Origin of the sequence: Sinimarinibacterium thermocellulolyticum (genome assembly GCF_040327995.1) — a bacterium.
GTDB classification, from domain to species: Bacteria; Pseudomonadota; Gammaproteobacteria; order Nevskiales; family Nevskiaceae; genus Solimonas; species Solimonas thermocellulolyticum.
In genome coordinates this window covers 1-54621 of sequence record NZ_JBEPIJ010000016.1, presented here as the reverse complement: position 1 = coordinate 54621, position 54621 = coordinate 1, and the positions used below count along the sequence as shown (strand labels likewise).

Annotated in this window: 51 protein-coding genes and 1 riboswitch; of the genes, 26 read left to right on the top strand and 25 right to left on the bottom strand. The window is 67.4% G+C overall.

Features of this window, described 5'->3' with window-relative positions; genetic code table 11:
* The first annotated feature begins 632 nt into the window (after positions 1-632).
* Complete coding sequence (locus ABSH63_RS12935) at positions 633-6524, top strand: glycosyltransferase (RefSeq protein WP_352890286.1); 5892 nt, start codon at positions 633-635, stop codon at positions 6522-6524.
* Positions 6525-6736: 212 nt separating this feature from the next.
* On the opposite strand, the gene ABSH63_RS12930 is transcribed toward ABSH63_RS12935, so the two are convergent.
* Positions 6737-7309 (bottom strand): thioredoxin family protein, encoded by a 573-nt coding sequence (locus ABSH63_RS12930; RefSeq protein ID WP_352890285.1) that lies wholly within the window; start codon positions 7307-7309, stop codon positions 6737-6739.
* A gap of 167 nt (positions 7310-7476) precedes the next feature.
* On the opposite strand from ABSH63_RS12930, the gene metK reads away from it, so the two are divergent.
* From metK to rpoH, 13 genes are all read left to right on the top strand, one after another.
* On the top strand, positions 7477-8679 hold the full coding sequence (metK, locus tag ABSH63_RS12925) for a methionine adenosyltransferase (RefSeq protein WP_352890284.1): 1203 nt from the start codon (positions 7477-7479) through the stop codon (positions 8677-8679).
* Between the two features lie 107 nt (positions 8680-8786).
* A riboswitch (S-adenosyl-L-homocysteine riboswitch) is annotated at positions 8787-8865 on the top strand.
* 23 nt (positions 8866-8888) lie between these two features.
* Positions 8889-10319: an adenosylhomocysteinase gene (ahcY, locus tag ABSH63_RS12920; RefSeq protein ID WP_352890283.1), complete on the top strand. Its 1431-nt coding sequence runs from the start codon at positions 8889-8891 to the stop codon at positions 10317-10319.
* Positions 10320-10363: 44 nt separating this feature from the next.
* Positions 10364-11233 (top strand): methylenetetrahydrofolate reductase [NAD(P)H], encoded by an 870-nt coding sequence (metF, locus tag ABSH63_RS12915; RefSeq protein ID WP_352890282.1) that lies wholly within the window; start codon positions 10364-10366, stop codon positions 11231-11233.
* A 24-nt stretch (positions 11234-11257) separates the two neighbouring features.
* A complete protein-coding gene (locus ABSH63_RS12910; protein ID WP_352890281.1) occupies positions 11258-11386 on the top strand; it encodes a hypothetical protein in 129 nt (42 codons plus the stop codon).
* A gap of 67 nt (positions 11387-11453) precedes the next feature.
* Entirely contained in the window at positions 11454-12458 is a 1005-nt protein-coding gene (mtgA, locus tag ABSH63_RS12905; protein ID WP_352890280.1) for a monofunctional biosynthetic peptidoglycan transglycosylase, read from the top strand.
* A gap of 343 nt (positions 12459-12801) precedes the next feature.
* The gene (thiD, locus tag ABSH63_RS12900) at positions 12802-13593 is read left to right on the top strand and encodes a bifunctional hydroxymethylpyrimidine kinase/phosphomethylpyrimidine kinase (protein WP_352890279.1); all 792 of its coding nucleotides are present in this window, start codon (positions 12802-12804) and stop codon (positions 13591-13593) included.
* The gene (gene thiE, locus ABSH63_RS12895; RefSeq protein ID WP_352890278.1) at positions 13590-14234 is read left to right on the top strand and encodes a thiamine phosphate synthase; all 645 of its coding nucleotides are present in this window, start codon (positions 13590-13592) and stop codon (positions 14232-14234) included. Before thiD ends, thiE begins: the two co-directional genes overlap by 4 nt.
* A gap of 60 nt (positions 14235-14294) precedes the next feature.
* On the top strand, positions 14295-15581 hold the full coding sequence (gene hemL, locus ABSH63_RS12890; RefSeq protein ID WP_352890277.1) for a glutamate-1-semialdehyde 2,1-aminomutase: 1287 nt from the start codon (positions 14295-14297) through the stop codon (positions 15579-15581).
* Between the two features lie 5 nt (positions 15582-15586).
* Entirely contained in the window at positions 15587-17566 is a 1980-nt protein-coding gene (locus tag ABSH63_RS12885) for a VTT domain-containing protein (protein WP_352890276.1), read from the top strand.
* A gap of 16 nt (positions 17567-17582) precedes the next feature.
* Entirely contained in the window at positions 17583-18512 is a 930-nt protein-coding gene (ftsY, locus tag ABSH63_RS12880) for a signal recognition particle-docking protein FtsY (protein ID WP_434223273.1), read from the top strand.
* Between the two features lie 16 nt (positions 18513-18528).
* On the top strand, positions 18529-19236 hold the full coding sequence (ftsE, locus tag ABSH63_RS12875; protein WP_352890288.1) for a cell division ATP-binding protein FtsE: 708 nt from the start codon (positions 18529-18531) through the stop codon (positions 19234-19236).
* Positions 19223-20173: a permease-like cell division protein FtsX gene (gene ftsX, locus ABSH63_RS12870; RefSeq protein WP_352890275.1), complete on the top strand. Its 951-nt coding sequence runs from the start codon at positions 19223-19225 to the stop codon at positions 20171-20173. The genes ftsE and ftsX overlap by 14 nt, the downstream gene beginning before the upstream one ends.
* 105 nt (positions 20174-20278) lie before the next feature.
* Positions 20279-21142: an RNA polymerase sigma factor RpoH gene (gene rpoH / locus ABSH63_RS12865; protein ID WP_352890274.1), complete on the top strand. Its 864-nt coding sequence runs from the start codon at positions 20279-20281 to the stop codon at positions 21140-21142.
* A 69-nt stretch (positions 21143-21211) separates the two neighbouring features.
* Here the strand turns inward: rpoH and cyoE are convergent, their stop codons facing one another.
* The 4 genes from cyoE to ABSH63_RS12845 form a co-directional block, all read right to left on the bottom strand.
* A complete protein-coding gene (gene cyoE / locus ABSH63_RS12860; protein WP_352890273.1) occupies positions 21212-22123 on the bottom strand; it encodes a heme o synthase in 912 nt (303 codons plus the stop codon).
* A gap of 2 nt (positions 22124-22125) precedes the next feature.
* Positions 22126-23205, bottom strand: coding sequence for a COX15/CtaA family protein (locus ABSH63_RS12855; RefSeq protein ID WP_352890272.1), 1080 nt, complete (start codon positions 23203-23205; stop codon positions 22126-22128).
* Positions 23206-23411: 206 nt separating this feature from the next.
* Positions 23412-24002 carry a redox-active disulfide-containing membrane protein gene (locus ABSH63_RS12850; RefSeq protein ID WP_352890271.1) on the bottom strand — a complete coding sequence of 197 codons (591 nt, stop codon included), beginning with the start codon at positions 24000-24002 and terminating at the stop codon, positions 23412-23414.
* A complete protein-coding gene (locus tag ABSH63_RS12845; protein WP_352890270.1) occupies positions 23999-24712 on the bottom strand; it encodes an SURF1 family protein in 714 nt (237 codons plus the stop codon). The genes ABSH63_RS12850 and ABSH63_RS12845 overlap by 4 nt, the downstream gene beginning before the upstream one ends.
* A gap of 92 nt (positions 24713-24804) precedes the next feature.
* On the opposite strand from ABSH63_RS12845, the gene ABSH63_RS12840 reads away from it, so the two are divergent.
* On the top strand, positions 24805-25032 hold the full coding sequence (locus ABSH63_RS12840; protein WP_352890269.1) for a DUF2909 domain-containing protein: 228 nt from the start codon (positions 24805-24807) through the stop codon (positions 25030-25032).
* A 58-nt stretch (positions 25033-25090) separates the two neighbouring features.
* Here ABSH63_RS12840 and ABSH63_RS12835 read toward each other — a convergent pair whose 3' ends face one another.
* From ABSH63_RS12835 to ABSH63_RS12815, 5 genes are all read right to left on the bottom strand, one after another.
* Positions 25091-25969: a cytochrome c oxidase subunit 3 gene (locus ABSH63_RS12835; protein ID WP_352890268.1), complete on the bottom strand. Its 879-nt coding sequence runs from the start codon at positions 25967-25969 to the stop codon at positions 25091-25093.
* 17 nt (positions 25970-25986) lie between these two features.
* A complete protein-coding gene (locus tag ABSH63_RS12830) occupies positions 25987-26520 on the bottom strand; it encodes a cytochrome c oxidase assembly protein (RefSeq protein WP_352890267.1) in 534 nt (177 codons plus the stop codon).
* Positions 26521-26653: 133 nt separating this feature from the next.
* Positions 26654-28288, bottom strand: coding sequence for a cytochrome c oxidase subunit I (gene ctaD, locus ABSH63_RS12825; RefSeq protein WP_352890266.1), 1635 nt, complete (start codon positions 28286-28288; stop codon positions 26654-26656).
* A 40-nt stretch (positions 28289-28328) separates the two neighbouring features.
* Positions 28329-29576 (bottom strand): cytochrome c oxidase subunit II, encoded by a 1248-nt coding sequence (gene coxB, locus ABSH63_RS12820; RefSeq protein WP_434223272.1) that lies wholly within the window; start codon positions 29574-29576, stop codon positions 28329-28331.
* 44 nt (positions 29577-29620) lie between these two features.
* Positions 29621-30157, bottom strand: coding sequence for a DUF2244 domain-containing protein (locus ABSH63_RS12815; protein WP_352890265.1), 537 nt, complete (start codon positions 30155-30157; stop codon positions 29621-29623).
* Between the two features lie 100 nt (positions 30158-30257).
* Between ABSH63_RS12815 and msrB the strand changes: the two genes are divergently transcribed.
* The 3 genes from msrB to ABSH63_RS12800 are packed head-to-tail and all read left to right on the top strand — an operon-like array spanning position 30258 to position 31893.
* Entirely contained in the window at positions 30258-30767 is a 510-nt protein-coding gene (gene msrB, locus ABSH63_RS12810) for a peptide-methionine (R)-S-oxide reductase MsrB (RefSeq protein WP_352890264.1), read from the top strand.
* Positions 30764-31351: a peptide-methionine (S)-S-oxide reductase MsrA gene (gene msrA / locus ABSH63_RS12805; protein WP_352890263.1), complete on the top strand. Its 588-nt coding sequence runs from the start codon at positions 30764-30766 to the stop codon at positions 31349-31351. Before msrB ends, msrA begins: the two co-directional genes overlap by 4 nt.
* Positions 31348-31893, top strand: a complete 546-nt coding sequence (locus ABSH63_RS12800; RefSeq protein WP_352890262.1) for a lipocalin family protein — start codon at positions 31348-31350, stop codon at positions 31891-31893. The genes msrA and ABSH63_RS12800 overlap by 4 nt, the downstream gene beginning before the upstream one ends.
* A gap of 19 nt (positions 31894-31912) precedes the next feature.
* Here the strand turns inward: ABSH63_RS12800 and bioD are convergent, their stop codons facing one another.
* The 3 genes from bioD to bioB are packed head-to-tail and all read right to left on the bottom strand — an operon-like array spanning position 31913 to position 34870.
* Positions 31913-32575 (bottom strand): dethiobiotin synthase, encoded by a 663-nt coding sequence (gene bioD, locus ABSH63_RS12795; RefSeq protein WP_352890261.1) that lies wholly within the window; start codon positions 32573-32575, stop codon positions 31913-31915.
* Positions 32576-32594: 19 nt separating this feature from the next.
* Positions 32595-33836: an 8-amino-7-oxononanoate synthase gene (gene bioF, locus ABSH63_RS12790; protein WP_352890260.1), complete on the bottom strand. Its 1242-nt coding sequence runs from the start codon at positions 33834-33836 to the stop codon at positions 32595-32597.
* Positions 33824-34870, bottom strand: coding sequence for a biotin synthase BioB (gene bioB / locus ABSH63_RS12785; RefSeq protein WP_352890259.1), 1047 nt, complete (start codon positions 34868-34870; stop codon positions 33824-33826). Before bioB ends, bioF begins: the two co-directional genes overlap by 13 nt.
* A 153-nt stretch (positions 34871-35023) precedes the next feature.
* On the opposite strand from bioB, the gene ABSH63_RS12780 reads away from it, so the two are divergent.
* On the top strand, positions 35024-35704 hold the full coding sequence (locus tag ABSH63_RS12780) for a ComFC family protein (RefSeq protein WP_352890258.1): 681 nt from the start codon (positions 35024-35026) through the stop codon (positions 35702-35704).
* 82 nt (positions 35705-35786) lie between these two features.
* Positions 35787-37022, top strand: a complete 1236-nt coding sequence (locus tag ABSH63_RS12775) for a DUF819 family protein (protein WP_352890257.1) — start codon at positions 35787-35789, stop codon at positions 37020-37022.
* Here ABSH63_RS12775 and ABSH63_RS12770 read toward each other — a convergent pair.
* From ABSH63_RS12770 to ABSH63_RS12735, 8 genes are all read right to left on the bottom strand, one after another.
* A complete protein-coding gene (locus ABSH63_RS12770) occupies positions 36921-37838 on the bottom strand; it encodes an alpha/beta hydrolase fold domain-containing protein (RefSeq protein WP_352890256.1) in 918 nt (305 codons plus the stop codon). The two genes, ABSH63_RS12775 and ABSH63_RS12770, sit on opposite strands and share 102 nt — an antisense overlap.
* 35 nt (positions 37839-37873) lie before the next feature.
* Positions 37874-38779, bottom strand: a complete 906-nt coding sequence (ubiA, locus tag ABSH63_RS12765; RefSeq protein WP_352890255.1) for a 4-hydroxybenzoate octaprenyltransferase — start codon at positions 38777-38779, stop codon at positions 37874-37876.
* Positions 38780-38818: 39 nt separating this feature from the next.
* Positions 38819-39001, bottom strand: a complete 183-nt coding sequence (locus ABSH63_RS12760) for a rubredoxin (protein ID WP_352890254.1) — start codon at positions 38999-39001, stop codon at positions 38819-38821.
* Complete coding sequence (locus ABSH63_RS12755) at positions 38998-39897, bottom strand: fatty acid desaturase (RefSeq protein ID WP_352890253.1); 900 nt, start codon at positions 39895-39897, stop codon at positions 38998-39000. The genes ABSH63_RS12760 and ABSH63_RS12755 overlap by 4 nt, the downstream gene beginning before the upstream one ends.
* A complete protein-coding gene (locus tag ABSH63_RS12750; RefSeq protein WP_352890252.1) occupies positions 39894-40544 on the bottom strand; it encodes a TetR/AcrR family transcriptional regulator in 651 nt (216 codons plus the stop codon). Before ABSH63_RS12750 ends, ABSH63_RS12755 begins: the two co-directional genes overlap by 4 nt.
* A 158-nt stretch (positions 40545-40702) precedes the next feature.
* Positions 40703-42796 (bottom strand): ATP-dependent DNA helicase RecG, encoded by a 2094-nt coding sequence (gene recG, locus ABSH63_RS12745; RefSeq protein ID WP_352890251.1) that lies wholly within the window; start codon positions 42794-42796, stop codon positions 40703-40705.
* Positions 42789-43181 carry a RidA family protein gene (locus ABSH63_RS12740; RefSeq protein WP_352890250.1) on the bottom strand — a complete coding sequence of 131 codons (393 nt, stop codon included), beginning with the start codon at positions 43179-43181 and terminating at the stop codon, positions 42789-42791. Before ABSH63_RS12740 ends, recG begins: the two co-directional genes overlap by 8 nt.
* A gap of 97 nt (positions 43182-43278) precedes the next feature.
* Complete coding sequence (locus ABSH63_RS12735; protein ID WP_352890249.1) at positions 43279-45441, bottom strand: RelA/SpoT family protein; 2163 nt, start codon at positions 45439-45441, stop codon at positions 43279-43281.
* Positions 45442-45509: 68 nt separating this feature from the next.
* Here ABSH63_RS12735 and ABSH63_RS12730 point away from each other — a divergent pair, with 68 nt between their 5' ends.
* From ABSH63_RS12730 to ABSH63_RS12720, 3 genes are all read left to right on the top strand, one after another.
* Positions 45510-45908: a hypothetical protein gene (locus ABSH63_RS12730; protein WP_352890248.1), complete on the top strand. Its 399-nt coding sequence runs from the start codon at positions 45510-45512 to the stop codon at positions 45906-45908.
* A 78-nt stretch (positions 45909-45986) separates the two neighbouring features.
* On the top strand, positions 45987-46886 hold the full coding sequence (locus tag ABSH63_RS12725) for a hypothetical protein (RefSeq protein ID WP_352890247.1): 900 nt from the start codon (positions 45987-45989) through the stop codon (positions 46884-46886).
* A 21-nt stretch (positions 46887-46907) separates the two neighbouring features.
* Positions 46908-47732 (top strand): hypothetical protein, encoded by an 825-nt coding sequence (locus tag ABSH63_RS12720; RefSeq protein ID WP_352890246.1) that lies wholly within the window; start codon positions 46908-46910, stop codon positions 47730-47732.
* A 10-nt stretch (positions 47733-47742) separates the two neighbouring features.
* On the opposite strand, the gene ABSH63_RS12715 is transcribed toward ABSH63_RS12720, so the two are convergent.
* A complete protein-coding gene (locus tag ABSH63_RS12715) occupies positions 47743-48981 on the bottom strand; it encodes an RsmB/NOP family class I SAM-dependent RNA methyltransferase (protein WP_352890245.1) in 1239 nt (412 codons plus the stop codon).
* Positions 48982-49307: 326 nt separating this feature from the next.
* Here ABSH63_RS12715 and ABSH63_RS12710 point away from each other — a divergent pair, with 326 nt between their 5' ends.
* Positions 49308-50288, top strand: a complete 981-nt coding sequence (locus ABSH63_RS12710) for a response regulator (RefSeq protein ID WP_352890244.1) — start codon at positions 49308-49310, stop codon at positions 50286-50288.
* A gap of 1 nt (position 50289) precedes the next feature.
* On the opposite strand, the gene ABSH63_RS12705 is transcribed toward ABSH63_RS12710, so the two are convergent.
* Genes ABSH63_RS12705 through ABSH63_RS12695 form a run of 3 tightly spaced genes read right to left on the bottom strand, consistent with a single transcriptional unit; the run spans position 50290 to position 51591 of the window.
* Positions 50290-50667: a DUF423 domain-containing protein gene (locus ABSH63_RS12705; protein WP_352890243.1), complete on the bottom strand. Its 378-nt coding sequence runs from the start codon at positions 50665-50667 to the stop codon at positions 50290-50292.
* Positions 50664-50942, bottom strand: coding sequence for a hypothetical protein (locus tag ABSH63_RS12700; RefSeq protein WP_352890242.1), 279 nt, complete (start codon positions 50940-50942; stop codon positions 50664-50666). Before ABSH63_RS12700 ends, ABSH63_RS12705 begins: the two co-directional genes overlap by 4 nt.
* Before the next feature lie 46 nt (positions 50943-50988).
* Positions 50989-51591 (bottom strand): DUF2845 domain-containing protein, encoded by a 603-nt coding sequence (locus ABSH63_RS12695; protein ID WP_352890241.1) that lies wholly within the window; start codon positions 51589-51591, stop codon positions 50989-50991.
* A 148-nt stretch (positions 51592-51739) separates the two neighbouring features.
* Between ABSH63_RS12695 and ABSH63_RS12690 the strand changes: the two genes are divergently transcribed.
* On the top strand, positions 51740-53887 hold the full coding sequence (locus ABSH63_RS12690; RefSeq protein ID WP_352890240.1) for a protein-disulfide reductase DsbD family protein: 2148 nt from the start codon (positions 51740-51742) through the stop codon (positions 53885-53887).
* Between the two features lie 3 nt (positions 53888-53890).
* A complete protein-coding gene (locus ABSH63_RS12685) occupies positions 53891-54559 on the top strand; it encodes a thioredoxin family protein (RefSeq protein WP_352890239.1) in 669 nt (222 codons plus the stop codon).
* Positions 54560-54621: the final 62 nt, after the last annotated feature.

Here is a 54621-nt window from a genome sequence, read left to right as displayed (position 1 = left end):
CCGCAGGCGCGGCACTTCAGACGTCCATCCCCCAGGCGATAGTGCCGACAACCTGCACATCCGGGACATCGCTTCATGACCAAATCCTCTCAGATTTGGTCCGGTTTGCTTAGGAATTACCTTAGATTAAGCCGTCTGACCAGATGATGATCCCCAGAACACTCCCAACTTCACGAACCCCTGAACACGTCAGAGATTCCGCGAGCTGCGCATGAACCCTCACCACTCGGCACTCGATTCCAATGCTCGCAGTAACGGTTCACGAGCGGCGATTGTGCCGGAGTCCCTGCAGTTGGGCAAGGGCGGCGAGTGCGTTCTTCGAGCGCCCCCACCCCCCGAGTAGGTGGCTCCGGGACATTTTCGTGCGCTGGGTCACAATCTGAGGCAGGAAGCGCACCCCGCGGTGACCGGCGCGCTTGATCTGGACAGCGCGTTCACCCGACGAATCGCAGTTGCTACCATGGATCGGCCATCGATCGCAGACCGTCCCGTCATCTCCGTGGCGGCGTCGGCGCCTCTCCCTTGTAGGCGGCCCATATCCGCATCGATCTCACCGGGATAGCGCCCCAGCAATCATGTCCATTGACCCTTCATGCGGCACTTCGACGCCCCAGCTTGACACACCGCCTCAGTTGACCGCGCAGCCCGCTCCGGTCGTCTTGGTCTTGGGCATGCACCGCAGCGGCACCTCTGCCCTGACACGTACGCTCAATCTGCTGGGGGCGCGCCTGCCGAACAACCTGATTCCCGCGCAGTCGGACAATCAGACCGGATTCTGGGAGTCTACCGATGTCCAGCGGCTCAATGACCGCATTCTCGCTGCTCTAGGCGCACGATGGGACGATTGTCGGCCGCTGAATTTCTCTAATCTCGACGCCGAGACGCGCAAGGGATTCGTCGACGAGATCGCGGCGATCGTCGCCGCGCACGTCGGGGATGCGCCACTCGCACTCAAGGACCCCCGTCTCTGCCGGCTGCTGCCGCTGTGGCGCGCTGGCTTGGCACAGGCTCGCGCAAGGGCTGTCGCGATACTCCCATTGAGGCAACCCTGGGAGGTCGCCGCCTCACTCGCCGCACGCAACGGGATGGCGATGCGCACTGGCCTGCTGCTCTGGTTGCGGCATATCCTCGATGCCGAGTGCGATAGCCGCGGCCTCCCCCGAGCTTTCGTCCATTACGACGAGCTGCTCAGCGATTGGCGCACCAGTCTGATACCGGCACTGAAGATCATTGGGCTCGATCTGCCGATCGACTGCCCGACCATTGAGCAGCAGATTGATGGCTTTCTACGCCCTGAACTGCGTCATCACGTCGCGCCCCAGAGTGATCGACCGACTCAGCGATGGACACGGGAAGCCCTATCCGCGCTCACTGACTTGCACGCACAACCCGATAACCCCGATGCGTCCGCACGCTTGGACGCCCTGCGCGAAGAGATCGACGCCGCCTGGGAACTGGTGAGCTCTGCATTGTTGGACGCGCCGGTACCATCGCTGGCACCCGTCATCGACACGGTCAGTGCGCGATTGCCGCCAGGGTGTCGAGCATCGGCCGCGCTCGAGATGACCGACGAGGTCAGCAAACAGGCGCGCACCACAGTCGACACGGCCGGCTGGAACCAGCGGTTCAGCGTCGTCATGCCCACTTGGAACCGCCGCGAGCTGATCTGCGAAGCCATCGATTCGGTGCGCGCACAGTCGTATCCGCACTGGGAGTTGATCGTCAGCGACGACGGCAGCACCGACGGAACGCTGCCGATGTTGCGTCAGCGCTATCCTGGTGAGATCGCATCCGGCCGGCTCCGGCTGCTGGAGAATCTGCATGCCGGCGTCAGCGCGGCGCGCAACCAGGCGTTGCGCATCGCACAGGGCCCATGGATTGCCTACCTCGATTCCGACAACCGCTGGCATCCCGACTACCTCATGTGCATGGCGGCCGCCTACGCCACGCACCCGCACCGTCGCTGCGCCTACGCTGCCATACACGTCCATGACAGCGCCCGCCACCGCGATTTCGTGCGCTGGCTACCCTTCGACTGGCCGCGCCTGCTGCGCGAGAACTACATCGACATCAACGTTTTTTCGCATCACCGTAGCCTGTACGAGCGATTGGGGGGGTTCGACGAAACCCTGCGCAGACAGGAGGACTGGGATCTGGTCTTGCGCTACACCCGCAGCCACGCTCCGCAGCGGGTTCCGCACATCCTGTGCGACTACTACCTACGCGCCGACCTCAATCACCTAACACTGACAGAGTCATCCGACGCGCCGGACTCCGCCGTGCGCAGTAAGCATCTTGACGATGCCGCCGCGACGGCTGGCGAGGCTCGACTGAGCATCTTGATCGCCACGCCGTCCTCGCCGCACGTCTCGGACACGATCAGTCGGCTTCGGCACCAGGGGGTTTATGTAAATGTCTTCGCGCTCGACGCGGGTGATGCCGCCCCCTCCCCGGACGCCGATTCGCCCCTCGTACGCCGCGTCGAAGATTCTTCGACACTCGCACAGATCCTGTCGGCGCAGGCACGCGATCATCAGCTATGGCTACGCACGCGTCACGACGCCGAGCTCGCGCAGCTTGACGCTCAATGGCGCAGTCGCATAGAGCGGCAGCGTCGCGATCTCCAGGCGCAACATCACAAGACACTGAGCGAACAAGCTAAGAAGGCTCGCCTGGAGGCAACCATTGATCGGCAACGCTCGGAAATCGCGGCGCTCGAAAACCGAATCCAGATCGAACGATCGGCGACTGTAGCCTTAGTGTCATCGGCCCGCACGCGGACACTGGAACTGCTTCGTCAACGTCGCAGTTTGTTCTCGCAAAGAACCAATCTCCTCGGTCGTCTGACCCTACCGCCAGCGCGGTTACTCGGACGGAGGCTATCGACTCGCGAACGGCTATACCTCTGGCGCCAAGCACGCCGACTCCTCGCATCGGGCCTGTTCGACCCGTTGTGGTATCTACAAACCGCACCCGATGTGGCCGCCGATGGCGTTTCACCGATCTGGCACTGGCTCCTGCGCGGGGCCAAGGAAGGTCGAATGCCAAACCCATTGTTCGATAGCGCTTGGTATCGGCGAAGGTACGTGGATGTAGCCGCCAGCGGTGTCGATCCGTTGCTGCACTATCTGGAACACGGCGCAATCGAAGGCCGCGACCCCGGCCCCCTATTCTCGACTCGGGAATACCTCAGCCGATACCCGGACGTGTCTGGCGCTGGCGTCAATCCGCTCGTGCATTTTCTGCGGTTTGGACAACAGGAAGGTCGCGCCCCCAATCGCTGGTTCGATCCCGATTGGTATCTACGCCACAATCCCGATGTGGCCGCATCAGGTATCCCGCCCCTTGAGCATTTCATTCTGGCGGGTGGCGCAGAAGGCCGCAGCCCCGGTCCCGACTTTGACAGCGCCTGGTATCTGTCGACCTACCCTGACGTCGCCGCCCGCGGCCTCAATCCGTTGGTGCATTATCTAACGCACGGCTGTCGCGAGGGCCGCAAACCTGCGCCCAGTCGGCCCAATGGTTCGGGGCAAATCGTGGCGACCGTGGCGCCAGGCTCGCCGCAGGCGCTTGAGATGCAGCTCACCCCCGAACGGATCGAGCAAGCACGCGCACATCTGGCCCGCCGGGGCATCGGCCGATTCAGCATCGTCATGCCGACATGGAACCGAGCGGCCACCATCGGCGATGCAATCGACGCGGTGCTGGCCCAGTCCTACACGGACTGGGAACTGATTGTCTGCGACGACGGCAGCACCGACAACACACCGATGCTCGTCGCCGAGCGCTATGCGGACGCGCTCGCGTCCGGGCGGTTACGTTATCTGCGCCTTGCACACGGCGGCGTCTGCGCGGCGCGCAACGCCGGACTGGCGGTAGCGCAGGGAACATGGATTGCGTATTTGGATTCCGACAACACTTGGCGTCGGGACTATCTGCTCATGATGGCTGCGGCGCTGTCCGCCCACCCCCAGGCGCGAACTGCCTACTCGTGCCTACACCTTCGCGACAGCGAGCGCGGGCTCGAGTTCATCCGTTGCCATCCGTATGAGCACGGTGCGTTACTGCGCCGCAACTTCATCGACCTGAACGTCTTCGTCCACCATCGCGATCTATACACGCAGCTCGGTGGCTTCGACGAACGATTACGCCGGCTCGTCGATTGGGATCTGATCCTGCGCTATACGCGCCTCTACATCCCGGTTTTCGTGCCCTTTGTGCTGTGCGACTACCGCATCGGTCGCGCGCTCAACAACATCACACTCACTGAACCGCTGAATGACAACGAGCGTGCGGTGCGCCGAAAGTTTGCACATCGCGTGCCGAGTTCCGGCGCCGAGCCGCTGCGGCTGGCTTACGTGCTGGCGGACTGGCCAGCCTCGCCACAGACTTATGCGCTTAACGAGCTCCAGGAGCTGCGCCGGCGCGGCATCGATGTGCGCGTCTATCATGTCGTCGACGCCGACAGGCCAGGCTCGCCCGACCTCGAATCCATGCGTGTATCCGACGCAGAGGATCTCGCTAAAGTTCTGGTCAGTCATCGGCGCAACTGGATCCACGCCAACTACGCAAGCTCTGCTTCTGAGAGCTCGCTGTGGACGATGCTCCGGACTGCAGCGGAGAGTGCCGGAGTCGCCTTTACTTTCCGACCGCCTGCCCCCGAGCTGATCGCACCTGGTGATCTCACAATGGTTCGAATCGCGGAAGCGGCGCAGTGCACGCTTTGCTCCCGCGTGATGGTTCATGACGATGACCAACGCCGCTTTCTTGGTGAACGCGGCGTGCCCCTGGACAAGATGATCCTCATGCCGCAGGCCGTTGACACCGGCATGCTACAAACGACGCAGATCATCGCGCGCGACCGCGGCGCCGACGCACCCTTGCGTATCTTGGCCGTCGCCCGATTCGTGGAGAGCGAGGGCCTGGAGATGCTGATCGAAGCCGCCGCACGGCTGGAACGCGGCAGCGTGCAGGTCCGCATCCATGGCGCAGGCCCATTGAAGACCCGATACCACGAACTAATTCGCACGCTCCGGCTAGAATCCCACGTGCGTCTCTGCGGCGTATTGGAGGGGCTAGATGCGCTTCGGGAAGCGCTCGCCGAATCAGACGTGTTTTGTCTGCCGCGCATCGAGTCACAGAACGGCGAGACGGACGATATCCCCCGAGCATTCTTGGAGGCCATCGCAACCGGCGTGCCGTGCCTGACTTCGATCACACCGGCGACACGCAATCTAGTCTCCCACGGAATCACCGGCTTTCTCACTCCAGCCGGCGATCCCGGCGCACTGGCGGCGCAGCTGCATCGAATCACACGGATGAGTCCGGACTCACTCGCCGCCATAGCGTGGTCGGCCAGAGACCGGCTCAACGCAAACCTAGGCGCTCGCCACGCCGTCGATGCCCTACTCGATGTGTGCGCAAACCCGCCAATTGACGTCTTCATGATCACATCAGACCGCGAGGATCAAGCGGACTGGGCAAGCACCGATCTCGCGATCCGAAGCGTGCTTGAACGTACGACTACGCCAATGGTGCTCACCATTATCGACAATGGCAGCGACACGGCGTTTCTCGACCGGCTCAAGACGCTCGCCCGAGGCGAAGATCGTCTGCGCATCATCACCCTGGGGGAGCGTCACACGTACGCTCAGGCATTGAACGCCGCATTGGCGATGACACGCTCGGAATTCGTGTTTCACGTCTGCAGCAAAGGTAGCTATGTGATCCGACATGGTTGGGAACGTCCCTGCTTACGCTACATGCGGAATCACTCGCACGTTGCGATCGCCGGGCACCTCGTCGGCTCGTCCGCATGGCCGGATGGACGCGGCTATGCCGCTCAAACTTGGTTCAATGGCTTTCGCAATCCTGAGTTTGCACTTGCAAATCCCGACCGCGCTTTCTGTCACGTTCACGATGCACTGTATGTGTTGCGACGCAGTGTCTTCGAAAGGGAAGGCGGTTTCAGCGAGCATTGCCCAGAGAGGCAAACTCTGATGGAGTACTGCTACTTCCTCGAAAGTCGCGGCCACGCGCTCGGTAGAATCCCGGAACTCGCAGTGCTTCCCGATCACGTGGAGCCAGGCATCGTTGCGTTGGTCGATGAAGCCACGGTCGCGGCACATCCGGTGTTCGCGGACAGCCTTGCGCTATTAAACGCCTTGGATAGCATCGACGCGCGTTGCAACATCTGTGGGTGGATGGGACGCGCCACTCGCGCGGCGGACGGCGTGAGCTTCGACTGCCCCTCCTGTGCCAGCTCGCCGCACGACCGCGCGACATTTCGCTGGCTCGTTGGCGCAAATCTGCACAGTGCCGGGCTGAGCCTAGACGTTCGCGGGCTGGGCCGCGCTGTCCGTGACCGACTCGCCGGCCTGTTCACCCTGACAGACGGCAGTGCCTCAATGCGCGCCGCCGACTTGCCATACTCGCATCCGAGTCGGATGCTGGGCCTACCACCGCTATGCCAACTCAAGCGCTCTTCGCGGGCAGAAAAGGGGTTGCGCGCCGGGGCGGAATGAACGGGATTGCAACGACGACACTACGCGCGAAATCCCGGCCACCGTAACTGACGTCGAAACCTGGAGCGACACGCGGCCATCGTGGCGCGCCGATCGTGGGGCGTCGCGCATAAAACCGGTGGAGGCGATACCCTTGCTGCGAGCTGGCCCGCCAGGGCGTGTGATCATGCTCGCGCCGGGTCCCGTGACGATACCGTGAGTTGGGATCGGCGTCACCCGGATTGGCGGTGCGCCTTCCATTTGATGTTGCACCCCATGCTGGGCTTCTGGTCGGCGTCCGGCGTGCGTCCGGCCAGCACCGCGTCGAGCGCGGCACGCAGGTCGGCGCCGGTGAGCGGGCGCCCATTGCCGGGGGTGGAGTCGTCCAGCCGGCCGCGATACACCAGCTTCAACTCGCGATCGAACAGGAAGAAGTCCGGCGTGCAGGCGGCTTGATAGGCGCGCGCGACATCCTGGGTGGCATCGTAGAGATAGGGGAAGGGGTAGCCGAGTCGTGCCGCGACCTGGCGCATTTGTTGCGGGTCGTCCTCGGGGTAGGCCGCGGCATCGTTGCTGGAGATCGCGATCATGCCGACACCGCCTGGCCGATAGTCGGCCGCGAGGCGCAGGAGTTCCGGATTCACGTGTTTGACGTAGGGACAATGGTTGCAGATGAACATCACCAGCGTGGCGTGCCGACCCCGCAGCGCGCGCAGGTCGAGCATTTCGCCGCTGACGGTGTCGGGCAGCCGAAAATCCGGCGCCGGCGTGCCGAGCGGCAGCATCGTGGAGGACGTCAGAGCCATGGCGGAAACGCTCGGAAAACAGGGTCGGGGTGGAGTCTAGCGTAGGCCCCGACGCGGCTTGCGGGCTGCTAGACTATCCGCCTATCCGTATAGGCAGATATGCACGCAGCAGCGCCCGCTGTCGCGTTCCCTTCCCCTTCCATCGCGATCACCCGAGGGTTTCCGCCGTGAGCCAATTCCTCTTCACTTCCGAGTCCGTTTCCGAGGGCCATCCGGACAAGCTCGCCGACCAGATTTCGGACGCGGTGCTCGACGCCATCCTCGCGCAGGACAAGCGTGCGCGCGTGGCCTGCGAGACCATGGTCAAGACCGGCGTGGCCATCATCGCCGGCGAGATCACCACCAGCGCTTGGGTCGATCTGGAGGCGCTCGCGCGCAAGGTCATCAGTGACATCGGCTACACCTCGTCCGACGTCGGCTACGACGGCGCCACTTGCGGCGTGCTCAACCTGATCGGCAAGCAGTCGCCAGACATCGCCATGGGCGTGGACCGCGTCAAGCCCGAGGAGCAAGGCGCCGGCGACCAGGGCCTGATGTTCGGCTACGCCTGCAACGAGACCAAGGAGCTGATGCCGGCACCGATTTATTACGCGCATCGCCTGGTCGAGCAGCAGGCCAAGTTGCGCAAGGGCAAGAAGCCGAAGCTGCCATGGCTGCGCCCGGACGCGAAATCCCAGGTGACGCTGCGCTACGAGGATGACGTGGCCGTGGGCATCGACGCCGTCGTGCTGTCTACCCAGCACGATCCCGACATCAAGCTCAAGACGCTGCGCGAAGCGGTTGTCGAGGAGATCATCAAGCCGGTGCTGCCGGCGAAGCTGATCTCCAAGAACACCAAGTTCCACATCAACCCGACCGGTAACTTCGTCATCGGCGGCCCGGTGGGCGACTGCGGTCTGACCGGCCGCAAGATCATCGTCGACACCTACGGCGGCTGGGCGCGTCACGGCGGCGGCGCCTTCTCGGGCAAGGATCCGTCCAAGGTCGACCGCTCGGCGGCTTACGCCGCACGCTACGTCGCCAAGAACATCGTCGCCGCCGGCCTCGCCGCGCGCTGCGAGGTGCAGGTGAGCTATGCGATCGGGGTGGCCGAGCCGACGTCGATCATGGTCACCACCTTCGGCACCGGCAAGATTTCCGACGCGGCGCTCGAAAAACTGGTGCGCGCACACTTCGACCTGCGTCCGTACGGCATCATCAAGATGCTCGATCTGGTGCACCCGATGTACCAGGCCACGGCGGCCTACGGCCACTTCGGCCGCAAGCCCTACGAGGTCACGCTGGAGAGCGGCGAGACTTTTACCGCGTTCTCGTGGGAGAAGACCGACAAGGCCGAGGCCCTGGCCGCCGATGCCAAGACCCTGAAGTAACCGACATCCACGACCACGCGAAGGCCGCCGTAGGGCGGCCTTTGCGTTTACGCTGGCCGCCGCATCTATATCCTTCCATCCGCATGAGCGGATATACTCACCCCTCCGCCGCCGAGGGGCGTTGCGACCTGCGCATCTGCCGCAGGCCAGGCTCGGCGGCCCTGTCTGCAACCGCGCCCACGTTTGGCCCGCATACCGAGAATGAACGCATGAACGCCGTCGTCAAGAATCTGCCGCACACGGACTACAAGGTCCGCGACATCAGCCTGGCCGAGTTCGGCCGCAAGCGCATCCGCATGGCCGAGGAAGAGATGCCCGGCCTGATGGCGATCCGCGCCAAGTACGCGCCCTTGCAGCCGCTCAAGGGTGTGCGCATTTCGGGCAGCCTGCACATGACCAAGGAGACCGCGGTGCTGATCGAGACGCTGGTGGCACTGGGCGCCTCGGTGCGCTGGGCGTCGTGCAACATCTTCTCGACCCAGGACGACGCCGCTGCCGCGATTGCCGCCGCCGGCATCCCGGTGTTCGCGTGGAAGGGAGAGACGCTAGAGGAGTACTGGGACTGTACGCTCGACATGCTGACCCACCCGGGCATGCAGGGCCCCGAGCTGGTCGTCGACGACGGCGGTGACGCCACGCTGCTGATCCACAAGGGCGTGGACATGGAAAACGGCGACACCTGGATCGACACGCCGTCGGCCAACCACGAGGAGCAGGTCATCAAGAACCTGCTCAAGCGCACCAAGACCGAACGCCCGGGCTTCTGGAAGAAGGTCGCGGCCGAATGGCGCGGCGTCTCCGAGGAAACGACCACGGGCGTGCACCGGCTCTACCAGATGATGGAGGCCGGCAAGCTCCTGGTGCCGGCGATCAACGTCAATGACTCGGTCACCAAGAGCAAGTTCGACAACCTCTACGGCTGCCGCGAGTCGCTGGCCGACGGCATCAAGCGCGCCACGGATCTGATGGTCGCCGGCAAGGTCGCGGTGGTGTGCGGCTATGGCGACGTCGGCAAGGGCTCTGCGCATTCGCTGCGCGGCTTCGGCGCGCGCGTGATCGTCACCGAGATCGACCCGATCAACGCCCTGCAAGCGGCGATGGAGGGCTTCCAGGTGACCACCGTGGAGGACACGCTCGGCGTGGCGGACATCTACGTCACCACGACCGGCAACAAGGACGTGATCACGCTCGAACACATGCGGGCGATGAAGAACAACGCGCTGGTGTGCAACATCGGCCACTTCGACAACGAGATCCAGATGGATCGGCTCAACGCCGCCAGCGACGTGACGCGCGAGAGGATCAAACCGCAGCTCGACCGCTACACCTTCGCCGACGGCCACAGCATCTACGTGCTGGCCGAGGGCCGGCTGGTGAACCTGGGCTGCGCCCACGGCCATCCCAGCTTCGTGATGAGCAACAGCTTCTGCAACCAGGTCCTGGCGCAGATGGACCTCTGGCAGAACAAGGATCGGTACGAGAAGACCGTCTATCGCCTGCCGAAGAAGCTCGACGAAGAGGTCGCGCGCCTGCACCTGGCACAGATCGGCGTGAAGCTGACCCGGCTGACCCCGGAGCAGGCCGCCTATCTCGGCGTGCCAATCGACGGCCCGTACAAGCCCGAGCACTACCGCTACTGAGCACCTGCCGGGGGCCGCGAGGCGGCCCCTGCGCACAGCGCGCCATGAACGCATCGTCGATCCATTTTTCCTTCGAGCTGTTCCCGCCGCGCACGCCCGTTGGCTGGGACAAGCTGCCGGCGCTGGCCTCGGCGCTGGCGGCGGTGCAGCCGGCGTTCTTCAGTGTCACCTACGGCGCCGGCGGCTCGGACCAGAATGGCACCTACGACACCCTGATCCGGGTGGTCGAACAGACCGGCATCGAAACCGCGCCGCACCTGACCTGCATCGGCTCGACCCGGGCCAAGATCGGCGCCCTGCTCGATCGCTACAAAGCCGCGGGGGTCACCCGTATCGTTGCGCTGCGCGGCGATCTGCCGGCGACCGCGGTGTCGAGCGAGGCGCCCGGCGAGCTGCGCTATGCCAGCGAACTCGTAGCCTTCATCCGACAGACGCACGGAGACCACTTTGCGCTCGAGGTCGCGGCGTATCCGGAGATGCATCCGCAGGCGGCGAATCCCGATGCCGACTTCGACGCCTTCCGGCGAAAAGTCGATGCCGGCGCGAGCGGCGCCGTCACCCAATACTTCTACGCCGCCGAGGCGTATTTTGACTTCATGGAACGCTGCGCGCGCGCCGGCATCACGATTCCGGTCGTGCCGGGCATCATGCCGATTACCAACCACGCGCAGCTCATGCGCTTCTCGGCCGCCTGCGGCGCCGACATCCCGCGCTGGATCCGTCTGCGCCTGGAGCAGTATCAGGACGACAAGCAGGCGCTGCAGGACTTCGGCCTGGAGGTAGTCACGCGCCTGTGCCGCACCCTGCTCGACAACGGCGCGCCGGGCCTGCATTTCTACACCCTCAACCAGGCCGAACCGACGCTGCGACTGTGGCGCCATCTGGGCCTGCCGATGCCGATTCCGGGCAGCTGAAACACTCATCGCGGGCACACGCACATGCGCGCCATCGCGCTGCTGCCCTGCCCCGATCGAGTCGGGCTCGCCGAGTGCGCGGTCTGGGGCGTGCAGCTCGCCAAGTCCAAGGGCAGCGGTGTCCACGCGGTGCTGCGGGACGTATGCTCGTGATCACCCCCTTGCGGGCCGCGACCCTGCGAAACCTCGGCCTGCCCGTTTTCCCGATCCGCGCCCGACGATGAAGCCACGCCGACCACCGACGCTCAATCCCCCGCCCGAGCCCCGCGAGGCGTCCGCGCCGCCGCTCACCGCGCCGCGCCGCGCCGCGACCGCAGCCGCACCGGCGCAGCCGCTGCCGCCCGACCCGCCGCTGCCGACTCCTCGGCTGCGCCGGCCCTTGCGCCTCGTTCCGCTGCTGATCGTCGCGCTGCTTTGGCTGCTCGGGCTGCTCGTGGCCGTCGTGCTCGCCCTGCGCTGGCTGCCGCCGCCGACGACCGCCTTCATGCTGCAGAGTCCGGTCAAACCAGTGCAGTACCGCTGGGTCCCCGCCGAGCGCATCAGCGATGCGATGCGCCACGCCGTGGTCGCGTCCGAAGATCAAAAGTTCTACGAGCACCGCGGTTTCGACTTCGAGGCGATCGGCGATGCGCTCGACGAGCATCGCCGCCGCGGCCGCCTGCGCGGCGCTTCGACGATCAGCCAGCAAACCGCGAAGAACCTGTTTCTGTGGCCCGGCGGTAGCTTCGTCCGCAAGGGCATCGAGGCCGTCTTCACCGTGCTGATCGAGACGCTGTGGAACAAGCCGCGCATCCTCGAGGTGTATCTGAACATCGCCGAATTCGGCCCCGGCATTTATGGCGTCGAGGCAGCCGCGCAGGCATTCTTCGGCCGCTCCGCCGCTGCGCTCACCCCCGAACAGGCGGCGCGCCTGGCCGCCGTGCTGCCGAATCCGCGTCGCTGGAGCGCCGCCGAACCGGGGCCTTACGTGCAAAGACGCGTCGAATGGATTCTCGGCCAGATGGGCTATGGCCGGCGCGCCGAGGATCCAACGACCGCGCCGACCGATGAGGCGGCCGCTGCGGCCACGGCGATCGAGTCCGCGCCGCCGGGCGCAGCGGTTCAGACCCGCGCGCTCGAGGACGTGGACGCCGGCGTCGGCGCGCCGCGACCGATCCCGGCCGACGAGGCGACGAGCGATCCGACGACGGCGGCACCTTGCACCGAGGAATGTGATGATTCATGAGATAACGTGAATTACCATCACCACAGACAATACTTGACGTTCGCAAGCTAAGTACATCTACCGAAAGGTAAAGATCGATCATGTGCACAGCAATTGTGGATAACTGTGTGCACAGAGCGCCGAACAAGCGCCGCAAACGCCCGTCACGGCGGCATTTCTGCGCTCCGCGAAGTTTTTAGGCACCCTATTTAATCCATAATAATCATGGACTTGCGAATATGTTGCGGCATTTTTGCCAGAAAGTGTCGCAATCTCGCGGGCTGCGGGGCGCCCGCACCGTCACTGTGCATAACCGCCCACGGCTTTTGCCGCAGCGCGGCAAGCACGGCATAGACTGCGCGCCATGAACACGACTATCCCGCCGCTGGTCTTGTGCCTGTCCGGACACGACCCGGGCGGCGGCGCCGGTCTGCAGGCCGATATCGAAGCCGTCGGCGCACAGGGGGCGCACGCGCTGGGCGTGATCACCGCCCTGACCGTGCAGGACAGCCGCGACGTGCGCCGCGTCGAGCCGGTGTCCGCAGCGCTGTTCGCCGAGCAGGTGAATCTGCTGCTCGCCGACAGCCGCATCGCCGCGATCAAGCTCGGCCTTGTCGGCAGCGCCGAACAGGTGCCGGTGATTCTCGATGCGATCGCGCGCAGCCGTGTGCCCGTGGTGCTCGACCCGGTGCTGCGCGCCGGCGGCGGTAGCCCTCTCGCCACGACGCCGACGGCGCGTGCGATCCTGGAGCAGCTGCTGCCGGTGGCCACCATCGCCACACCGAATGCCGACGAGGCGCGGCGGCTGTCCGGCGCGGCCAGCCCGGCGGACTGCGCCGCGCGGCTGCTCGCTGGCGGCTGTGAGCAGTTGCTCATCACCGGCGGCGACGAGGCCAGCCCCGAGGTCGAGAACCACTGGTTCCACCGCGACGGCGAACACGAGGTATTCCGCTGGCCACGTCTGGCGGGCGGCTTCCACGGCGCCGGCTGCACGCTGGCGAGTGCGCTGGCGGCGCGTCTCGCCCTTGGCGAACCGCCGCGCGTCGCGGTGCGCCGGGCGCAGGCCTACGTGCACGAGTGCCTGCAGCGCGCGCTCAAGACCGGTCGCGGGCGCGCCATTCCCGGACGCTGGCCCCCTGGGCGCTGGCCGCGATGAGCGTCCGCCGTCCGCTACGCGGGCTCTACGCGATCACCCCGGATGCCCTGGTCGCGGACCCCCCAAGCCTGCTCGCCGCCGCCGCGGCGGCGCTGCGCGGCGGTGCGGTGCTGCTCCAGTACCGCGACAAGCGCAGCGCCGCAGCGCAGCGCCTTGCGCTCGCGCGCGAGCTGGCAGCGCTGTGCCGCCAGCATGAGGCCGCGCTGATCGTCAACGACAATGCAGCGCTCGCCTTGGCGGTGGGTGCGCAGGGCGTGCATCTGGGCGCGGCCGACGGCCGCGCCGAGGATGCGCGTGCCCTGCTCGGCAACAAGGCGATCATCGGCGTCACCTGCGGCAACGATCTCGCACGCGCGCAGGCCGCGATCGACGCCGGCGCCGACTACGTGGCCTTCGGCCGGCTGTATCCCTCACGTAGCAAGCCCGAGGCGCCAGCGGCCGAGCTCGACACCTTGCGTGCGGCGCGCGCGCGCTGGAACGTGACGATCTGCGGCATCGGCGGCATCAGCGCCGCGCTGGCGCCGCAGGTGATCGCGGCCGGCGCCGATCTGGTCGCCGCGATCGACGGCGTGTTCGGTGCGGCGGACGTCGAGGCCGCCGCGCGCGCCTACGCCTCCGCGTTCGCCGGATCCTGCGGGTGATCACACTGGAAACCACTACGCGGAACCCGGAAACTGTCGCCCCTTTTCGCCTTTCGGCCCATGACCTGTTCCGAAGCGCTTTTCGAGCGCGCACAACGATCGATCCCCGGCGGCGTCAACTCGCCGGTACGCGCCTTTACGTCCGTCGGCGGTACGCCGCGCTTCATCGCCGCCGCGCAGGGCGCCTGGCTGACCGACGCCGACGGCCGGCGCTACGTGGACTATGTCGGCTCCTGGGGCCCGATGATTCTCGGCCACCAGCATCCGGCGATCACCGCGGCCCTCGAGGCGCAGCTCGCCATCGGCATCTCCTACGGTGCGCCGACCGAGCTCGAAATCGAGATGGCCGAGCTGCTGTGCGCGCGTGTGCCCGGCTTGGAGCAGGTGCGCATGTGCAACAGCGGCACCGAGGCGACGATGTCGGCACTGCGCCTCGCCCGCGGCGCCACCGGCCGCGACTACATCCTCAAGTTCGAGGGCTGCTATCACGGCCACGGCGATGCGCTGCTGGTCAAGGCCGGCTCCGGCCTGCTGACCTTCGGCGTGCCGACCTCGCCGGGCGTACCGGCGGACCTCGCCAAGTACACGCTGACCGCGCAGTTCAACGACCTGGACTCGGTCCAGGCGCTGTTCGACGCGCACCGCGACGCGATCGCCGCGGTCATCGTCGAGCCGGTCGCCGGCAACATGAACTGCGTGCCGCCGGCGCCGGGCTTTCTCGAAGGTCTGCGCGCGCTATGCGATCGCGACGGTGCGCTGCTGATCTTCGACGAGGTGATGACCGGCTTTCGTGTCGGCCCGCGCGGCGCCGCCGGGCTTTACGGCATCACGCCGGACCTGATCACGCTGGGCAAGATCATCGGCGCCGGCCTGCCGGTCGGCGCCTTCGGCGGCCGCCGCGACATCATGCAAAGGCTCGCGCCGGCCGGCCCGGTGTATCAGGCCGGCACGCTGTCCGGAAATCCGCTGGCGATGGCCGCGGGCCTCGCGCAGCTTCGCGCGCTCGACGACGCGGCGCTGTACGCGCGGCTCGAAGCGACCACCGCCGAGCTGCTGGCCGGCCTGCGTGAAGCGGCGCAGCGCGCCGGCGTGCCGTTCTCAACGACCCAGGTCGGCAGCATGTTCGGTCTGTACTTCACCGACCGCGGCACGCCGACCCGCTACGCCGACGTCATCGCCTGCAACCTCGACGCCTTCAAGCGCTTCTTCCACGCGATGCTCGACGGCGGCGTCTACCTCGCGCCCTCGGCCTATGAAGCCGGCTTCGTGAGCGCCGCGCACGGCCGCGAGGAAATCGACCATACGCTCGGCGCCGCCGCGGCGGCGATGGACGCGATCCGCCGCTAGCCAGCATGCTCGCCGCGCTGCAGGATTCCCTGGCGTGGGTCAACGCGCACCCGCACTGGGCCTTGCTGCTGCTGTTCACGTTTGCCCTGCTCGACGCGCTGTTCGTCGTCGGCGTGTTCGTGCCGGCAGGTCTTGCGCTGTTCGCCGCTGGCGCGCTGGTCGCCTTCGGCTCGCTGGAGTTGCATGTCGCCGCCGCGGTGGCGACGTGTGGCGCCGTCTGCGGCGACAGCTTGAGCTTCTGGCTCGGCCGTCACTACGGCGAGCGCCTGTTCTCCTCGGCAGCGCTGCGGCGCTATCCAGAGATGGTGCACAACGGACGCCGCTTCTTCGCGCGCCATGGCGCCCTGAGCGTTGCGATGGCGCGCTTCCTCGGCCCGTTGCGCGCGATCGTGCCGGCGCTGGCGGGCGCGGCCGGCGTACGCGTCGCGACCTTCGTCGGTGCCGACCTCGCCTCAGCGGTGCTGTGGTCGTTCAGCTTCATCCTGCCCGGCGTCGCGTTCGGCGCCTCGCTGGGGCTGGCCGCCGAGGTCGCAGGCCGCCTCGCACTGCTGCTGTTCGCGCTCGCCGCGGCGCTGGCCTTGGCGATCTGGCTCACCACCGTGGTCGGCCGCGCGATGCAGCGCCGCGCCGAGGCGTGGATCGGCGGCCTGCTCGACTGGAGCCGCCGCCACCGCCGGCTCGGCCTGTTCGGCGCCGCCCTCGCCGACCCGGCGCAGCCGGAAACCCCGGTGCTCGCGCTGCTCGGCACGCTGCTGTTCATCGTCAGCGGCGTCTGGCTGTGGCTGTGGGCCGGCACCGGCCTGCACCAGTATCCATCGACCCTCGACGCCGCGATCTTCCAGTGGCTGCGCGACCTGCACACGCCCTGGGGACTGGCGCTCGGCAACCGTCTGCTGCTGCTCGGCGAATGGCCGGTGTACGCGCCGGTCGCACTGGTCGTCTTCGTCGGTCTGGCCGCGCAGCGCAAGCGCCGCGCCGCCGCGCATTGGCTCGCGGCCCTGGCCTTTGGCGCCTTGCTGTCGGCCGGCCTGCATGCGATTCCCACGGTGGCGCCGCCGCACGCCTTCTTCGGCACACCGACGCCAACCGGGCATTTCGAGCGCGATCTGGTGCTGTCGACGATCGTCTATGCGTTTCTGCCGATCCTGTTGTCCACCGGCGCGCCGGCTCCCGTGCGGCGCCTGTTGATCGCCGGCAGCATCATCGTGCTGCTGTTGACCACGCTCGGCCGTCTGTACACCGGCGCGCAATGGGCCAGCGTGACGCTGTTTTCGATCGTGGTCGGCGTGGTCTGGGCGGCGCTCCTGGGCCTGGGCTACTGGCGCCATCGGCCGGAACGCCTACCGGCGGCGCGGCTGCTGCCGCCGGTGCTGATCGCGTTCGCGCTGGGCACCGCGCTGGCCTGGTCGAGTTTCGGCACTCCGCAGGCGAGCGCCGCGCCGAAACGGACCGTCTCCGGTGACGACTGGGCGACCCACCGCTGGCGCGAACTACCACACAGCCGCATCGACGTCGCCGGCCGTGGCCGCCAGGCACTCAACCTGCAATGGGCGGGCGAGCTGCCGCGCATCGCCTCGGCGCTGACCGCCCACGGCTGGACCCCGCCGCCGCCGCTGTCCACCAGCAGCGTGCTGCGCTGGCTGGCCGCGGCGTCGACCATCGCCGAGCTGCCGATCCTGCCGCAAGTGCACGCCGGCCAGCACCCGGCACTGAGCCTGCGCCGCATACGCGACGACGAACATGCCGAGCTCCTGCGCCTGTGGCCGTCCGAGCTGCATCTCGACGATGGTCGCGCGGTCTGGGTCGGCGCCGTGAGTGCGCTGGCGGCGCGGCAGCGTTACCGGTTGCTGCGCTATCCGGTGGCGACGGCGACGGCGCTCTCGCCGGCGCAGGTCTTCGCCGACATCGACGGCCTGCGCATGCAGCCGCGCGAGGACATCTGGCTGTTATCCTTTACCGACGACGGCGCGCACGCCGCGCCCTGACGCATCCGCATTCTCGATGAGCTCCACCGACAGCGGCATGATCCGCAAGCTACGGGCGCGCCTGAACCGGGGTGATTCCTGGCTCACGCGCGACCTCGGCAGCCTGTTCCGCAACGAACGACTCGACGACGACGCGCTCGACGAGATCGAAACGCGCCTGCTGACCGCCGATGCCGGCGTCGAAGCCACCGAATGGTTGATGCAGCGCCTGCGCGCCGAGGTAGGCGCCGGCCGCGTGCGCAATCCGCAGCAATTGCGCGCAGCCCTGAAAAAGGCGCTGGTCGAACTGCTGGCACCGGTCGCGCAGCCGCTGCGGATCCCCGACTTCATCCGCCCGTACATCCTGTTCGTCGCCGGCGTCAACGGCGTCGGCAAGACCACCACGATCGGCAAGCTCGCGCTGCACTACAAGCGCGAGGGCAAGCGCGTGCTGCTCGCCGCTGGCGACACTTTTCGCGCGGCCGCGGTCGAACAGCTCCGCACCTGGTCCGAGCGTGCCGGCGTGCCAATGCTCGCGCAGGGCGAAGGTGCGGACGCTGCCAGTGTGATCTTCGACGCCGTGCAGTCGGCGAAGAGCCGCGGCATCGACGTGCTGATCGCCGACACCGCCGGGCGCCTGCACACGCAGGCCCACCTGATGGACGAGCTACGCAAGATCAAGCGCGTCGTGCAAAAGCACGATCCGTATGCGCCGCACGAGGTGCTGCTGGTCGTCGACGCCACCACCGGCGGCAACGCGCTGGTGCAGGCGCTGCAATTCCACGAGGCGATCGGCCTGACCGGCATCGCCATCACCAAGTTGGACGGCACCGCCAAGGGCGGTATCCTGCTGGCCATCGCGCGTCGTCTGGCACTGCCCGTGCGCTTCATCGGCATCGGTGAGGCGGTCGAAGACCTGCAGCCCTTCGACGCCGACGCCTTCGCAGAGGCCCTGATCGGGGAATGACGCCGTCGTGACCGAACTGATCCGCTTCGATCAGGTCAGCTACCGCTATCCGGGCGGCCTCGACGTGCTGTCGGGCGTGAGCTTCGAGATCGCCCAGGGTGAGATGGTCTACGTCACCGGCCCCAGCGGCGCCGGCAAAACTACGCTGCTGCGGCTGATCGCGGCGCTATGCCGCGTCAACCGCGGCCAGCTCGTCGTCATGGGCCAGAATCTCGCGACGATCAAGCCGCGCCAAGTTCCGGCGTTCCGCCAACGGCTCGGCATGGTGTTCCAGAACTTCAACCTGCTCTACGACCGCACGGTGTTCGACAACGTCGCGCTGCCGCTGGTGATTCGTGGTTACGCACACCAGGACATCGCCCGACGGGTGCGTGGCGCGCTCGATGCGGTTGGTCTGCTCGGCAAGGAGCGCGTGCTGCCGCTGACGCTGTCCGGCGGCGAACAGCAGCGCGTCGGCATCGCCCGCGCGATCGTCACCAAACCGGCCTTGATCCTCGCCGACGAGCCGACCGGCAATCTCGACCCGGAGATGGCGCTGGAGATCATGCGCGGCTTCGCGCGCTTCAACGAGGCCGGCGTCACCGTGCTGATCGCAACCCATGCGATCGACCTGATCGAGGCGCTGCCGCGGCGGATCATCCACCTCGAACAGGGCCACGTCACCGACAAGCGGCCGCGCGCGGCCTCAGAGTTGCGACGGGAGCCGATGCATGGCGCTGGTTGAAGCCGGTCTGGACCGCCCGCGCTGGCTGTCGCGCTGGACGCAGGAACACCTGCGCGTGTTGTTCTTCTCGCTCGGCAAGATCGCGCGCGCGCCGCTGGCCGCGGGCCTGACCGCGCTGGTCATCGGCATCGCCCTGGCGCTACCGGCGGGCCTGTACGTCGCCGTCAGCAACCTGTCGCGGATCGGCTATTCGTGGCAGGAGTCGCTGCAGATCTCGCTGTTCCTCAAGGATACGGTCGCGTCGAGTCGCGGCGAGGCGCTCGCGCGCGAGCTGCGCAACGCGGCCGGTGTCGCCACCACCACCTACATCTCGCGCGAGCAATCGATGGTCGAGTTCCGCGAGCTGTCCGGCTTCGGCGAAGCGCTGGATCTGCTGCAGGACAACCCGCTGCCGGCGGTCATCGCGGTGACGCCCGAGCCGCGCCAGAGCAAAGCCGAGGTGCAAGCCCTGCTCGAACGCTTGAGCAGCCTGCCGGAGGTCGATCTCGCCAAGCTCGACCAGCAGTGGATGGAGCGCCTGTACGCGGTGCTGGCGATCGCCGAACGCGCGGTCGGCATCATCGCGCTGCTGCTCGGGCTCGCGGTGATGGTCATCATCGGCAACACGATCCGCCTCGACGTGGAGGCGCGGCGCGAAGAGATCGAGGTCATGAAGCTGATCGGCGCGCCCAGCAGTTTCGTGCGCCGTCCATTCTTGTACAGCGGCTTCTGGTTCGGCTTCGGTGGTGGCCTCATCGCGTGGCTGTTGGTCGCGGTCGGCACTGCCCTCTTGGAGGTGCCGACCGCCGAGCTCGCGGCCCTGTACGGCAGCAACGAGCGGCTCATCGGCCTGAGTCCGCGCGATGGGCTTTCGCTGGTTCTCGCCGGCATCGTCCTCGGCTGGGCCGGGGCCTTCGTCACCGTCACCCGGCGCATTGCCGAGATAGAACCAAAATAGATGTCCATTTTTTATTTCAAAAAGATATAAAAGACGCGGAACCTTTCGCACGATTAGCACTCAATCGACCAGAGTGCTAACATCGCCTGCATGGGAGATCCGACGATGAGCCAGACGACTGCCCTGACCCTGCGTCAACCGATGACGCTGGTGCCGCTCACCGGCAGCCTCGATGCCTATATCGCCAGCGTCAACCAGATTCCGGTGCTGGACGCCGACACCGAGCGGGCGCTGGCGGAAAAGCTGCGCGACGAGAACGATCTCGGCGCCGCCCAGCAGCTCGTGCTGTCGAACCTGCGTCACGTCGTGCACATCGCCCGCGGCTACCTGGGCTACGGCCTGCCGCTGGCCGATCTGATCCAGGAAGGCAACATCGGCCTGATGAAGGCGGTCCGGCGCTTCGATCCGGCGGTCGGCGTGCGCCTGATTTCCTTTGCGGTGCACTGGATCAAGGCCGAGATCCACGAGTTCGTGCTCAGGAACTGGCGCATCGTCAAGATCGCCACGACCAAGGCCCAGCGCAAGCTGTTCTTCAACCTGCGCTCCGCCAAGGGTGAGCTCGGCTGGCTCAACCGCGAGCAGGCCGAGGCCATCGCCGCCGACCTCAAGGTGAAACCCGAGGAAGTCCTGCAGATGGAGGCGCGCCTGGGCGGCGGCGACGTGTCGTTCAGCGCCCTGCCCTCAGACGGCGAGGACGCCTACGTACCCGAGGACTATCTCGCCGACGGCCAGGACGTGTTTGCCGAGATCGAACAGGCCGAATGGCAGGAGGAGCGCGAAGCGAAGATGCGCGAGGCACTGGCCGAACTCGACGACCGCTCGCGCGACATCCTGATGCGCCGCTGGCTGCACGACGGAGAGAAGGCCGGCTTGCAGGAGCTCGCCGACAAATACGGCGTCTCCGCCGAACGCATCCGCCAGATCGAGGTCGCGGCGATGAAAAAGCTGCGCAAGGCGATCGAAGGCTAGTTTCCAGTGGGTCGTTTCCTAAAGCGCCGCGCATCCGCGCGGCGCTTTTTGTTTCTGGAAACTGGAAACTTACAACCGGAAACTTCGGCTGTAGTGGTCCACCAGCAGCAGCGTGAAGATGCCCATCAGGTAGACGATGGAGTAACCGAAGGTGCGCATCGGCAAACCGGGCCGTGGCCACCACTTCAGGCGCACGGCGTAGGCCAGGAACACCGCATCGAGCACCAGCGCGCCGACCAGATACAGCCAGCCGGACATGCCGATCGCGAACGGCAGCACCGTGACCACGGTGAGCAAGACCGTGTACAGCAGCACCTGCGTGCGTGTGTAGTCGATGCCATGGGTCACCGGCAGCATCGGGATGTCGGCCTTGGCGTACTCGTCGCGCCGCTCGATCGCCAGCGCCCAGAAGTGCGGCGGCGTCCACACGAAGATGATCGCGAACAGAATCAGCGCGTGGACGTGCACCTCGCCGGTCACCGCGGCCCAGCCGAGCACCGGCGGCGCGGCGCCGGCGGCACCGCCGATGACGATGTTCTGCGGTGTCGCGCGCTTGAGATAGAGCGTGTAGATGCCGGCGTAGCCGATCAGCGTGAACTGGGTCAGCAGCGCGGTCAGCGGATTGACGAAGGCCCACAGCACGACGAAGCCGGCGAGCCCGATCACCGTGGCGAAGACCACGGACTCGGTGATCGTCAACGTGCCGGTGACCAAGGGTCGGCCGCAGGTGCGCGCCATGCGCGCATCGATGTTGCGATCGATGATCTGGTTGACCGCGGCGGCCGACGCCGCCTGCAGTGCGATGCCCAGCGTGCCCCACAGTAGTGCGGACAGCGGCGGCAGCGCCGGCACGGCCAGGAACATCCCGACGATCGCGGTGAACACGATCAGCATGACCACGCGCGGCTTGCACAGCTCGTAGTACTCGTGCAGGCGGTGCTTGCACCCCGCGATCTTCATGCTGTCGGCCGTGGCGACCATGTTCAGGTCTCGCTGCGTGCCCAGGCGTGATGGTTCAGTGTCACCAACACAGCCACGAGGATGGCTGCACCGGCATTGTGCGCGGCAGCGAGCCATAACGGAAGTTGCAGGGCGACCACGCCGATGCCTATCGACACCTGCAGCGCGAGCGCCAGCAGCACGGCGACCCCAAGCGCGCGCTCGCCGCGGCGCAGCAGCGCCACACCGAGCAGCACTAGCGTCAAGGTGACGATCAACGCGCCGACACGGTGGAAATGGTGAATCGTCACCCGCGCGCGCGCGTCGAGAATCCCGTACTCGTAGTTGATGCCCAGGCCGTGCCACAGCGTGAACGCGGTCTTGACGTCGGTTTCGGGCCAGAAGCTGCCGTGGCAGGTCGGCAGGTCCGGGCAGGCCAGCGCCGCATAGTTGGTGCTGGTCCAACCGCCGAGGAAGATCTGCACGGTCAACAGCCCGAGGGCGAACGCGGCGAAGACGCGCAGGCTGCGCGCACCGCGCGGCGCCGAAGCCGGGGCGTCGTCGCGCCGTTCGCGATCGAGCGCAAAGGCCAGATGCCGCTCGCTACGCAGTTCGCGCAGTGGTGCACCGTCCGTCGCCGCCATGGTGCCGAGCCGGCGCACGCCGAGGTACAGCCACAGCAACAATGCGAGGGTGGTCATGCCACCGAGCAGATGCGCCGTCACCACCAGCGGCTTGAGCTGCCAGGTCACCGTCCACATGCCGAGAATGCCCTGGAAGATCACCAGACCGACCAGCACCCACGGCAGCACGCGCGGGCGCGCCGCAGCGCGCAGACGCAGAGAACCGAAGGCGAGCGCGAGAATCAGCAGACCCAGCGTCGAAGCGAGGTAGCGGTGGATCATCTCCTTCCACGCCTTCGGCGCGTCGACCGGACGCTCCGGGTAGCGCGCCTCGGCGCTGGCGATCTCGTGCTCGGCCTGCGGGATCGTCAGATGCCCGTAGCAACCCGGCCAGTCCGGGCAGCCGAGGCCGGCATCGGACAGGCGCACATAGGCGCCGAACACGATGACGGCGAAGCACAGCAGCAAGGTCAGCAGATTGAGGCGGCGATACCAGGCCATCGGAGCGCGGGCCGGCGGAGTCGAAAAGGGGCGCGCATTCTACCAGCCCAGCCCGGGCCATCCTTGGCGCGGCCCAGCACCCGTTTGCAACCCCTGCCTGCGCTTGCTCACTCGCCGCGACATCGAGTCACGGCTTGCCGGGGCAAGCGCTCCATGGCCAGGCGTTCGGTACTTCCGGCATGAGATTGAGTCATGCCGGACATGCCTCACCCGATTTGGCTCACCCGCAACAGCTTCTTGATGTCCTTGAGGATGCCCTTGGACTCCGCATCCGCGGCGTAGACCATCAGCCAGTTGCCGAGCGGATCGACCAAGTACAGCGCGTGCGGATCGGCACCGCCGAAGAAGCGCCGGTATGCGGCGTCCGGCGTGTCGGCATAGAACTTCAGGTCCGGATGATCGGCGGCGAGCCGGGCCGATGCGGCGCTCAGCGCCGCGGTGTCGGGCGCAAGATAGACGCGCTGCACACGCAGGCGCTTCTCGTTGAGCAGCGTGCGGATCTGGCGAATCTGGTAGAGCTTATTCGCACAGGCCGCATCGCACTCGGCGGCGGCGAGATAGACATAGCTCCAGCGCCCGCGCAATACCGCAACCGGCACCGGTGCGTCGTCGGCATCGCGCAGCGGCAGATCCGGCAGCGGCCGCGCCGGCGTGATGAGTTCACCGTAGTTGGTACGCGCATCGGGCTGCCAGTCTGGGAACACAAAGTAAAACAGCATCGCCGCCAACAGCGGCGCGAAGAACAGCGCGGCCAGCAACAGAAACTGGAGACGACCACGAAACGGCGTTTGCGTCATGTCTTGGGTCGGAAGCTTAAAGCGACGAACAGGCCGACGAGCACGGCCGCGAAGGCGAACCACTGGCCCGCGTAGGCATAGTGCTTATTCGGTGACAGTTCCGGTCCCGCGCCCCACTCGCGGACGTAGCCGCCGGGAACGTCGGCGTCCATCAGGAACAGCCCCCCGGGCAGCGACTCGCCGTAGATGCAGCGCAGCTCATCCACGGTCGGATACTGGACGATGCGCGGCCACGGTGCCGGTGCACAGTTGTCGACGTCCAGGCGCATGCCCGGTTCCGGCAGTGTGCGCCAGTAGCCGGTGAACCGGACCTCACCCTGCGGCACCGGCAACGGCGGCAGCTTGCCGCGATCGCCGTCGGCTGGTATCCAGCCGCGATCGACGATGACGATGCCGCCGTGTTCGAGCAGCAGCGGCGTCCAGACCCGGTAGCCGGGCTGGCGCCGGTGGCTCTGGTTGTCGAGCAGCAGCTGCCGCGTACCGTCGAAGCGGCCGGCGACGCGGGCACGCTCGATCACCCCGGGTTCGGCCCAGGCGCCGGCGGTCATCTCGCGCGGCGGGCGCTGGGCGGCGGCCTCATAGCGCGCGGCAAGCTCGGCCTTTTCCTGACCACGTTTGAGCTGCCAGATGCCGAGCGCGACCATCGCCGCGCACAGCACCACGGTCAGACCCAGCGCCCAGAGCTTCGGTCGGAACTGCCTGCTGCCCATGATCGTCCCCCGTCTTCGGCGACGCGCGTGATCCTGCGGCTTTGCAGCCGACAGCGGCTATGATGCCGTGGTCCACCGCATTCGTCCGCCCCGTGATCGTCAAACTCATCATCATCGGCCTGCTGCTCGCGATCCTGGCGTCACTGTTCACGAGCATGAGCTTTCTGCTCCGCGACGAAAGCCGGCGGCGGCGCACGCTTACCGCGCTCAAGATCCGCGTCGCCCTGTCGATCACTCTGGTGCTGTTCGTGCTGCTGTCCTGGTACATGGGCTGGATCGAGCCGCACGCGCTGATGCGCACGCCGATGCCGAATCCATGAACGCACAGCGGGCGCTCGAAGGCGCCCGCTGCTGGACTGGATCGGCTCGTCCCGCGGCTTACAGCCAGTAGACGACGATGAACAGCCCGATCCAGACCACGTCGACGAAGTGCCAGTACCAGGCCACGCCCTCGAAACCGAAGTGCGACTCCGGCTTGAAGTGACCCTTCATCAGGCGCAGCGTGATGACGATCAGCATGATCGTGCCGAGCGTCACGTGCAAGCCGTGGAAGCCGGTAAGCATGAAGAAGGTCGAGCCGTAGATGCCGGAACCCAGCGTCAGGTTCAGGTCGGTGTAGGCGTGGATGTACTCCTCGGCCTGGAAGAACAAGAACAGCGCGCCCAGCGCCACCGTCGCCCACATCCAGGCGATGCACGGCCCGCGACGCGCCTCTTTGAGTGCATGATGCGCCATCGTGATCGTGAAGCCGGAGGTCAGCAGGATCAGTGTGTTGACCAGCGGTACGTCGAAGGCCGGTATGGTCTGGAACTCGCCGCCGAGATTGGCCGGGCCGTTCGACGGCCAGGTCGCCTCGAAGCCAGGCCACAGGGTGATGTTGGTGACAAGCTTGCTACCCTCGCCGCCGAGCCACGGCAGCGACAGCAGGCGTGCGTAATAGAGCGCGCCGAAGAACGCGGCGAAGAACATCACCTCGGAAAAGATGAACCAGCACATCGCCCAGCGATAGGTGCGATCCACCTGTGCGCCGTACAGGCCGCCCTCGCTCTCGCGGGCGATGCCCTGGAACCAGCGGAAGATGATGTAGATCGACAGTGCAGCCCCGAGCCAGATCGGCCACGCTCCGATCTCGGCGTTCTCGAGGTATCCGGACACGCCGATGACGACGGCGACCAGACCGACGGTGAGCGCGAATGGCCAGGCGCTGGGCGCCGGGACATAGTAGCGGTCGGTGTTGTGGGCGGCGGGGCTCCCCATTGATCAGCTCCTGATACTCAATCCTGCTTGAGGGCGACGTCGGTAACGTCGAAGAAAGTGTAGGCCAGGGTCACGCGATCGATGTAATCCGGCAGCTCCGGATCGAGCGTGAACACCACCGGCATGCGCTTCTGCTCGCCGGCCGCGAACGGCTGGTTGTTGAAGCAGAAGCATTCGGTCTTGCGCAGATACTTCGCTGCAGCGGTCGGCGCGACGTTCGGCACCGCCTGCGCCACCAGCGCGTGCCCTTCGGTGTTGGTCGCAAAGAAGTCCACCGTGTAGAGCTGGCCGGGATGCACCTCGATGGAGGCCTGAGCCGCGTGGAACTGCCATGGGCGGCCGCCGTTGACGGTGGTCACGAACTCGACGGTGACGGTACGGCTGGTGTCGATGGCCGCCGGCGCGGCCGACGCTTCGAGCGCGACGCGACCATTGATGCCGAGCGCATCGCAAAGCATGTCGTAGATCGGCACCAGCGCATAGCCGAAACCGAACATGCCGAGCACGACGACGCCCAGCTTGAGCGCATGGCGATGCTTGGCCGATGTCACTTTTGCACCACTGTGATCACGAACCAGGCGAGGAAGAACAGGGCCAGCGCCACATGTCCCCAGAACAGGAGCAGGCTGCGCTGCCGCTTCTTGCGATCCTCGTCGGTGTGCATCATCGCTGCAAATGCCGCGATCAGTGCGCCTTGGCGGGCGCGCCGGTGGACTCGGCCTCGGTGAGCTGCGGCGGATCCTCGAAGGTGTGGTACGGCGCCGGGCTCGGCACGGTCCATTCCAGACCCCGCGCACCCTCCCAGACGCGATCCGGCAGGTTCTGCTTACGACCGAACCAACCGTAGCAGCAGCCGAGCATGTTGATGATGAAGATGAACTGGGCGACGAAGAAGCCGAAGGCGCCGATCGTCGACATCACGTTCCAGTCGGTGAACTGCACGGCGTAGTCCGGCACGCGGCGCTGCATGCCGGCCAGACCGGCGAAATGCTGCGGGAAGAAGGTCAGGTTGATGAAGATCGCCGACAGCCAGAAATGGACCTTGCCCCAGAACTCGCTGTACATGCGGCCGGTCCACTTCGGAATCCAGTAATAGACCGCGGCGATGATCGAGAACACCGCGCCCGGCACGAGTACGTAGTGGAAGTGGGCGACGACGAAGTAGGTGTCGTGATACTGGAAGTCCACCGGCGTGATCGCGAGCATCAGGCCCGAGAAGCCGCCGATCGTGAACAGGAACACGAAACCCAGCGCGAACAGCATCGGCGTCTCGAAGGTCATCGAGCCGCGCCACATCGTCGCGACCCAGTTGAACACCTTCACGCCGGTCGGCACCGCGATCAGCATCGTCGCGAACATGAAGAACAGCTCACCGGCCAGCGGCATGCCGACGGTGAACATGTGGTGCGCCCAGACGATGAAGCTCAAAAACGCGATCGAGGCCGTGGCGTAGACCATCGAGTCGTAGCCGAACAGGTGCTTGCGAGCGAAGGTCGGGATGATCGTGCTGACGATGCCGAAGGCCGGCAGGATCATGATGTAGACCTCGGGGTGGCCGAAGAACCAGAAGATGTGCTGGAACATCACCGGGTCGCCACCACCGGCCGCAGTGAAGAACGACGTGCCGAAGTACTTGTCGGTCAGCAGCATGGTCACTGCGCCGGCGAGCACCGGCATGACCGCGATCAAGAGGTAGGCGGTGATCAGCCAGGTCCAGACGAACAGCGGCATCTTCAGCAAGGTCATGCCCGGTGCGCGCATGTTCAGGATCGTCACCACGACGTTGATCGCGCCGGTGATCGACGAGATACCCATCAGGTGCACCGCGAAGATCAGGAACGGAAAAGCATTGCCGGTCTGCAGCACCAGCGGCGGATACATGGTCCAGCCGCCAGCCGGCGCGCCGCCGTCCATGAACAGGGTCGACAGCAACAGGCCGAACGCGAACGGCAGGATCCAGAAGCCCCAGTTGTTCACGCGCGGCAGCGCGAGATCCGAGCAGCCGATCATCATCGGCACCATCCAGTTGGCGAGGCCGACGAAGGCCGGCATGACGCCGCCGAAGATCATCACCAGCGCGTGCATCGTCGTCATCTGGTTGAAGAACTCCGGCTGCACGAACTGCAGGCCCGGCACGAACAGCTCGGCGCGGATCACCAGCGACATCAGGCCGCCGATGAAGAACATCGTGAACGCGAAGAACAGATACAGCGTGCCCAGATCCTTGTGATTGGTGGTCTTGATCCAGCGCATGATCCCCTTCTCGGGACCGTGGTGGTCGTCGTGACCGTGGGCGTCGTGGGCGTGGGCGTGGGCCATCTCGATGTACTCCGAAAAAGCTTACGTCAGGGCTGCGCGATCAGCGCTGTGCAGCGACGTCGGCAGGCTGGACCACGCCGGCGTCGTTGCCCCAGGAATTGCGGGTGTAGGTGATGACCGCAGCGAGATCGGCATCGGACAGATGACCGAACGGCGGCATCAGGTTCTTGCCCTTGAGCACCTGCAGGATCTGCGCGGCCGCATCACCCTTGACCACGGCGCTGCCGACCAGCGACGGGAAGTTCGGCGGCAGGCCGGTGCCGTTGGCCTGATGGCAGGCGGCGCAGTTGGCCTTGTAGACGGACTCGCCCTTTTGCATCAGCGCATCCTTGGTCGGCGCTTGGCCCGCCGGCTTGGCTGCGGCATCCCCGGCGGCGACCTCGATCGGCGCGTCGACGGTCGCATCGGTCGCGGTCTGCGCCGGTGCGGCAGCAACGGCGATCGGGGCAGCGACGATGGCCGACGTCTGATTGACCGCCTCGCCGCCCTTCTGCCGCGTGAGCCAGGCCTCGTACTCATCCTGCGGCAGCGCCTCGACGACGATGGGCATGTAGCCGTGGTCGCGGCCGCACAGCTCGGCGCAGACGCCACGATAGGTGCCCGGCTGTTCGATGCGCGTCCAGATCTCGTTGATGTAGCCCGGGATCGCGTCCTTCTTCACCGCGATCTCGGGAACCCACCAGGCGTGGATGACGTCGTTGGAGGTGATCAGAAACCGAATCTTCTTGCCGACCGGCACGACCAGCGGCCGGTCGACGTCGACCAGGTAGTTCGGCACGGCGGTGACGTCCACGCCCGACTTGAGCTGGCGCGCCGCGTTGGATTGGGCGCTCAGCGTGGAGAAGAACGACACGTCCTCGCCGAGATAATCGTAATGCCACTTCCACTGATAGCCGGTGATCTTGATGCTCATGTCGGCATCGCGCACGTCTTCCATCTTGATCAGCGTCGCCGCCGCCGGCACGGCAATGGCGATCAGGATGACGAAGGGAATCGCGGTCCAGACGATCTCGACCGTCGTCGATTCGTGGAAGTCGGCCGGCTTCGGGTTCTTGGATCGGCGGTGGAAGATGATCGACCAGATCATCGCGCCGAAGACGATCACGCCGATCACCACGCAAACCCAGAAGATCCACATGTGCAGGGCGAACACCTCCCGGCTGATCTCGGTGACACCGGTCGGCAGGTTATAGCCCTTGCTGGTATCGGTATAGGCCGGCGCCGCGAGCGCCGCAAGCATCAGTCCGGATCCTGCGGCCAGCCTCGCCAGCCATCCCTTCATCGACATCGTCAATCTCCGAAAAGCTCGTTCTGCCGGGGCTCGTGCCCCGATCACACCGGGCCCCAGCCCGGTGTCAGCAACTGGCGGATGCGCGCCGCGAGTTCACGCCGCTCATCGTCGGTCAGACAGGCGCCGATGCGCACCACCTGCCGTCCAGACCTCCCAACACCGCTCAACAACAGCCGGGTCGGCGCATGGCGATTGCCGCCCGGCTCCAACAGCACCCGTGTCGGCCCGCGCTGCAGCTCAACCGTGTGCAGCGCACCGCGCCCGAGCCACCCGAACTGGACACGGACCCACCGTGGCCCGATCTCGACGACTTCGCGATACGCATTGCGTCGCACCGAGACGTACAAGGCGGCGCCCAGCGCCGCCAGCTCCAGCCCGGCGAACGGAACCACCGGCCAGAAACCGAGACTCGCCATGCCGATCGCGATACCGAGCCCCAGCGCCGAGGTCGCGCCCATGAACCAGCACGCCTGGCGTACGCTCAGCGAGGCATTCGGGCCGATCACCAGCCGGGACTCGGCGTCCGCGGACGCCATCGACGAAACCATCGAGTTCGAAGCTGCGGGATTGTAGTCCATGCCCTGAAACTCTCGCAAAGACCGGCGTCCGCGAACTCTACCGGAGGACCTGCGTCCAATCACCGTGTACAGGCGTACACGCCAGTCCATGGAGGCGCGCATGACCCGACGCAAGCTGCTTTCGACCCTGGCCGCTGCCGTCGGCGCCGGCACGCTGGGCCGCTGGCGCGGCGCGCAGGCCGCCGGCCGCGGCCTGGGCACGCTCGAGCTGCCGGCCGAGTATTGGCGCGACAAGGTCGCGCCCGCGGCGTGGGCGGTGTTGTTCGAGGAGGATACCGAACCTGCGTTCAGCAGCCCGCTGAATGCGGAGAAACGGTCTGGCACTTATGTGTGCGCCGCCTGCCATCTGCCTCTATTCAGCTCGACCACCAAGTTCGACAGCGGTACGGGATGGCCGAGCTTCTGGGCGAGCCTGCCCGAGGCGATCGGCACCCGGCGCGATTTCAAGCTGATCGTGCCACGCATCGAGTATCACTGCCGCCGCTGCGGCGGGCACCAGGGCCACGTCTTCGACGACGGTCCGCCGCCGACCGGGCTGCGCTACTGCAACAACGGCCTGGCGCTGCGCTTCGCTCCGGCGGGCGAGCCGCTTCCGGCGCTGCGGCCATGACGCCCCGCACGCTGCTGCTGTGTGCACTGACGTTGCTTGCGCCGCTCGCGCACGCCGCCCCGGCGGTCGCGATCTTCGCCGCGGGCTGCTTCTGGTGCACCGAGGCGGATTTCGAGAAGATCGACGGGGTCATCGGCGCCGAGTCCGGCTACATCGGCGGCCGCGTCGAGGCGCCGAGCTACGAACAGGTATCCGCCGGCGGCACCGGCCATGTCGAGGCGGTGCGCGTGCAATTCGATCCTGAACGGGTGAGCTACGAGGAGTTGCTCGCCGTGTACTGGCGCAACGTCGATCCGTACGCCGCCGACGGCCAATTCTGCGACAAGGGACCGCAATACCGCTCGGCAATCTTCTATCTCGACGAAGCGCAGCGCGCGAGCGCCGAGCGCACGCGCGACGCACTCGCCGCGAAGTACCCCGAACGCCCCGCCATCGTCACCGAAATCCTGCCGGCGACGCGCTTCTGGCCGGCCGAGGCCTATCATCAGGACTATTACAAGAAAAACCCGGTGCGGTATCGCTATTACCGCTGGGGCTGCGGGCGCGACCGCCGCCTCGCGGAACTCTGGGGCACGCCATCATGAGACGCACCCTTGCAGTCGCTCTGCTGACCCTGCTGCTCACCGCCTGCGCGAGCGCGCCAAAGACGCCGCTGCCGACGCCGGCGCAGCCGCTCGACGTCGAACGCTTCCTCGGCCGCTGGTACATCATCGCCAACATCCCTTATATCGGCGAGCGCGGCGACGTCGGCAGCTTCGTCGAGTACCATGCGCGCGACGACGGCTGCATCGACGACCTGTACTTCTACCGCGACGGCAGCCTCGACGCGCCGCTGGAGCAGATGTCCGGCATCGCGAAGATCGTCGACACGACGACCAACGCGCACTGGAAGGCGCAGTTCTTCTGGCCGCTGTGGTTTTCGTTCCACGTGCTGTACGTGGACGAGGACTACCGCCATGCGCTCATCGGCACGCCGGATCGCCGCCTGGGTTGGATCTACGCACGTACGCCCCAGGTCGATGCGACGACGCTCGCGGCCCTGTTCGAGCGCCTGATCGCCGCCGGCTACCGGCGCGAGCAGTTCGTGCTCATTGCGCAGCACGCGGCCGCCATGCCCGCCCCCTGACGGCGCGTGCGACTTGCGTTCAGCTCGGCCACGACAGTGCGGCGCTCGCCCGCTGGATGTCGGTCCCTTCAGGCAACACGCCGATCAGCGGCGCGGGCAGGCGTTGCCGCAGCGTCTGCAGACTCTCCTGCAGGCGCGGCATCTCGGGCGGCATGCAGTTGGCGATCCAGCCGAGAAGATGCGTGCGTCGCACAATGGATTCGGCGCTCAGTAGCGCGTGATTGATGCAGCCCAGACGCATCGCCACCACCAGGACCACCGGCCAGCCGCGCGCGGCCACCCAATCGTCGAAGCCGATCGTGTCGTGAAGCGGCACGCGCCAGCCGCCGGCCCCTTCGACCAGCACCAGCTCGTGCGTCGCCGCCAGCGCGTCGTGCCCGGCGTCCAGCACCGCGAGGTCCAGCCGCACGCCGGCGTCGCGCGCGGCGACGTGCGGTGCGATGGGCGGTTCCAGCGGGTAGGGATTGACCTGCGCGTACGCCAGTCCCGGGGCGGACTCGGCGAGCAAGGCGAGGGCATCGGCGTTGCGCAGTCCCTCGGCGGTGCGCTCACAGCCCGAGGCCACCGGCTTGTAGCCGCAGGCACGCAAACCCTTTCGGCGCGCGCGCCGCAACAGCGCGCAGCTGGCGTGGGTCTTGCCCACGCCGGTATCGGTGCCGGTGACGAAGATCGTGCGTGGCATGATCTTCAGTTTCCAGTGCTCAGTTTCCAGCAACGGCGGTGCCTTCCTGCAAACTGGAAACCGCTTCGCGAAGCGCGTCGACCAGATGGTCGATCTGCGCGTCGGTGTGCGCGGCAGTCAGCGTCACACGCAGCCGCGAGGTACCGCGCGGCACCGTCGGCGGGCGGATCGCCGCGACCCACAGTCCGGCGTCGTACAGACGCCGCGACAGGGCCAGCGTCGCCGTCTCGCTGCCGACGATCAGCGGCTGGATCGGCGTTTCCGAGGCGCCCAGGGCGATGCCGCACTGACGGCAGCCGCTGCGAAAGCGCGCGACGTTCGCGAACAGCCGCGCGCGCCGCTCGGCACCCTCGGCACCGGCGACGATCGCCAGCGCCGCGCGCGCGGCCGCCGCCAGCGCCGGTGGCGGCGCGGTCGAGAACACCCAACTGCGCGCGCGCTGCACTAAGTACTCGATCAGCTCGTGCGAGCCGGCGACGAAGGCACCGGCGCAGCCAAGCGACTTGCCGAGCGTGGCCACGTACACCTGCGGCTGCACCACATGCAGGGCACAGGCGCCCTGCCCGCTCGCACCCAGCACGCCGAAACCGTGCGCATCATCGACCATCAGCGCGGCGCCGCGCGCCTCGCACAGACGCGACAGCGGCAGCAAAGGGGCGACATCGCCGTCCATCGAGAACACGGAATCGGTGACGACGAGGCGCAGCGCCTGCGGCCGCTCGACCAATGCAAGGCGCAGTGCATCGTCGAAGCCCTGCACGTCGGCGTGCGCGACGCGCACGTAGCGCGCGCCGGACAGACGCCCGCCGTCGATCAGCGAGGCATGGTTGAGCTCGTCGGCGACGAGCACGTCGTCCTTGCCGAGCAGCGCACGCAGCACGCCGAGGTTCGCCGCCCAGCCGCTGGAGAACAGTAGTGCGCGTGGCCGGCCGACGAATTCCGCCAGCGCCTCCTCCAGCGCCCGGTGTTCGCGGTTGTGACCGCAGATCAGCGCGGAGGCGCTGCTGCCGGTGCCGTCGCGCGCGAGCACGCGGCGCGCGGCCTCGGCGACGCGCGGGTCGGTGGCAAGCCCCAGGTAATCGTTGCTGCAGAAGTTCACGCAGCGCCGCCCGTCGACGCGCATCTGCACGCCGTGACCACCGTCGACGATCCGCCGCACGCGGTAAAGATCGGCGTCACGCAGCTGCGAAAGCGCGCGTGCGAGCCTCTCCTGCAGCGTGGCACCCGCTCCCACCGGTGCGGCCTCGCTCACTGCGAGCACGCCACCTCCACACGCTCGTGCGGCGCGGACGCGGCATCCTCTGCCGCCGCGCACTCGTGCGTCTGCGGGGCGATACCCAGCCGCGCCATCAGCGCGCGATCCCTCGCGTTCTGCGGGTTCCCAGTGGTCAGCAGCCGGTCGCCGTAGAAGATGGAGTTGGCGCCGGCGAAGAAGCACAACGCCTGCATCTCGTCGGACATCTCGGTACGTCCCGCCGACAGACGCACATGCGATCTCGGCATCAGGATGCGCGCGACTGCGATGGTCCGCACGAACTCGATCGGGTCGAGCGGCGGCGTTCCCTTGAGCGGCGTGCCCTCGACCTGCACCAGCTGGTTGATCGGTACCGATTCGGGGTGCGGGTCCATGATCGCGAGCTGGCGCAGCAGCTCGGCGCGATCGGCCGGCCCTTCGCCCATGCCGACGATGCCGCCGCAGCAGACCTTGATGCCGGCGTCGCGCACGTTGGCGAGCGTGTCGAGACGATCGGCGTAGGTGCGCGTGGTGATGATCTGCCCGTAGAACTCCGGCGAGGTGTCGAGGTTGTGGTTGTAGTAGTCCAGACCGGCGTCGGCCAGACGCTGCGCCTGCGCGGGCTTGAGCATGCCCAGGGTCACGCAGGTCTCCATGCCCAGCGCCTTGACCGCGCGCACCATGGCCTCGACCTTGGCGAGGTCGCGATCCTTGGGGGAGCGCCACGCCGCACCCATGCAAAAGCGCGTCGCGCCACTGGCCTTGGCCGCGCGCGCGGCCTCGACCACGGCCTCGATCTCCATCAGCGCCTCGCGCGGCAGGCCGGTGTCGTAGCGCACCGACTGTGGGCAGTAGGCGCAGTCCTCGGGGCAGGCGCCGGTCTTGATCGACAGCAACGTCGACAACTGCACCTGGTTGGGATCAAAGTTCCTGCGGTGCACGCCGTGCGCGCGAAACAGCAGATCGTTGAACGGCAGGCGGAACAGGGCCTCGACCTCGTCGCGGCGCCAGTCGTGGCGCGGCTCGTGGCAAGCTTCGTGGACACTCGCGGCGGCAGACATCGTGGACTCCCCGGACTTCGAACCGAGCGGATGGTCGTGATGAATAATTGAATGATGAAGCGCGAGTCAATGAATTTTCTCTCGCACCCACCCCGGCAGGCGGCCGCAGTGTTCCTGCGCACCCATGGACTTGTCAACCGATCGGTGCGCGCCATGGTTGACAGATTGGCCGAGCGGCTTTTGCCGCAGCGCTGCCGGCGCTGTGAGGCCGGGACCGGCGGGCCATTGCTGTGCGAGCCTTGCGTGCTCGATCTGCCGTGGAACGATGCCGCCTGCGCGCGCTGCGCGCTGCCGATGACCGCGCCCGGCATCTGCCCCGCCTGCCTGCATCGTGCACCGCGCTTCGACGCCGCCTGGGCGGCCTTCCGGCTGCAGCCGCCGATCCAGCATGGCGTGCACGCACTCAAATATCACGCGGACTTCGGCCAGGCGCGCCTGCTCGGCGAGCTGATGGCGCGACGGCTGCAGGCGCGCGATGCACCGCTGCCGGAGCTGCTGGTCCCGGTGCCGCTGCATCCGCTGCGGCTCATGCGACGCGGCTACAACCAGGCGGCCGAGATCGCGCGTGTGATCGCACGCGCGTGCTCGATCGCGCTCGATCTCGATGGCGCGCGGCGCGTGCGCCGCACCGAGGACCAGATCGGCCAGTCGCGCGCCGCACGTCGCCGCAACATGCGCGGCGCTTTTGTGGTGCGCACCGACCTCGCCGGCCGGCACGTCGCGCTCGTCGACGATGTCATGACCACCGGTGCGACCTTCGACGAGCTCGCGCGCGCCTGCCGCGCGGCGGGCGCGGTGCGCATCGAGGCCTGGGCCGCGGCGCGCACGCCGTGAACGCACGCTGGTTGATTGCCCCGCTTGCGACGATCCGCTGCTTCATGGACGCTTGCCGCTTTACACCCCGCGAGTGCTGACCTTGACCCAGACCCCCCTCGTCACCAACGACGCCGTCGCCCTCGGCCTGCTGTGCGCGCTGCTGGGCGCCGTGTTCTGGACCTCGAACAGTGCGCATCCGTTCTGGCGCAAGTTCTACACCTACGTGCCGGCGCTGCTGCTTTGTTACTTTTTGCCGGCGCTGTTCAACTCCTTGGGTGTCATCGACGGCGAGCACTCGCAACTCTACCCGGTGGCCTCGCGCTACCTGCTACCGGCGACGCTGGTGCTGCTGACGCTGTCGATCGACCTGCCGGCGATCCTGCGTCTGGGGCCCAAGGCGCTGATCATGTTCCTCACCGGCACCGTGGGCGTGATCCTCGGTGGTCCACTCGCCTTGCTGATCTGGGGCGCGCTGAGCCCGGAGACGGTGAGCGGCGAGGTCTGGCGCGGCATGACCACGGTCGCCGGAAGCTGGATCGGTGGCGGCGCCAACCAGGCGGCGATGAAGGAGATCTTCGCCGTCGACAACAACCTGTTCGGCATGATGGTCGCGGTCGACGTCATCGTCGCCAACGTCTGGATGGCGGTGCTGCTGTTCATGGCCGGCCGCGCCGAGCGCCTCGACGCGAAACGAGGCGCCGATACGACCGCGCTGGTCGAGCTGCGCCAGCGCATGGAACGCTTCGTCAGCGAGCACGCCCGCGTCCCCCAGCTACGCGACTTCATATTCATGCTCGCGGTCGGCTTCGGCCTGACCGGCCTCGCACACGCGCTGGCGACGCCGCTCGCCGGCTTCTTCGAAGCGCAGGGCGCGTGGGCACAGCGCCTGAGCCTGTCGAGCAACTTCTTCTGGATCGTCGTGCTGGCGACGACCTTCGGCCTGATTCTCTCGTTCACGCGCGCGCGCGAGCTCGAAGGTCCCGGCGCGTCCAAGGTCGGCAGCGCGATGCTCTACGTGCTGGTGGCCAGCATCGGCATGCACATGGACCTGCGTTCGATCTTCACCAACCCGGGTTTGTTCGGTGTCGGCCTGACCTGGATCGCCTTCCACGCCGCGCTGCTGCTGATCGTTGCCCGGGTGATCAAGGCGCCGACCTTCTATCTCGCCGTCGGCAGCCAGGCCAACATCGGCGGGGCCGCGAGCGCGCCGGTCGTCGCCAGCGCCTTTCATCCATCACTGGCCCCCATCGGTGTGCTGCTCGCCGTGCTCGGCTATGCGCTCGGCACCTATGGCGCCTGGATCTCGGGGCAGATGCTGCGCCTGGTCGCCCCGTAGCGAGCGGTCGCGCAGGTGGCGATCCAGAAAATCGATCGCACGCTCACGCGCCGCCCCGGCAAAGAAGAAACCGACGATGTGGCCGCGTAGCGGCAGCCAGTGCAGCTCGTTCGGCACGCCGGATGCATCCAGCGCGGCCTTGAGCCGTCGCGCATGCTCGGTGGCGACGATGCGATCCCAGCGCGCGTGGTAGATGAAGAACGGCGGTGCATCCGCGCTCACCCGATGCAGCGGCGACGCCGCACGATAGGCATCGGGGATCTGCTCGAAGGATCCCCCCATCAGCGCCTCGACGAGCGGACTGCCGGAGGCGTAGACGAGGTCGGCGGGATTGCCGCCGGACACCACGGCGCGCAGCCGCGGCGCCTGGGTCACCAGCGCCGCGAGCGAGGCCAGGTGCGCGCCGGCGGAGTAGCCCCAGATGCCGAGGCGGTCGGGATCGATGCCCAGCGCATCGGCCTCGCGCACCAGCCAGCGCAGCGCGAGCTGCACATCGTCGAGCTGCGCCGGAAAACGCCACTGCGGGACCAGCCGGTATTGCACGCTGAACGACGCATAACCGCGTGCCGCAAGCGCCTCGGCGAAACCCCGCATATGCGCCGGCTTGCCGCTCTTCCAACTGCCGCCGTGGACCAGCACCACCAGCGGACAGGGCGAACAAGCCCGGGGCCGCACCAGGTCCCCGGCGAGCGGCTGCGGCCAGTCGGGCGGCGTGAAGACCAGACCCTCGTCGACACGGACCGCAGCCGTGCTGCCGCAGCCCGTCAGCACCGCGCCGAGGCCAAGGACGACGAACAGAAAAAGGCTGCGCAACATGGGCATCGGCCACCACCGGGCAAGCATGCCAGCCACTACGACGCCGCGGCGATGAGGGACGCAAGCCGCGGCCAGGCGTGATCGAGCGCCAGACCGGCGAAGATCGAACCGCCGAAACGGTTGTTGTCGAGAAACGCGGCGAAACACGCGGCCGGCTCGCGCGTGCGTGTCATCACCCACTGACGCACGGCGAAGCCGGCGGCGACGACCAGGCCGAGGAAGAACGGCAGGCCGCGGCCATCGACCACGCCCAGTCCGGCGAGCAGAAGCAAGGCCAGCGCCTGCAAACACGCCACGACCCGCCGGTCGTGCCGCCCGAACAGAATCGCCGAGGACTTCACGCCGATCTTCAGATCGTCCTCGCGGTCGGCCATCGCGTAGTAGGTGTCGTAGGCCACGACCCAGCACAGGTTCGCCGCCATCAGCACCAGCACCTCGGCCCAGACGATCTCGTGGCGCACGGCGGCGTAGGCCATGGGCATGCCCCACGAGAACGCAATGCCGAGCACCGCCTGCGGCAGGCTGATCCAACGCTTGGTGAACGGATACAGCGCGGCAAGCAGCGCCGCCGGCACGGATAGCGCCAGCGCCAGCGTGTTCTTCAGCGAGCTCAGCAGACCGAAGGCGACGAGCGAAACCACCACGAACAGCCGCACCGCCTCGGACGGCGCGACGCGGCCGGCCGCAACCGGTCGCTGCCGCGTACGCGCGACGTGCGGGTCGAATTCGCGGTCGGCGAAGTCGTTGATCGCGCAGCCGGCCGAACGCATCAGCACGGTACCGAGCACGAACACCGCCAGCACGTGCAGACTCGGCATGCCGTCGGCCGCGAACCACAGCGCCCACAGGGTCGGCCACAGCAGCAGGTAGATGCCGATCGGCCGGTCGAGCCGCATCAGCAGGGCGTAGTCGCGCAGCTTGTGAAGAGCAGAGGTATCCATCGGCGCGCAGCTTAGCGCTCGCGTGCATCCCGCGCCGGATCAGTCCGCAATCGGCTCGTAATCGGCCTTGGCGGCACCGCAGTCCGGACACTGCCAATCGTCGGGAATGTCCGCAAAGCGCGTGCCGGGTGCGATTCCGCTGTCGGGATCGCCGAGACGCTCATCGTAGATGTGCGCGCAATAGCGGCACTGGTAACGGCCAAAAGGAGCCGCGGCGTTCATTCTTGCGCCTGCGCCGGCCGGACGCAGGGGCGGATCGAAAAGCCGCGCTGGACCGCGAGCTCGTACTTTCGCATCTCGGGTTCTATCAACTTCCACACCTCGTAGTTGTTGTAGAACGGCGTGCCCGGAAACAGATGATGGACGAGGTGATAGTGCTGGTATTGCAGCAGCGGCCCGAGCAGCCACTCGTGACCCTGGCGGATCGTCGTCGCTCGGGTGAAGTGCTGCTCCTGCGTCACGTCGTGCGGCACGTGTGGCAACCAAAAAAACGTGAATCCGAGCATCAACTGGATCAGGCGTGACGGAATGAACCAGAGCATCAAGACCTCGAGGCCGTAGCCCGCCAGCGTCAGCGCGACGATGGCTGCGGCCGCCACCGCCGCCATGCGCAGCGAGTTGCGCAGATACGGCGCGCAGACGCGATCGCCATGGCGCAGGGCGTGCATCAGGTACAGCACATCGATGAACATCCACCGCACGGGCAGCGTCCACCACGCGCCGCGCAGCGCGGAATCCGGATCGCGAGCGCCGTTGGCGAAGCGATGATGCAGCACGTGCCCCCAGCGAAACAGTCGCAAGTCGACGAAGGGGATGATCAACATCACGCCGAGCTGGCCGATCCAGTCATTGAGGCGGGTGTGGGTCGAGATCGAGCGGTGGATCGCGTCGTGCGCCACACTGAACCCGAGGTAACCGACCACCGTATTGAGCACCGTGCCGACCCCGAGCGGCCATAGCCCGGATCCGCAAAGGACATAGACGCCGACGAAGGTCAGCGTCAGCACGATCCACATCGCCACCGTAGGCCAGGCGAGCCTCGGCGTCGTGGTCAAGCGGGAGAAGGCCTCGCGCTGCTCGGGGCTGAGGTGATCCAGCGTCAGCTTCGGTCGGCTCATCGACGTTGCTCCTTCGCGGCTTTGCGGGTCCTGCTCCGGCCCGCGTTCGATGTCCCCAAAGGGCCCAGCAGGCGCTCCAAGAGCGCCGGTGCCAGTTGCTCGAATCGGCAACCATGGACGAGCTGATGGGCCACGTGCAGGGTCATCAGCCCGTGCAGGCTGATCCAGTACGCATGCGCGATCTCGCGCGCATCGCCCTGCACCAATCCGGCATCGATGCAGTCCTGGACCACGTCCATCGCGAAATCGAACATGCGCTCGCGCGCCGCGAGCAGCTCGGGATAGCGATCCGGCGGCGGCTGGTCGGACGCGAAGATCAGGCGGTACTCTGGCGGATGCCGGCGCGCGAAACCCAGATAGGCATCGAACAGCGCGCGCAGCCGCGTCAACGGATCCGCACCCGCGGGATCCCGCTCCAGCACCCAGGCATGAAACCGCTCGACTGCGTCACGGCGCAGTTGCGCGAGCAGCGCCTGCTTGTTGCCAAAGTACCGGTACGGCAGGGTATGACTGATGCCGAGCGCATCGGCCAGCGTGCGCAGACTCAACGCCTCGGCGCCGCGATCCAGATACAGGCGCCGCGCGGCATCGATCATGCGCTCGCGCATGCGCTGACGGTCTTGCGCACTGCTCTCGGGTCGTGCCATGGAATTTTTGTAACACTGTTAACTTAACGGTGTCAATCAAAAAGGCTCGATGCATGCGGGATCAGGCTTGCCGGGCGGCGCCGCGAGCCGTCATCCTGCCGCTGCGTTCACCGCCGATCGATCACCGGCGCATACGGCCGCATGTACACGAAGCGGCGTCACACCATCGCATAGCGCTCGGGATCGCCGATCCAGCGGGCGATCAAGCCTCGCGCCAGCGCGGGCCGCTCGGCGAGCAGACGGTCGGCGAGCGGTTGCAGCATCTGCACCAATGGCGCATCGCGCACCGGATCGGCGAGCTTCATACCGATCTCGCCGGTCTGCCGTCGGCCGAGCAGCTCGCCCGGGCCGCGCAGCTCGAGGTCACGCTGGGCGATGGCAAAACCGTCGGTGGTGGCGCGCAAGGTTTCGAGGCGCGCGCGCGCCATGTCGCCGAGTGGAGGTTGGTACAGCAGCACGCACTGGCTCTCACGCGCGCCGCGGCCGACGCGGCCACGGAGCTGGTGGAGCTGCGACAGGCCCAGGCGCTCGGCATTGTCGATGACCATGATGCTGGCATTGGGCACGTCCACGCCGACCTCGATCACGGTGGTGGCGACCAGCAGTTGTGTGGTGCCGTCCTTGAAGGCGCGCATCTGCGCCTCTTTTTGGTCCGGCTTCATGCGGCCGTGGACCAGGCCCACCTGCAGTTGCGGCAGCTCTGTGCGCAGCCGTGCGGCGGTGGCCTCGGCGGCCTCGGCGTTCAGCTCTTCCGATTCCTCGATCAGCGTACACACCCAATAGGCCTGTCGCCCCTGGGCGCAGGCGCGGCCGATGCGCGCGACGATCTCGGCGCGCCTTTGCGCCGACAGCGCGACCGTGGTCACCGGTGTGCGCCCGGGCGGCAGTTCGTCGATGACGGAGACGTCCAGGTCCGCGTACAGCGTCTGCGCCAGCGTGCGCGGAATCGGCGTCGCCGACATGATCAGCTGGTGCGGCGCGAGCTCGCCGCCCTTGTCGCGCAGGGCGAGGCGTTGCTGCACACCGAAACGGTGCTGCTCGTCGACGACGGTGAGGGCGAGACGCGCATACTCGACGCCGTCCTGCAGCAGCGCATGGGTACCGACGGCGATCGCCGGGCGCGGCGCCGCGAGCGCTTGGAGCACGCGCGTGCGCTCGGCCTTCTTGACGCGGTTGGACAAGAACAGCGGCGTGATGCCGAGCGGCGCGAACCACGTACTGAGCGTGCGCAGATGCTGCTCTGCGAGCAGCTCGGTGGGCGCGACCATGACCGCTTGCAGGCCGTCGCGGTACGCGGCGAGCAGCGCGGCGGCGGCGATCACGGTCTTGCCGCTGCCGACGTCACCCTGCACTAGACGCAGCATCGGTCGGCTCACGGCCAGATCCCTCGCCACTTCATCGAGCACGCGCCGCTGGGCGCTGGTCGGCGCGAATGGCAGCACGCCGAGCAGGGCCGAGACGGCCTCACCCGGCTCGCGCATCGCCTGCGCCGGGCGCGCTTTGAGGCGTCCGCGCAGCAGGCGCATGCCGAGCTGATGCGCCAGCAGCTCCTCGCGAATCAGGCGCGTCTGCGCCGGATGGCGACGCTCGATCAGTGCCTCGGCCTCGGCGTCGCTCTTCGGATGATGGATTGCACGCAAGGCATCGAGCGTGGCAGGTCCGTCGAGGCCGGGCAGCGGCGCCGCGAGCGCCGCGTCGGCGGCGGCGAGTTCCAACGCCAGCGTAATCAAGCCGCGCAGGCGCTGCTGGGTGATGCCGGTGGTCAGCGAATAGATTGGCGCCAAGTGTTCGTCGGGCTGCAGCACCTCGGCATCGTCGGCGACGCGGTACTGCGGATGGATCATCTCCGGGCCGGCGGCCCCGTTGCGCACGCTGCCATAGGCCTGTAGCCAACGACCTTCGCGCAGGCTCTCGCGCTGCGCCGGGTTGAAATGGAAAAAGCGCAGCAGCAGGCTGCCGCTGCCGTCGTCGATGACCACACGCAGCGTGCGCCGTCCGGCAAGGCGCAGCTCGACCGCGACGATGCGCCCACGCACCAGCGCCTCGGCGCCCGGCCGCAGGCGCGCGCAAGAGGTATGCCGGCGCCGGTCCTCGTAGCGCAGCGGCAGGTGGAACAACAGATCGCGCACGCAGCACAGGCCCAGCGTGCGCAGACGCTGGGCGACGGCCGGTCCGGCACCCTTGAGATAGGTGATCTCGGAATCGAGCGTCAGCGGCGCTCGTGGGCCGCTGCGGCGCCGCGCGTCAGTCAATGACGAGAATGCCGTCGGCTTCGATGCGCGCGCCGCGCGGCAGGCTGGCGACGCCGATCGCGGCGCGTGCCGGATACGGCGCATCGAAGTAGTTCGACATGATCTCGTTGACCTTGGCGAAGTGCGCGAGATCGGTCAGGAATACGTTGAGCTTGACGATGCCGGCGAGCGAGCCGCCGGCCGCCTCGCAGACCGCCTTGAGGTTGCGGAACACCTGGTGGATCTCATCCTCGATGGTCGCGTTGACCAGGGTCATGGTCTTCGGATCGAGCGGGATCTGCCCCGAGAGATACACCGTCTGTTTGGCGTTGCTGCAGGCCACGGCCTGCGAGTAGGTGCCGATGGCGGCGGGGGCGGCGTCGGTACGGATGATTTTGCGGTTCATGCGGTCGGCCTCGGAATCGGTTCTGCACCCGGCGCTAGTTTAGAACCGCGTACGCCCTCCCACGTCTCACGTCTCACGTCTCACGTCTCACGAAAGGCTACGCACGCCAGACGCGCTCGATCCATTCGATTCTGCGGATGCGACGCACGACGCGCGCCAGATGTACACGGCTCTTCACCGCGACGATGAAGCGCATTTCCACGGCCTCCCCGCCAGCGCGATCCGGCATCTGCACGTTCTCGATCGAGGCCTCGGCATTGGCGAGTTCGGCGGTGATGCGCGCCAGAAGGCCGCGCTTGTTGTAGGCCTTGACGCGCAGCTCGGCGATGAAGTCCCCCTGCACCTTCTCCGACCAGGCCAGCGGCACCCAGTCCTGCGGCCGGCCCTTGACGTGCTTGCATTCGATGCGGTGCACGACGATGCCGCGGCCGACGCTGACATGGCCGCGGATGTCGTCGCCGGGCAAGGGGTGGCAGCAGCGCGCGTAGTCCAGCACCAGACCCTCGGTGCCCTCGATCGCCAGCGGCGCGGCGTTGCCCGCCTCGTCCGGCGCGCGGGCGTCCCTGGGCAGGAAATGCCGCGCCACGAGCGGCGCCAGGCGCTGACCGCTGCCGATGGCGGCGTACAAATCCTCCACGTCAGCGAACTTGTGCGCGGCGAGCACGGGGGCGAGTCTGGCTTCATCCTTGAGCACCGATGCCGGCACCGCGAGCTCGCGCAGGGCGATCTCCAGCAAACGCCGGCCCAGACGCACGGCCTCGTCCTCGCGCTGCTGGCGCAGATAGTTGCGAATGGCCGAACGCGCCTTCGCCGTCTTGACGAAGTGCAGCCAGGCGGCGTTGGGCCGCGCGTGGCGCGCCGTGATGATTTCCACGGTCTGCCCGTTGACGAGCGTGGAATTCAGCGGCTCCAACACCCCGTCCAGACGCGCGGCGACGCAATGATCGCCCAGATCGGAGTGGACGGCGTAGGCGAAGTCGACCGGCGTCGAGCCGCGCGGCAACCGGCGAATCTCACCGCGCGGTGTGAACACGTAGACCTCGTCCGCGTACAGATCGATCTTGACGTTCTCGATGAAGTCCAGCGGGCTGGCATTGCCGAAGTCGTCGAACAGACTCGCCACCCACTCGCGCGCACGCGCCTGCGGCTGCTTGTGGCCCTCGCGTGCCCCTTGCTTGTACTGCCAGTGGGCGGCGATGCCGCTCTCGGCGACGTGATGCATGTCGCGCGTGCGGATCTGCACCTCGATCTTGTGTCCGCCGGGGCCGATGCAAGCGGTGTGCAAGGATTGATAGCCGTTGGCCTTGGGGTTGGCGATGTAGTCGTCGAACTCCTGCGGCACCGGCTTGTAGACGTGGTGCACGACACCCAGCGCGCGGTAGCAGTCATCCACCTTGGAGACGATCACGCGAAAGCCGAGCAGGTCGGTGACCTTGAGCAGCTTGAGCTTCTTGCGCCGCATCTTCTGGTAGATGCCGTACAGGTTCTTCTGCCGACCGACGACGCTGGCGCCGATACCCTCTTCGCGCAAGGTCATCGACAGCTTCTGCTCGACCTCGCGGATCAGCTTCTTGGTGTCGCCGAGCTGCGCGCTGACCCCTTCCTGCAAGACGCTGTAGCGCTTGGGATAAAGGTGGGCGAACGCCAGATCCTCCAGTTCGGTGCGGATCACGTTGATGCCCAGGCGATGCGCGATCGGCGCGTAGATCTCCAAGGTCTCGCGCGCGATGCGGCGGCGTTTGTCGGGCGCGACGTGGCCGAGCGTGCGCATGTTGTGCAAACGGTCGGCGAGCTTGACCAGGATCACGCGCAGATCCTTGGTCATCGCCAGCAGCAGCTTGCGGAAGCTCTCGGCCTGCATTTCGGCGCGCGAGCGACCCTCGATCCGGGTCACCTTGCTGACGCCGTCGACCAACTCGGCGACATCGGCGCCGAACTCCAGCGCCAGCGACTCCTTGGACACCCCTGTGTCCTCGATCACGTCGTGCAGGATCGCCGCGATGAGCGTGGTGTGATCCATGCGCATCTCGGCGAGCGTGCGCGCGACCGCGAGCGGATGGTAGACATAGGGCTCACCGGAAGTGCGGCGCTGACCTTCGTGGACGCTGGTCGCGAACTCCGCCGCTCGGCGCACCTCGGCGACGAGATTGTCCGGCAGATAGCCTTCGACGATACGGCTGAGCGCGTCGATGCCGAACGCCCGCTCCGCACGCTGCGTGCGCAGGGCGTTCGACAGGCGCTGCATGACCGTCATCTCCATGACGCCAGTATAGGTTCAGGGCTGCGCCGCTTTCCGCCCCAACCGGCGTGTGGCAGAATCCCGCCGCCATGCGTATACCCCGGCCTTTGAGCGTCTGCCTCGGCATCCTCGCGGCGCTGATGCAGTTGCTGTTGCCGCAGGTGCATGCCACGGCCTACGCCGAGCGCAGCGGCGATCCGCTGGCCTACGCATTGTGCGGCGCCGGCGCCGCGCCGGGTCTTGCCGCCGAGCTGCGCCAGATCCTGCCGGCCGAGGTGATCGCGGCGCTGGACGCCGCTCACGCGAGCCCCGATTTGCCGGACTGCCATGCCTGCGTCGGCGCCCACGCCGTCGCCGCGGTACAGACGGCATCGGCATCGACCGATGTTCCCGGCAGTGATCCTTGCCTAGCCGCGACGGATTTTTTCGCGCATCAGCGCCCCATCCGTGAACGGCCGCCGGTCCGCGGCCCGCCCGCAAGCGGCTGAGCACCAGGCCAAAGGCGCCGGCGTCGGCGCCAAGTGATCCGCTCGACGACCGCCCGAGGCGGTCCACGGAGGTTCCCCATGCATTCCCCGATCCGGGGCGCGGCCCTTCTGGCCGGCCTCGCCGCCGCGTTGCTGCAGACGCCGGGCCACGCCTGCTCGACCTGCAAGTGCGGCGACTACACCATCAGCCTGTTCGGCACCGAAAAACCTTTCGAAAGCCGCTTTCGTGTCGGCATCGACTACTTGTATCGCAGCGAAACGCAGGGCGATCCCGCGCTGCTCGCGCGCCAAACCGATGAACAGCGCCTGCTGCTCGGCCTGTCCTACGCACTGACCGACGATCTGAGCGTCGCGCTGCAGGCGCCGTTCGTGCGCAAGCAGATCCGCGACGGCAACCTTGCCCGGCAGCAGGCGGAAGGATTCGGCGACGTCGACCTCGTCGGCCGCTTCACGCTGCTGCGCGAAGGCGGGGTGTCCGGCCGTCACCTGGCTGGCCTGCGCGTCGGCGTGCGCCTGCCGACCACGGAGCAGGTGCGCGACGGCAATGGCGACAGGCTCGACATCGACGTGCAGCCGGACGCTGGCAGCACCGTGCCGAACCTCGGCGGCTGGTACGCGTACTTCCGCTACCCGTGGTTCGTCACCACGACGCTGACGGCCTTCAGCTTCGGCGACGGCAACCAGGATTTCTCGCCCGGCGACGCCGTGGTCGCCTCGGCGCTGGCGCAGTACGGCCTGACCCAGAGCTTCGCGCTGCAGGCCGGTATCGACGCGCGCTACGCCGAGCGCAACCGCTTTTCCGGCGTCGAGGACCCGGACTCTGGCGGCACGCTGGCGATGGTCTTCGGTGGCATCGCGCTGCGCATGGCCGACGAGCTGGTGCTCAGCGCCGGCGCCCAAGTGCCGGTCCTCGACGACCTCAACGGCCATCAGGAGGAAGACCCGGTAGTCCGGGTCGGCCTCGCCTACGACTTCTGAACAGACTTTGGAGACCCACCCATGCACTTAAAGCACATCCCACTCGCCGCCCTCATGCTTACACTGCTCGGCGCCTGCGACCGCACCGGCAGCCGCGCCGACGGCATCGAGGTCGCGATCGAGGCCCTGCCGGTCGGCACCGCGCACGAACACGACGAGGGCCACCACACCGAGCAGGCGACGGCCAAGCACAGCAGCGACCGCTACGTGACCTTCCGCCGCGGCGACGGCATGAAGATCGACCTGCAACTCGGACTGGTCAATCTGGTGCCGGTCGAGCTGCAGCCCTGCGACAGCCTCACGATGCGACTGCACCGTGGCCTCGAATGGCTCAGTCCGCTGTCCAGCGCGCATGCCCATGCGGACCACGACTCAGCGGCGAGCGCAGGACCGATCGACGTGGTCGCCGGTCACGCGCAGACCCTCGGCACGCTGGCCGCGCGCCCCGGTCGATACTGCGCGCTCGTCGCCGAACTGCGGCCGGGCACCCGTGCCGCCAAGCACGGCGGCGGGCTCGACACGACGCTCGACGGCGCGGCCATCGGTGTCGCGCCGTGCTACTACCCGACGACGGTCGGCATGTCCGACGAGGAAGCCGCCGCGGTCACCGCGCATTCCTGCATCCAGGCCAAAGCCCAGGACACGACGCGCAGGCTCACGCTACCGTTTCCCGCCGGTGTGGTGCTCGATGCCGCGAACACCGACCTCACCGTCACCGTGGCAATCCACTACGAGGCGTGGTTCGAGGACATCGATTTCGCAACCCTCGAGCACGACGCCGCGCAACAGGCGCGCCTGGCCGACAACGTCGTCGCCGCGCTACAGGCCTGGACCGATCGCGAATAGCCCGGGCGGCTCACCCGCAGCGGCGCAGGCAGGCACCGAAGAATCCATCGGTGCCGTGCCGCTGCGGCCACAGCCGCAGGCACTCGCCGGGCAGATCGACGCCCTGCACGCGCAACAGATCACCGGCGTTCATCGGCTCGAATTGCCGGTGCTCACTGACGAAGGCGCGCACGACTTGCTCGTTCTCTTCCGCGAGCAGGCTGCACGTGGCGTAGACCAGCCGTCCGCCGGGCCGCACATGGCGCGCCGCCTGCGCGAGGATCTGCGCCTGCAGGCGCGCCAGCGCCGGCAGGTCGAGCGCCTTGAGCCGCGCCTCGGGCTGGCGCCGCCAGGTGCCGGTGGCCGAGCACGGGGCATCGACGAGGATGGCATCGAAGCACAGATCGGCCGGCACCGCATCGACGCCGCCCAGGCGCACACAGCGCACGCCGGCGCGCCCGAGGCGCGGCAGCATGCGTTGCAGCCGCCGCGCATCGGCGTCCAGCGCCCACAGCTCACCGCGGTCCTGCATCGATGCCGCCAGCGCCAGCGTCTTGCCGCCGGCACCGGCGCACCAGTCGGCGATGCGCTCGCCCGGTCGAGCCGCCACCAGCAACGCGAGTAACTGGCTGCCCTCGTCCTGCGGTTCGATCCAGCCGTCGCGATACGCCGGCAGCGAGGTGAGCGCCGCGCGCTCGGCGAGGCGCAGCCCCAGCGGCGCGAGCGGCGTCGGCGTCGCCGACAGATTGGCCGCGGCCAGCGCCTCGATCGCCTGCGCGCGCGTGCACTTGAGCGCATTGACGCGCAGATCGACCGGCGCCTGCTGGCGCAGGGCCGCGGCCAACGCCGCGGTTTCATCGACGCCCAGGCGCTCCACCCAGGCGGCGTGAATCGCGTCCGGCACGTTGTCGCGCTCGGCAGCCGTGAGCGTGGACGGATCGAAGTCGGCGAGTCGGGCCGCCAGCGCTGGCGCCTGCGCCACGCCCAGACGCGCGAGGCCGTCGGCGTCGCTCATGCCGCTGTCGAGCGCCTGCAACGCACAGATCGTCGCGGCGTCGGTGCCGCCGGCGATGCGCTGCAAGCGGCGCAGGTCGCGCAGGCTGCCATAGACCAGTTCGGTGACGCGCGCGCGGTCGCGCCCACCCATCGCCCGGCGCTCGCGAAACGCGGCCTGCAGCAGCCGATCGGCGGCACGGTGCTCACGCAGCACCGCGTCCAGTACCGCACAGGCCAGCGTCCATTGGGCAGGGAAGATCCGGGCGCGGTTCATGGCGGCGGCATCCGAGGTTGTGTGATGACCGTTCGTCGGCTCGCTTGACACAAGCTATTGTGACTTGACAAACGCAATGACACTATCAGTCGTGGTTGGCGGACTGGGGACAAGGGGTCTACGGCGCCAATCGCCTTTCGCCATCAGGAGGTCATCATGGCTGCCAAGAAAGCTGCGAAGAAGGCTGCAAAGAAGACGGCAAAGAAGAAGTAATCACACACACGAGCGGTATTTTCTTCGCGGCAGCGCCGGGCGCTGCCGCTTTTTTGTTTCGCGGCCCGGTGGCTGCTAGATTCCGAACCTGTCCGGACTCATGGGGGATGAGCATGGGCGAACGCCTCGCACTGGTCGTCGATGACTCCAAGTCGGCCCGATTCGCCTTGCGCAAGTATCTGGAGAGTCACGCGTTTCGCGTCGACACCGCCGACAGCGCGCGTGCCGCCTATGCCTGGCTGCAGACGCAGCGCCCGGACCTAATCTTCCTCGATCACGTGATGCCGGGCGAGGACGGCTTCACCGCGCTGCAGCACATCAAGCAGGATCCACAGACGGCCGACATCCCCGTGGTCATCTGTTCGTCGAACGAGGGCAGCGCCTTCGTCGCGGAAGCGCGCAGCCGCGGCGCCGCCGACGTACTGGCCAAGCCGCCGACACCGGAACAGTTGCGGCGCGTGCTGCAGCAGCTCGGCACGCAGGCGCCGCCCTTGCCGCGTCCCGCCGTCGATGCCGCGACGCCCTCGGCGAGCACCCCCGTGCCGGCCGCCGTGCCCCAAGCCGCAACACCCGGCCGCGTCCCCACCCCCGCGGCCGAGCCGGCCATCGACGGCGCGACCGATACCGCACGGCTCGACGAACTGCGCGCCGAGCTGGACCTCTTGCGCGCGGAGCTGTCCAGCTCGAGTGGCGATGCGGCCCAGGCCACCGAGGCGCTGCAAGCGCGCGCCAGCGCGATCGAGGCGCGTCTGAGCGCGATCGAGCAACGCCTGGCCAGCGACCTCGCCAGTTCGCGCAAGCACCTCGACAAGGAGATCGAGGCACTGCGCCGCCACGGCGAGCAGGCGCTGGCGGCGCTGCGCGCGCAGCACGAGTCCGCGCTCGAGGCGCTGCGCGCCGAGCAGCAGCGCACGCTCGACGAACTAGCACAGCGACACGCGCAAGAGCGGGACAGCCAGCGACGCCAGTTCGACATCGAACTGCGCGTGATTCACAAGCAGTTGCGTGCGGAGCTCGAGCGCGCCATCCACACGGCGCGTGAGCAAACGCTGCAGGAGTTGCGCGCGCGCCTGCTGGCGGCGCTGAACAAATAGCTCAGGGCGCGCGCAACACGCCCAGCAGCAACAGCCCCCAGCCGGCGAGCAGCAAGACGCCGCCGAACGGCGTCACCGCGCCCAGCATGCGTAGTCCGCTCAGGCACAGCGCGTAGAGGCTGCCGCTGAACAGCAGCACGCCGAGCGCAAAGCAAGTGCCCGCCCACTGCAGCGGCGCACTGGCGACGAGCTGGCGCAGCAGCAGACCGACGCCGAGCAGCGCGAGTGCGTGGTACATCTGGTATTCGACTGCGGTCTTCCACACCGCGAGCAACTCGGGACTCAGCCGCCCCTTGAGCGCGTGCGCACCGAAGGCGCCGAGGGCGACGCCGAAAAAGCCGTAGACAGCACCGACGGCGAGCCAGGTGGCCGGCATCATCGCTGCACCTCGACGAGGCCAAACACGATGCCAGCGCCGTGCGTCGAGCCGGCGGCGGCATTCGCCGTCGGCCGCGGTAATCTCGGACGAGGCGCTTGCGCCGCACGCTTGCGTTTGCGCACCCATCGCAGGTCGTTTGCGTTGATGCCGGCCCTGAGGCGGCACAGCGACGGACCACCGCTGTGCGCGCCATGCTCGGCGAAGAGCCGGCCGCCGCGGCCACGGACGCCGAACGGGGCGAGGTCGTCGGAACGATCGCTGTGCATGGCACGCACCTACTCTGGAACAAGCGGGGCGCCGATCATACGCCGGCGTGTGCAGCTACGGATCGAAGCCGCGGCGGCCGCTGCGCACGTCGGCGACGCGGCCGTTCTCGAGTATCACGATGCGCAGCAGATGGCTGCTGCCGAAGTTGTAGGTCCACTCCTCACGAAAGACTCGGATCAGCGCGTGGTAGGGATCGTGCAGGCTGCCGTGGCGGTACCGCCGGTCCGGCACCAGCACGTAATCCGCGGCGCGCGCGATCGGCTCCCCGCAGCGCGACAGCAGCCGGTACTTGCTCATACCGCGGGTGATGTCGCTCTGCCCGCAGGAACCGGCGCCCTGCGCGGGAAAGCCGTAGCCCTCGGTGTCGATGCGGTGCACGCGGCCGTTGCGGATCTGCAGCACGCGCAGCAACTGGCTCGATCCGCGGTTGTAGACCCACTCCTCGATGCGCGGATGCAGGCCGTGGCCGGGGCCGTAACCGTGCGGCAACGGCCAGACATCGACGAAATCCGGCTCGCCGCAAATCGCCACCGCCTCGGCCGCGAGCATGCCTTCGCTGAGCAGGCGCGATCCGCAGCGCATCGAGTTGGCGTCGGCCGGTCCAAACGGCAGCAGCAGCGCGATCCAGGCCGCGGCCACGCGCCATCGTACGAGCATCCTCATGACGTCAGTTTGCCGCCGATCCGCCATGGAGGAAACCGGATGCTCGCGCGCCGCCCCCACTGCTACGCTTACGCCCCGGCAGCACCGCACTGAACCTTATCCTCACCCCTGCGGTCTGACGCCTGACTTTATGACAGACGCCATGTCATCGCGCCCTCATCCGATCCCTTACCTGAGCGTCCTGCTGCTGGCCACCTTGGCCGGCAACGTCGCCGCGGCACCGGTGCGCACCGCCGAGGTCGAGGCCGAGCTGCACGCACAGACACTGGCCCTGCAGCACGGCGACAACCTCGTCGGCCTGCGCCTGCGCCCCGAGCCCGGCTGGCATGTGTACTGGCGCAATCCGGGCGATTCCGGCATTCCGACCAAGCTCGAATGGACGCTGCCCGCCGGCATCGATGCCGGCGAGCTGCAGTGGCCCTACCCGCACCCCGAATCGCTGGGCGAGCTGACCAACTACGGTTATGCCGAGGAAACCCTGCACCCGGTGACGATCCACGTCGACGATGCAGTCACGGACGAGACCGTGACGCTGCGCGCGCGTGCGAGCTGGCTGGCGTGCAAGGACATCTGCGTGCCCGGTGCGGCGGACCTCGAACTGACGCTGCCGCTGGGCGACGCTCCGGCGCAGCCCAACCGCGACTGGTCGCATCTGTTCGACAAGGCCCTGCGCGAACTGCCGCAGGCGGCCGGCGACTGGCCGGCGCGCTTTGCTACCGATGGGCGCGATGTCTCGCTCGCAGTCGAAAGCCCGGCGCTCGAGGGCGCACGCCGCGTCGCGTTCTTTGCTTACGCCAACGATCTGGTCAATCACGCGGCGCCGCAACGCGTCGCGCTCGAAGGTGCGCGGCTACGCCTGAGCCAGACGATCAGTCCGTACTTCGTCGATGCGCCGGCGCGCGTCGAGGGCGTGCTCGTCGTCGAACACGAAGAGGGCACGCGCGCTTACGAGATCAGCGCCGCGCCGGGCGTGGTCGCCGTCGTCGCACCGACGGCGACGATGCCGGCGCTCGAACCGCGCCGCAGCAGCATCGGCACAGGCAGCGGCGCCCCGCCGCCGACGCTTGCGCTGGTGCTGCTGTTCGCCCTCGTCGGCGGTCTGATTCTCAACCTGATGCCCTGCGTGTTCCCGGTGCTCTCGCTCAAGGCGCTGTCGCTGGTCAAGGCCCATGGCGACGACGGCGGCGAACGCCGGCGCCAGACCTATGCCTACAGCGCCGGCGTGATCGCGTCCTGCGTGCTCGTCGCCGCAGCGATGCTCGTGCTGCGCAGCGCCGGCGAGGCGGTCGGCTGGGGCTTTCAGTTGCAGTCGCCGGCCTTCGTCGCGCTGATGACCTACGTGCTCTTTGCGCTGGGCCTGTCGCTGTCGGGTGCGGTGAACTTCGGCGTCGGCCTGATGAATTTGGGCAGCGGGCTGACGCAGCAACCCGGGCTTGTCGGCGCCTTCTTCACCGGCGTGCTCGCCGTCGTCGTCGCCAGTCCGTGCACGGCGCCGTTCATGGGCACTGCGCTGGGCTATGCGATGACGCAGCCGGCGTGGATCGCGCTGCTGGTGTTCGCGACGCTGGGCCTGGGCCTGGCACTGCCGTTCCTGCTGCTCGGCTGGTTCCCCGCGCTGGCGCGGTACCTGCCGAAACCGGGCGCGTGGATGGAGCGCTTCAAGCAGCTCATGGCCTTTCCGCTGTATCTCTCGGTGGTCTGGCTGCTGTGGGTGCTGGTGCGCCAGACCGATGCGCAGGCCCTGGCACGCGTGCTGCTCGGCCTGGTCGCGATCGCGTTCGCACTGTGGCTGTGGGCCTCGCGCGGCGTCGTCGCATCGACGCTCAAGCTCGCGGCGCTCGCTGGCGCGTTCGCGCTGGCGCTGATGCCGGCGCAGGGCGGCGGCAGCGCGCCGACCCCGAGCGCAGCCTACGAGCCGTGGTCGAGCGAGCGTGTCGCCGAGCTGCGCGCCGACGGCCGCACGATCTTCGTCGACTTCACCGCCGACTGGTGCCTGAGCTGTAAGGTCAACGAGCGCGTCGCGCTCAAGTCGGCGAAGGTGCAGCGCGCGTTCGCCGAGCACAACGTCGCGCTGCTCGTCGGCGACTGGACCCGCGCCGATCCGCTGATCACCGCAGAGCTCGCGCGCTTCGGGCGCAACGGCGTGCCGCTGTATCTCGTATATGTGGATGGCGGCGAGCCCGTCGTGCTGCCGCAGTTGCTGACGCCGGAAATCGTCCTCGCCAGCTTGAGTGCCGCCGATGGCATAGACCGCGACCGCCCCGTCGCAAAACGCAAAGATGGAGACTGACAGATGCGCCTGACTACCGCCTTCGCCGTCGCCGCCGCTCTTGCCACCGGCGTCGTCGCCGCCGCCCCCACGATCGGACAGCCAGCCCCTGCCTTCACCGCCGTCGACAGCAAGGGCGCGACCGTGTCGCTCGCCGACTTCAAGGGCAAGTTCGTCGTGCTCGAATGGACCAACGACGGCTGTCCGTTCGTGCAGAAGCATTACAGCGGCGGCGCCGACGGCAACATGCAACGGCTGCAGCGCAAGGCCCGCGACAAGGGCGCCGTGTGGCTGTCGGTGATCTCCTCGGCGCCCGGCAAACAGGGCCACGTCAGCGGCGAGCAGGCCGATGCCCTGAGCGAACAGCGCGGCGCCGTGCCCACCCACGTGCTGCTCGACGAAAGCGGCGAAGTCGGCCGTCTGTACGAGGCCAAGACCACGCCGCACATGTTCATCGTCGATCCCGAGGGCACGCTGATCTATGCTGGCGGCATCGACAGTATCCCGTCCGCGGACGTCGACGACATCCCCAAGGCGACGCCCTACGTCGAACTGGCGCTGACGCAGGCGATGGCCGGCGAACCGGTCCGGCATCCCCTGACGAAGCCCTACGGCTGCTCGATAAAATATTGGGTAATTCCTAACCTTTCCGGACCAGAATTGGACGTAGCTCCTGGATTGAGATCTGCTTGAGAAGCTTGTGCAGCAAGGGTTGCAGGTTCTCGTGCCGGTGATTGAACCGGTAGCAAACTTCG

Coding starts and splice junctions, on each gene's coding strand:
- ABSH63_RS12720 (WP_352890246.1), top strand. CDS start 46,908: ATGCACTTAAAGCACATCCCACTCGCCGCCCTCATGCTTACACTGCTC.
- ABSH63_RS12725 (WP_352890247.1), top strand. CDS start 45,987: ATGCATTCCCCGATCCGGGGCGCGGCCCTTCTGGCCGGCCTCGCCGCC.
- ftsY (WP_434223273.1), top strand. CDS start 17,583: ATGAGCTCCACCGACAGCGGCATGATCCGCAAGCTACGGGCGCGCCTG.
- ABSH63_RS12755 (WP_352890253.1), bottom strand. CDS start 39,897: ATGAGCCGACCGAAGCTGACGCTGGATCACCTCAGCCCCGAGCAGCGC.
- ABSH63_RS12760 (WP_352890254.1), bottom strand. CDS start 39,001: ATGAACGCCGCGGCTCCTTTTGGCCGTTACCAGTGCCGCTATTGCGCG.
- ABSH63_RS12845 (WP_352890270.1), bottom strand. CDS start 24,712: ATGGGCAGCAGGCAGTTCCGACCGAAGCTCTGGGCGCTGGGTCTGACC.
- bioD (WP_352890261.1), bottom strand. CDS start 32,575: ATGCCACGCACGATCTTCGTCACCGGCACCGATACCGGCGTGGGCAAG.
- mtgA (WP_352890280.1), top strand. CDS start 11,454: ATGAAGCCACGCCGACCACCGACGCTCAATCCCCCGCCCGAGCCCCGC.
- ABSH63_RS12750 (WP_352890252.1), bottom strand. CDS start 40,544: ATGGCACGACCCGAGAGCAGTGCGCAAGACCGTCAGCGCATGCGCGAG.
- ABSH63_RS12850 (WP_352890271.1), bottom strand. CDS start 24,002: ATGACGCAAACGCCGTTTCGTGGTCGTCTCCAGTTTCTGTTGCTGGCC.
- ABSH63_RS12800 (WP_352890262.1), top strand. CDS start 31,348: ATGAGACGCACCCTTGCAGTCGCTCTGCTGACCCTGCTGCTCACCGCC.
- thiD (WP_352890279.1), top strand. CDS start 12,802: ATGAACACGACTATCCCGCCGCTGGTCTTGTGCCTGTCCGGACACGAC.
- msrA (WP_352890263.1), top strand. CDS start 30,764: ATGACGCCCCGCACGCTGCTGCTGTGTGCACTGACGTTGCTTGCGCCG.
- ctaD (WP_352890266.1), bottom strand. CDS start 28,288: ATGGCCCACGCCCACGCCCACGACGCCCACGGTCACGACGACCACCAC.
- coxB (WP_434223272.1), bottom strand. CDS start 29,576: ATGTCGATGAAGGGATGGCTGGCGAGGCTGGCCGCAGGATCCGGACTG.
- ABSH63_RS12735 (WP_352890249.1), bottom strand. CDS start 45,441: ATGGAGATGACGGTCATGCAGCGCCTGTCGAACGCCCTGCGCACGCAG.
- ABSH63_RS12740 (WP_352890250.1), bottom strand. CDS start 43,181: ATGAACCGCAAAATCATCCGTACCGACGCCGCCCCCGCCGCCATCGGC.
- ABSH63_RS12685 (WP_352890239.1), top strand. CDS start 53,891: ATGCGCCTGACTACCGCCTTCGCCGTCGCCGCCGCTCTTGCCACCGGC.
- rpoH (WP_352890274.1), top strand. CDS start 20,279: ATGAGCCAGACGACTGCCCTGACCCTGCGTCAACCGATGACGCTGGTG.
- bioB (WP_352890259.1), bottom strand. CDS start 34,870: ATGTCTGCCGCCGCGAGTGTCCACGAAGCTTGCCACGAGCCGCGCCAC.
- metF (WP_352890282.1), top strand. CDS start 10,364: ATGAACGCATCGTCGATCCATTTTTCCTTCGAGCTGTTCCCGCCGCGC.
- ABSH63_RS12715 (WP_352890245.1), bottom strand. CDS start 48,981: ATGAACCGCGCCCGGATCTTCCCTGCCCAATGGACGCTGGCCTGTGCG.
- ABSH63_RS12705 (WP_352890243.1), bottom strand. CDS start 50,667: ATGATGCCGGCCACCTGGCTCGCCGTCGGTGCTGTCTACGGCTTTTTC.
- ABSH63_RS12930 (WP_352890285.1), bottom strand. CDS start 7,309: ATGGCTCTGACGTCCTCCACGATGCTGCCGCTCGGCACGCCGGCGCCG.
- ABSH63_RS12855 (WP_352890272.1), bottom strand. CDS start 23,205: ATGGCCTGGTATCGCCGCCTCAATCTGCTGACCTTGCTGCTGTGCTTC.
- ABSH63_RS12835 (WP_352890268.1), bottom strand. CDS start 25,969: ATGGGGAGCCCCGCCGCCCACAACACCGACCGCTACTATGTCCCGGCG.
- ABSH63_RS12730 (WP_352890248.1), top strand. CDS start 45,510: ATGCGTATACCCCGGCCTTTGAGCGTCTGCCTCGGCATCCTCGCGGCG.
- ABSH63_RS12815 (WP_352890265.1), bottom strand. CDS start 30,157: ATGGACTACAATCCCGCAGCTTCGAACTCGATGGTTTCGTCGATGGCG.
- hemL (WP_352890277.1), top strand. CDS start 14,295: ATGACCTGTTCCGAAGCGCTTTTCGAGCGCGCACAACGATCGATCCCC.
- msrB (WP_352890264.1), top strand. CDS start 30,258: ATGACCCGACGCAAGCTGCTTTCGACCCTGGCCGCTGCCGTCGGCGCC.
- ABSH63_RS12710 (WP_352890244.1), top strand. CDS start 49,308: ATGGGCGAACGCCTCGCACTGGTCGTCGATGACTCCAAGTCGGCCCGA.
- ABSH63_RS12770 (WP_352890256.1), bottom strand. CDS start 37,838: ATGTTGCGCAGCCTTTTTCTGTTCGTCGTCCTTGGCCTCGGCGCGGTG.
- ABSH63_RS12910 (WP_352890281.1), top strand. CDS start 11,258: ATGCGCGCCATCGCGCTGCTGCCCTGCCCCGATCGAGTCGGGCTCGCC.
- thiE (WP_352890278.1), top strand. CDS start 13,590: ATGAGCGTCCGCCGTCCGCTACGCGGGCTCTACGCGATCACCCCGGAT.
- ahcY (WP_352890283.1), top strand. CDS start 8,889: ATGAACGCCGTCGTCAAGAATCTGCCGCACACGGACTACAAGGTCCGC.
- ABSH63_RS12780 (WP_352890258.1), top strand. CDS start 35,024: ATGGTTGACAGATTGGCCGAGCGGCTTTTGCCGCAGCGCTGCCGGCGC.
- ABSH63_RS12885 (WP_352890276.1), top strand. CDS start 15,587: ATGCTCGCCGCGCTGCAGGATTCCCTGGCGTGGGTCAACGCGCACCCG.
- cyoE (WP_352890273.1), bottom strand. CDS start 22,123: ATGGTCGCCACGGCCGACAGCATGAAGATCGCGGGGTGCAAGCACCGC.
- ubiA (WP_352890255.1), bottom strand. CDS start 38,779: ATGGATACCTCTGCTCTTCACAAGCTGCGCGACTACGCCCTGCTGATG.
- ftsX (WP_352890275.1), top strand. CDS start 19,223: ATGGCGCTGGTTGAAGCCGGTCTGGACCGCCCGCGCTGGCTGTCGCGC.
- ABSH63_RS12695 (WP_352890241.1), bottom strand. CDS start 51,591: ATGCTCGTACGATGGCGCGTGGCCGCGGCCTGGATCGCGCTGCTGCTG.
- ABSH63_RS12690 (WP_352890240.1), top strand. CDS start 51,740: ATGTCATCGCGCCCTCATCCGATCCCTTACCTGAGCGTCCTGCTGCTG.